The 57,671-nt window shown below is 54.3% G+C and carries 28 protein-coding genes and 1 pseudogene (1 of these 29 running past the window's edge); 11 read left to right on the top strand and 18 right to left on the bottom strand.

From position 1 onward, the window contains the following. Nucleotides 1-219, bottom strand: partial view of a class I SAM-dependent methyltransferase gene (locus tag MXE39_RS13095; protein WP_246977103.1) — the 5' end (the start) only. Its footprint begins 1,347 nt before the window's first position; only the first 219 of its 1,566 coding nucleotides appear in the window; the start codon lies at nt 217-219; its stop codon lies beyond the left edge, outside the window. 513 nt (nt 220-732) lie between these two features. Next, complete coding sequence (locus MXE39_RS08025) at nt 733-1,602, bottom strand: ParA family protein (protein WP_246977104.1); 870 nt, start codon at nt 1,600-1,602, stop codon at nt 733-735. Nucleotides 1,603-4,209: 2,607 nt separating this feature from the next. On the opposite strand from MXE39_RS08025, the gene MXE39_RS08020 reads away from it, so the two are divergent. The 3 genes from MXE39_RS08020 to MXE39_RS08010 all read left to right on the top strand — a co-directional run bounded on the left by MXE39_RS08020 (nt 4,210) and on the right by MXE39_RS08010 (nt 10,937). Continuing rightward, complete coding sequence (locus MXE39_RS08020; RefSeq protein WP_246977105.1) at nt 4,210-8,076, top strand: hybrid sensor histidine kinase/response regulator; 3,867 nt, start codon at nt 4,210-4,212, stop codon at nt 8,074-8,076. Nucleotides 8,077-8,479: 403 nt separating this feature from the next. Continuing rightward, nucleotides 8,480-8,830: an Hpt domain-containing protein gene (locus MXE39_RS08015; RefSeq protein ID WP_246977106.1), complete on the top strand. Its 351-nt coding sequence runs from the start codon at nt 8,480-8,482 to the stop codon at nt 8,828-8,830. Between the two features lie 997 nt (nt 8,831-9,827). Next, nucleotides 9,828-10,937 (top strand): HD domain-containing phosphohydrolase, encoded by a 1,110-nt coding sequence (locus MXE39_RS08010; RefSeq protein WP_246977107.1) that lies wholly within the window; start codon nt 9,828-9,830, stop codon nt 10,935-10,937. Nucleotides 10,938-10,975: 38 nt separating this feature from the next. On the opposite strand, the gene MXE39_RS08005 is transcribed toward MXE39_RS08010, so the two are convergent. Next, nucleotides 10,976-11,131, bottom strand: a complete 156-nt coding sequence (locus tag MXE39_RS08005; RefSeq protein WP_246977108.1) for a hypothetical protein — start codon at nt 11,129-11,131, stop codon at nt 10,976-10,978. A gap of 554 nt (nt 11,132-11,685) precedes the next feature. On the opposite strand from MXE39_RS08005, the gene MXE39_RS08000 reads away from it, so the two are divergent. Beyond that, on the top strand, nt 11,686-12,825 hold the full coding sequence (locus MXE39_RS08000) for a polyamine ABC transporter substrate-binding protein (protein ID WP_246977109.1): 1,140 nt from the start codon (nt 11,686-11,688) through the stop codon (nt 12,823-12,825). Between the two features lie 1,211 nt (nt 12,826-14,036). On the opposite strand, the gene MXE39_RS07995 is transcribed toward MXE39_RS08000, so the two are convergent. From MXE39_RS07995 to apt, 6 genes and pseudogenes are all read right to left on the bottom strand, one after another. Continuing rightward, on the bottom strand, nt 14,037-15,368 hold the full coding sequence (locus MXE39_RS07995) for a hypothetical protein (protein WP_246977110.1): 1,332 nt from the start codon (nt 15,366-15,368) through the stop codon (nt 14,037-14,039). Nucleotides 15,369-16,810: 1,442 nt separating this feature from the next. Continuing rightward, nucleotides 16,811-18,499 (bottom strand): NAD(P)/FAD-dependent oxidoreductase, encoded by a 1,689-nt coding sequence (locus MXE39_RS07990; RefSeq protein WP_246977111.1) that lies wholly within the window; start codon nt 18,497-18,499, stop codon nt 16,811-16,813. A gap of 773 nt (nt 18,500-19,272) precedes the next feature. Next, nucleotides 19,273-23,823, bottom strand: coding sequence for a hypothetical protein (locus MXE39_RS07985; protein WP_246977112.1), 4,551 nt, complete (start codon nt 23,821-23,823; stop codon nt 19,273-19,275). Between the two features lie 101 nt (nt 23,824-23,924). After that, nucleotides 23,925-24,254, bottom strand: a complete 330-nt coding sequence (locus MXE39_RS13090; RefSeq protein ID WP_348647474.1) for a hypothetical protein — start codon at nt 24,252-24,254, stop codon at nt 23,925-23,927. Between the two features lie 102 nt (nt 24,255-24,356). After that, nucleotides 24,357-25,148, bottom strand: a pseudogene (gene dnaX, locus MXE39_RS13085) (DNA polymerase III subunit gamma/tau); the annotation flags it as partial. 264 nt (nt 25,149-25,412) lie between these two features. After that, nucleotides 25,413-25,991, bottom strand: a complete 579-nt coding sequence (gene apt / locus MXE39_RS07975; protein ID WP_247073926.1) for an adenine phosphoribosyltransferase — start codon at nt 25,989-25,991, stop codon at nt 25,413-25,415. Nucleotides 25,992-27,225: 1,234 nt separating this feature from the next. On the opposite strand from apt, the gene speA reads away from it, so the two are divergent. From speA to MXE39_RS07950, 5 genes are all read left to right on the top strand, one after another. Further along, nucleotides 27,226-29,109: a biosynthetic arginine decarboxylase gene (gene speA, locus MXE39_RS07970; RefSeq protein WP_246977114.1), complete on the top strand. Its 1,884-nt coding sequence runs from the start codon at nt 27,226-27,228 to the stop codon at nt 29,107-29,109. Then, nucleotides 29,106-30,056 carry an agmatinase gene (gene speB / locus MXE39_RS07965; RefSeq protein WP_246977115.1) on the top strand — a complete coding sequence of 317 codons (951 nt, stop codon included), beginning with the start codon at nt 29,106-29,108 and terminating at the stop codon, nt 30,054-30,056. The genes speA and speB overlap by 4 nt, the downstream gene beginning before the upstream one ends. 228 nt (nt 30,057-30,284) lie before the next feature. Then, nucleotides 30,285-30,977, top strand: coding sequence for an HAD family hydrolase (locus tag MXE39_RS07960; protein WP_246977116.1), 693 nt, complete (start codon nt 30,285-30,287; stop codon nt 30,975-30,977). A 456-nt stretch (nt 30,978-31,433) separates the two neighbouring features. Further along, the gene (locus MXE39_RS07955) at nt 31,434-32,585 is read left to right on the top strand and encodes a porin (protein ID WP_246977117.1); all 1,152 of its coding nucleotides are present in this window, start codon (nt 31,434-31,436) and stop codon (nt 32,583-32,585) included. Between the two features lie 399 nt (nt 32,586-32,984). Then, nucleotides 32,985-33,752, top strand: coding sequence for a DUF2057 family protein (locus tag MXE39_RS07950; protein WP_246977118.1), 768 nt, complete (start codon nt 32,985-32,987; stop codon nt 33,750-33,752). Between the two features lie 1,164 nt (nt 33,753-34,916). Here MXE39_RS07950 and MXE39_RS07945 read toward each other — a convergent pair. The 9 genes from MXE39_RS07945 to MXE39_RS07905 all read right to left on the bottom strand — a co-directional run bounded on the left by MXE39_RS07945 (nt 34,917) and on the right by MXE39_RS07905 (nt 53,118). Then, a complete protein-coding gene (locus MXE39_RS07945; RefSeq protein ID WP_246977119.1) occupies nt 34,917-35,894 on the bottom strand; it encodes a flagellin in 978 nt (325 codons plus the stop codon). A gap of 764 nt (nt 35,895-36,658) precedes the next feature. After that, complete coding sequence (gene uvrC / locus MXE39_RS07940) at nt 36,659-40,126, bottom strand: excinuclease ABC subunit UvrC (RefSeq protein WP_246977120.1); 3,468 nt, start codon at nt 40,124-40,126, stop codon at nt 36,659-36,661. 495 nt (nt 40,127-40,621) lie between these two features. Further along, nucleotides 40,622-41,422 (bottom strand): MetQ/NlpA family ABC transporter substrate-binding protein, encoded by an 801-nt coding sequence (locus tag MXE39_RS07935; RefSeq protein WP_246977121.1) that lies wholly within the window; start codon nt 41,420-41,422, stop codon nt 40,622-40,624. 1,115 nt (nt 41,423-42,537) lie between these two features. Next, complete coding sequence (locus MXE39_RS07930; RefSeq protein WP_246977122.1) at nt 42,538-43,677, bottom strand: hypothetical protein; 1,140 nt, start codon at nt 43,675-43,677, stop codon at nt 42,538-42,540. Between the two features lie 597 nt (nt 43,678-44,274). Further along, the gene (gene leuD / locus MXE39_RS07925) at nt 44,275-44,889 is read right to left on the bottom strand and encodes a 3-isopropylmalate dehydratase small subunit (RefSeq protein WP_246977123.1); all 615 of its coding nucleotides are present in this window, start codon (nt 44,887-44,889) and stop codon (nt 44,275-44,277) included. A 26-nt stretch (nt 44,890-44,915) separates the two neighbouring features. Then, nucleotides 44,916-46,325: a 3-isopropylmalate dehydratase large subunit gene (gene leuC / locus MXE39_RS07920; protein ID WP_246977124.1), complete on the bottom strand. Its 1,410-nt coding sequence runs from the start codon at nt 46,323-46,325 to the stop codon at nt 44,916-44,918. Between the two features lie 1,162 nt (nt 46,326-47,487). After that, nucleotides 47,488-48,576 (bottom strand): 3-isopropylmalate dehydrogenase, encoded by a 1,089-nt coding sequence (gene leuB / locus MXE39_RS07915; RefSeq protein WP_246977125.1) that lies wholly within the window; start codon nt 48,574-48,576, stop codon nt 47,488-47,490. Between the two features lie 658 nt (nt 48,577-49,234). Beyond that, nucleotides 49,235-50,836 (bottom strand): 2-isopropylmalate synthase, encoded by a 1,602-nt coding sequence (gene leuA, locus MXE39_RS07910; RefSeq protein ID WP_246977126.1) that lies wholly within the window; start codon nt 50,834-50,836, stop codon nt 49,235-49,237. Nucleotides 50,837-51,942: 1,106 nt separating this feature from the next. After that, nucleotides 51,943-53,118 carry a Gfo/Idh/MocA family oxidoreductase gene (locus MXE39_RS07905; RefSeq protein WP_246977127.1) on the bottom strand — a complete coding sequence of 392 codons (1,176 nt, stop codon included), beginning with the start codon at nt 53,116-53,118 and terminating at the stop codon, nt 51,943-51,945. Between the two features lie 1,148 nt (nt 53,119-54,266). Here MXE39_RS07905 and MXE39_RS07900 point away from each other — a divergent pair. Together MXE39_RS07900 and MXE39_RS07895 are read left to right on the top strand one after the other, a co-directional pair. Continuing rightward, a complete protein-coding gene (locus tag MXE39_RS07900; protein ID WP_246977128.1) occupies nt 54,267-55,961 on the top strand; it encodes a hypothetical protein in 1,695 nt (564 codons plus the stop codon). 544 nt (nt 55,962-56,505) lie between these two features. Beyond that, nucleotides 56,506-57,417 carry a flagellin gene (locus MXE39_RS07895; RefSeq protein WP_246977129.1) on the top strand — a complete coding sequence of 304 codons (912 nt, stop codon included), beginning with the start codon at nt 56,506-56,508 and terminating at the stop codon, nt 57,415-57,417. Nucleotides 57,418-57,671: the final 254 nt, after the last annotated feature.

Raw genomic sequence — 57,671 nt, 5'->3', positions numbered from 1 at the left:
GTCAGTACCAAACCACTTAACCTCAGAAGCACAGCCATGCAAAATGGCGCTGATACCGTTACCAAAACCCAGCTCACAGGCGGCAGTATCCGGACCGAGCTCAGGGAAGCGCACGCCCCTGGTCAGGAAATTAAAGCGCAGTTCCAGAGGGTTGAGAATATGGAAGTATCCATACTCATAATTGGTTTCGGTAACGTAACCCATATTCCAACTTTGCACTGGTTAATCTCCTCAATTATGGCAAGAACCGCCCGCCCGCATGCTATGCGCCTGCAGGACAAGACAGTCCCGGAATACTGACAGAAAACAAAATAAGGCTGCCCACCTGCCTGCCATGGGGTCTTTGCCCCTGCACCACCGGCAGCCGCCATGCCATGGCCATGCCATAGCAATGGCTATGGCCGTGGCAAGGCTGCCAGTGGGGACAGAAAAAATCGGGAACCTGTTGCAGCAAAAAATAAGATTACATCAATCTGTGCTGCGCACTGCACCACTAATGCACAGTTCATGCCCATAGAAACAGCAAATCCTGCTGTCTTTGCTCTAAAGATAGCAATGTATTGATAATTACGCGCGTTTTACCATGCTCAAAGCTGCAGGCAGGTTATGAAATCAGAATGGCCAGTCCAGGTAAGAAATACTCATCAGGTGCACGCTCAGGCCTCTGGCTGCGACCATGCCCCACTCACGGAATCATTGCATGGGACAGGCCGGGCTGCAGACAGGGTGTTATCAGGCCTGACGTGATGGGGCTGGCATGGCGTCGCCCTGCAGCGGGGTTGCTGTGGCTGCATCGGCTGCGGCAATGGCCTGGGCGTCAGCCTGGCGGGCGGTAATGCGGCTTAAAATCTCACCTGCCAGACTTAAGTAGGCCCGTGAGCCTATGCAGGTGCGATCGTAAAGTATAACCGGACGGCCGGTAGAAGGGGCTTCGCTTACCTGTGAACAGAAAGGAATGATGGTATTGAAGAGCATGGTACCCATATTGGACTTGAGGTCGGCTGCAATTTTCTGGGACAGAGGCTCGCCCTGGGTGTAGATAGTACGGACAATGCCCATCAGATGCACACGTGACAGACCTCTGCGCTTGAGACTTTCAAACAGGCGCATCAGGCTGCCAAGGCCCTCAACGGCAAAGTAATCACAGGTAGTAGGAATAATCAGTTCGTCAGCGGCACACAGGGCGTTGATGGTCAGCAGATTGAGTGCAGGCGGGCAGTCAATGATGAGCACATCGTAAATCTGGCGAAGCGGGCGTAAGGCCTCGGCAAGGCGCTGCTCACGACCATGCTCATTGTCAGCCCTGATACAGAAAGCGGTTAAATCGTCTGAGGCAGGAATAAGGTCGAATTTGCCGGTACGGTAAGGTTTGATGCACGGTACCAGCGAGGATCCGTCGATAAGCGCATTGCCCGAGCTGATAAAGCTCGATGGGCGATCGCGCAAAATTGATACGGTAGCCGAGCCCTGAGGGTCAAGGTCAATAAGCAGCACCTTACGTCTGGTGCCGGCAAAGGCGCAGCACAGATTAATGGCTGTAGAGGTTTTGCCTACTCCACCCTTGTTATTGGCAACAGCTATTACTAACGAATTACTTCTCACTTTAAGCCTCGGCTGAAAGCCAATCCAGATTAACCATATCGCAAGCTGCACTCAGCTGCGACGCCCGGCAGCGTCGTCTTCACTGCTGCACAAATACTCAGGTCACAATCTCACTCACTTCCGGCGCCCGCACAGCTGTGCGATGCGCTTACGCGCCTGCGCGCCTTGCACTGCCACGCGCAGCCATAATTGTCATGCGCAGCCCGCACTGCCGTGCGTTGCGCCTGCGCGCCTGCCAGTCTGTCCAGGTGCCCTGGCAACAAAACGGGCCATGTGCCCTGGCCACAGGAGGCATGAGCTCATGCCTGAAAGATGTCAGTTGTGACGGCCTGCCCCTTACGGGCAAGTGTCGTGCCATGATGTACAGGGGCCATGCATAAAGGCTTTGCCCCAAGTCTATTGTATTAGCAAAAGCCCTAAAGGGCAAAAGTCCCCGCCACTGCCAAAAGCAATGCACCACTAAACGCAAAGCGAGTCCACAGGCCTCTTCAGGCAGCAATAGCCATCATGAGCCAAAGTCCAGAGGGCTCGCCATACCTCCCCATACTGATAAAAAGTGCCATTGACCACGTATCTCCGCCCCTGCAAACGGCTGTACCATCCTTGCTCATAGCATGCCCTGGCGCCGCAGGATGGAGGCGGCTCCTGCCCAGCTGCCAGGCCATAGCCCTGTCACTGGTCTCGGGCCGGGGCATAGCCATGAGAATGGGCATTGCCATGGGAATGGGCAAGGCCATAGGAATGGGAATGGGCAAGGCCATAGGAATGGGCATAGCCATGGGAATGGGCAGACTCAGGCCTGTACTTATGTGCCCGTACCTGACAGAAATGCACCACATTCAACAAAAATGACATGATGGTTCAGGTACCAGGTGCATTTCTGATATCATAATTGGATAATGTATCTATAAAATCAGGCAAGGATGGCATTTTTTACAGCATGAGCTGCACAGATTAACCGGCAGCTGCTGCAGGCAGTCATCAGCCGGGACTTCAAGCGCTGCCCGGCACATGCTCTTGATACAGGCGTAATAACCTGCTGACAGGCATAATCTTATGTCCGCTCAGCAGTGACAAATGGCCAGATTACGGCTTTTGACCATCAAAATGGCCGGTACGATAAAGCATACTTGTCATCAAGCACAGCACATCCTGCGGCTGTCTATACTGCTGGCCATGAAGAAAACAGATTTATAAGGCCATAAACAGGCCGGTAAAAATAGTTTTGTTGGTTTTTGTGCCTTATAATAGGCTGTGTGTTTTACCAGCGTGACCACAGCGCCCTGTTACGAACATGAGTTCGAAAGACCCGCGCAAATACAGTCAGACTGTACCTGATTACATACAGCTGATAAGGTAAGAGTAACGAACAGCTGTGCCAGCATGTTCGCAGAGCATTTTCCATTTATGCCATTTATGCCCGGTATCAGCCCGTCAAGCTGAGCCTGAAACCATCAAGACTCACATGCCATGGAAAGCCGCTGACAGTGCCCGTATGTGCACAAAGACATGACCGCAATGCTACAGGCCCAGCATGGCGAATGCTCAGCATGGCGGCTACCCTGCATGGCGAATGCTCAGCATGGCTGCTACCCTGCATGGCGAATGCACGGCACTGCTGCATACCCAGCCTGGATAAGGCTCAGCATGGCGGCTGCCCCGCATGGCGAATCTACTGCATTACCGCATAATGAATGCATGACTGAATACCAGTATTCCAGGGAGCTGCTCAACGCAGTACAGAGTACTGGAAACCAGATGAGGTGCAGGCCGGACCAGGAATCTGAACCTCTCCCGTGTACGGCAGCATGGTCACAAGCATATAAGGATTTCACTGCAGCATACTCAGCCATGCAGTTCAATAAGAATTTACGTCAAGCCGGCCCGTGAGAACAGAAAATCAGGCCCGGTGCTGCCGCACCCGAACAATAACAGACCAGAGGCTGCACTCTTGAGGCGACAATCCAGCCATCAGGAGACCTCCAGCAAGGAAGCACCACTCGATCGCTGCTAACGAACCAGACCGTCCCGGACAATTCCCGTTTTACCCAATGTCATTCCATCAACTGTCATGCCCGTCACTGCCAGTGGCCTTGAGCATCGATATGGCATGCCATGCAATGAGCTCAGACAAGTCCCCCGATTTCAGGGCACAGGCCCCAGACAGCATGGCATCAGCACTGACTGCATGACAAATGGCACATGGCACAGCTCCTTTGGTCGCTCGTCCCGTTCACTGTGTCCTGAGGTGAAGATCCGGAGCCGGATTGGACCTGCTGATTTTGGGCCCTGTGTGACCTGATGCGCTGTGTTCTGATTTTTTAAGTTTAATATTTCTCTATTTGATGAGCCGACCGGGCAGCCTGAGCTGCACCGGACGACAGTCGGCCGCATATGAAGCTGATGCCCTTTTGATGGGGCCAGGCAGTTGCGGAGCTGGCTTATATCCCATGACACGGCCTCTGACTGGATGTCAGCATGTGCCCGTGTTACGGATATGCAGATTTTTCAGCCGTCCCTGAGGCTGCCCCCTGTCTGGTCATGATGACCACAAGGCAGGGCACAAAGCGCTCCGGGGCCGGGCCAACCTAGAACTTGGTATGTTGCATGTTTACTCTTAAACCTAAACCAGGTGCAGCTTCGCTTCTGCGTACACGTACCCGTAAGGCCAAGAAACTGATTCTGTCTTACGGCACCATACTTTTCATGATCTTCTCAGTATTTCTGATTGCGTCCTTATATCTGATGCGTCAGAACATTCTGTCCAATTCCAATACTGTAGGTTATGAAGTTGCGCAGCGTCTGGATGCCTCCTTACAGGTAGAGTTCCAGAAGCAGAAGCAGTTTGTCGAGTTCATTGCCCACTATGCTGATATCTTCCTGCAGGATCATGCCGATGACCCTGATGGTGGCCGTGCTGCATTCGATCTGTGGATGAAGCAGACCGAGGCTGAGCTGCAGTCCAAGCAAAAAGACTTGCGCATTGATATCTACGCCTCCATTGACGGTCAGATAGTCTCCCCTACCTACTGGGACGGAGACGCTTTCCTCATTACCGAAGCCCGCCCATGGTACAAAGCTGCCATGAAGGCCGAGCCTGGCAAAGCCGCCATTCTCGACCCTTATACCGATATCTTTACCAACACCGTAATTACCACTGTTTCTGCCCGTATTGGCAATACCAACAACGTTTTTGCCATTGACCTCTATCTGGAGAGCGCCTCCCAGTCATCATCATTTGCTTATCTGGTATCTGAAAACTACTGTTTCTACCTTGTAGACAGCAAGGGTACGGTCATTCTCTACTACACTCCTTTCAACGCCAACTACTCCCAGATTCAGCGCTACGTGTCCTCATTCTTTGAGACCAGTGTAAAGAATCACGTACCGGGCACAGAGGAGCCTATTACCGATCTCATGGGTGACAAGCGCAATGTCTTTGCCACCTACAATCCGGAGACTGGCTGGTACACCATTGCCACAACGCTGTATTCGGACATACTGTTCAACTACCACATGATTTCCAATCTCTTCCTGCTGATGGTAGTGATCTTCATCATTATCGAAGTATGGATGGTATGGCGTGAGTATCATCTCTCATCTCAGATTGAGACCACCAATGAAGCTCTCAAGGTACTGGGCAATTCCTACCAGGTAATTCTGCGTGTCAACTTCAAGATGGGCACCTTTACCACGCTCAAGGCGCCTGATCACATGCGCCTGCGCCTTGCTACCCGCAACAGCTTTGATGATCTGCTGTCCGTATTCTCAGACATGGTAATTCCAGAGAGCTGGAACAATTTCTACAAGAATTTCTCCCTGAACCACCTGCGCAATCTGGCTTCGCTGTCCATTCGCGACTTCGGTCATGACTATCAGCTCAAGCTCAACAACGATAATCACTACAAGTGGTTCAATGCCCGTATTCTCTTTGATGAGTCTCTGGACCTTGATGAGTCCATCATCTGCTTCAAGCTCATCGACGAGGAAAAGATTACTGAAATCGAAGAGCACCAGCTGCTGGCTGACGCCCTTGAGCAGGCCAAGAAGAACGAAGAGTCCAAGAATGTCTTCTTTGCCAACATGTCCCATGACATGCGTACTCCGCTCAACGGCATCATAGGTCTGTGCCAGATTGGTATTAACCATCTCAAGCAGAGTGATGTCAACAGCCTGCCAGATGTCTTCAAGAAGATGACCACAGCCTCTCATCAGCTGCTGGCTCTGGTGGACGACATTCTGGAAGTTGCCCGACCTCAGATGGAAAGCAAGCTGACCCTTGAGCCTTTTGACATTGTTCACGCCGTGCAGGAAAACATCGATGTGTTCAAGGTCAACGCCCTGTCTCAGGGCAAGCAGGTCAACCTTACCTGTGACGTCAAGCACAAGGTGGTTATTGGCGATTCAGCCAAGCTCCGTCAGATCCTCAACAATCTGGTATCCAACTCCCTGAAGTACTCTCACAGGGGCTGTGTGGTCAATATCAGCATCCGCGAGATTCTGCACCTGCACAAGCCATCCTTCATGATTGAAGTTTCCGATACCGGTATTGGCATGGAAAAGAACTTCCTTGCCAAGCTCTTTGCCCCTTACGCCCGTGAGCTGCGCCTCAACTCCGTTCAGGGTACCGGCCTTGGCATGTCCATTGTGAAAAATGTGGTTACCATCATGGGTGGTGACATCAAGGTCAAATCAGCCGTTGATGTTGGTACTACCTTTACCATCAATATTCCATTCCGTCTTGCTGATGACGAAACCACAGCCCGCATCGAAAAGGATACTGAAAAGAGTGCCATGCGCAGTGACGAGCTTGAGGCCCGTGGCTCCCGCGTGGTTGAGGACAAGACTCAGGACAGCAAGCCAGCCGCTAAGAGTACTGACAGTATCGAAGACCCGCTGGTCAAGAACTTCATCGACAATTTCAGCCTGTCCAATCTCAATATCCTCATTGTTGAAGACAATCAGCTCAATATGGAGATTGCCTGCGACATTCTGGGCATGAAGGGCGTAAACCTGACCTCTGCCTGGGACGGTGTCCAGGCCGTGGAGACCTTCACCAGCAAGCCGGCCTTTACCTTTGACGCTATCCTTATGGATATGCGCATGCCTAATATGGATGGCTGTGAGGCTTCCTCACATATTCGTGCCAGCTCCAATAAGGACGCTGCAACTGTCCCTATTATTGCCTGTACCGCCAATGCTTTCACCGAAGACATTGCCGCCACTCAGAATGCCGGCATGAACGCCCACGTTTCCAAGCCGCTGGACTTCACCGTTCTGGAGCATGTCCTGGCCAAGGTTATCTCCAGCCGTCCTGACCTCAAGGAACTGTTACAGGTCCACGCAAGCCGCAAGGACGCCGCACCTGCGCCTGCTACCCCGGCTCCGGGCGCAGCTGCTGCACCTGCCGCAGCTCCAGCGGCTGCCCCGGCCCCGGACACAGCCAGCTCTGCTGCTGATACACTCAGCGCTGAGCAGCCAGCTGCTCTGCCAGAGCAGGCCAGTGCATCCCCAGATGTCCCTGAGTCTGCCGAAACAGCTCTGGCGGCTGCTAATGACGACTTGCCGGCAGCCGCACCGGCTGACTCAACTGATGCAGCACCTGCTGACCTGGCTGCAGCACCAGCTGACTCAACTGCAGCTGTACCGTCAGCCCCAGCTGCAACCGCATCGGCTGCTGAAACCGGTTCTGCCAGCTGGCTGACCAGTAAAGCCGCCAGCAATGTTGAGTTCAATGAAATTGTTATCACCAGCTCCGACATGGTTCATGAGGAACACAGTCAGCGCAGTGGCAAAAACGGCGAGCCTGCAAGCCGCTATGGCCGTCTTACCAGTGAGCAGTCCGTAATCAGCAATATGGAAAAGCCACCGGTAGTGCCAAAGACCGATATCAAAAAGGTTGAAGCTGAAATCCCTGAAGCATCCTCTGCTGATGACAGCGAAGGACTGACCCACGAGCAGCTGCGAGAGCAGGAAAAGCGTGAAGCTCAGGCCCTTCTTGCAGGCGAAGCATCAGGCAATGACAGCTCAGCCTCCTTACTGCCCGGAGGGCCTGAACACTCTCCCAGTCAATTCCGGCCGCCGGTAGCTCCAAAGCACCCGCTCAAGATGGTGACTGATGGCCGCAACGATCTTGAGTATGACTCAGACACAACTCTGGCTCTGGACAGCGGCAGCGTCAACAGCATTACTGCTGAAGAAGAGTCCCATGCCAGCTATGAGAAGGAGAAAAAAGTCCGACTCAGTCTGGGACCGGTGCTTAAATCCTTAAGCGCCAAGGCCAGCCGCTCCAGCCGGAGTGTCAAGATGCACACCAATATCGAAAATCGCAGCCTTGATTACTCTCACCTGGGTGAGAGCACTCACTACACCAGTATCAAGCGCCGCAGCGGCGACAGGATCGATATCCGCAGCCAGCTCAACCGCAGTGATGCCAAATCTCAAGGCAGCATCACCGACACTGATAACAAATAATCCCGGCCCGGCATCCCTGCCGGACCTTATATGCGCGCGGCCGCCACCTGCACCGCCTGCTGCACCTGCAGCAGCGTCTGAGTATGCAGCCGAGTGCGGTGCGTGCAGCCGCTGAGCAGCAGGTCCCGGGTGGACCTGCTGCCCTTCCGTACCTGGGAGTAATACTCCAGGCCTGAGCCAGGGCGCAGACGCTATGATAAGGTGACTGAGCTCTGGACATATTCAATATGCCATGTTGCAGAGGCAGTACGTCATGCCACTGATGCAGGTATGGCAGCGTGGTTTGTGGTCCCTGCGATATTATTTGGCGACCTGCAGTCGCGATATCCGGCCACCGGCCCTGCGGGCGTTATAATTACTGGACAAATTCATTTTTTCTTAGTCTGCTCACCGAGGGGTAAAAATGACTTTACAAGAGTTACGCAATGTCATCGACATTGATGTGGACGGTTCTCTGGCCCGTTTTGCCAATATGGAGGCCATGTATCTGAAGTACTTAAAGCGCTTCAATACTGAACCTACTCTGGACAGCCTTGATGCTGCCGTCGCTGCCGGCGACTTTGGCGCTCTTGAGACCACAGCCCACACCCTCAAGGGTATCTGTGGCAACCTGGGCCTCAATACCCTGTTCAACGGCTACAACGACATTGTCAAAGCCGTTCGTGAGCAGCGTAACGACGATGCCCTCAAGCTCGTAGAGGCCATCAAAGCCGAGGTCAGCAAGACCCGCGACGCCATCGCTCAGCTGGCCTGATAAACACAGCCTCCTGCTCTCTGTCGGCAAGTGTGCGGCCGCAAGGACGCAGCCTGCTGTGGCAGCGGCGGCCTTGCCGGCGGCCATGCCAGGCCCGGACGTCCCGGACGGCTGAGCTGACTTGCTCATCCATGGCTTAGCTGACCTGCCCAGGGGCACTTATCATACAGGTAGCCGCCTGGACCCTGGTGCTGTGAACTTTGGGAGCACAGACCGGCAAATTGTCATGGCAAGCCCATAGTTAATGGCACTGGCTGAAAAGGCATCTGTCCATTTTCATATTGATAAATGACGTCTTTTTTCTAAAATTTGCTACATATGTAGTCATATCTAGGAAAAAGACTTAAAATGTCAGTTACAAGGGATTTAGACGGGATAACTGTGCCCTGATGCAAGGCAAAGATCTGAATTGTCAGATCATCGCAAAGGGGACAGAGCTTTTGTGAGCTCTGAGCCAGAACATCACCGGTTTGCGGCCATGCTGACCGGACAGCTGTCATATTGTCAAAGCCGCGCTGTTCCGGCTGGCAACCATGCTGACCGGACAGCTGTCATATTGTCAAAGCCGCGCTGTTCCGGCTGGCAACCATGCTGACCGGACAGCTGTCATTTTGTCAAAGCAGCGCTGTTCCGGCTGGCAACATCAAAGGCCCTACGACCAGGACAAGTTTATTCACCGTTGCTGGGCGCAAGTAACATCGGCCCGGAATCAGCCGCAACCAGCCGCCCATCGGCGTATGCCGGTGCCAGCCGGTTACAGACCGGTAACGGGCAGCTGCGGCACTGGCAGCAAAATTGTGCTGCCTAAATACCTGCGGGCTGACGCCTGCAGGATAATGCGAACCTTTTCTTTTACCGGTACAGGCCATGGCCTGCTGCTTCTGCAGCCCAGCCTGAGGGCGGGTACCGGAACAAGGCGGACCTGCAGAGCTGATAACTCGGCCGCTCCCGGGACGGGGAGTATGCCAGGTCCATAAATGACTCATCTGGAGGGGTGATGGACATTCAAGATCAGAAAGACACCATTCTTATCGTGGATGACATCGAGATGAATCGCGAGATTCTCGACTGTATTTTCACTAAGGACTACCACACACCACAGTTTGGTAATGGTCTGGATGCTTTTAACTATACCAGGGACCATGCTGACGAGATTGTGGCCGTACTGCTTGATATCACCATGCCGGTGATGGATGGCTATGGCTATCTGGAGAAGATCCGCGAACACAATCTGCTCAATGGTGTGCCTATCTTCCTCATTACTGCAGAAGACCGTGATGAGCAGCTTGATGCTTTCCAGTATCAGATCTCTGACATTATTGAAAAGCCATTCAATCCTGCTTTCCTGCTCAAGCGTGTGACCTCTCAGATTGAGCTGTACAAGATTCACCGCTCTCTTGAGTACAAAAATCTGCTGCAGGAACGTGAGATTGCCCGTAAGAACAAGGAATTCTCCGAGGTTAACGTACGCGTTATCTCCACCCTGGCTCTGGCCATTGAATTCCGCTCCGGTGAGACCGGCAAGCACGTTCTTTCTATCCGCAACATAACTTTCCGTCTGTTAAGAAAACTGCGTGATCTGGGCTTTGAGGGCTGTGCTCAGCTGACTGATGAGGACATCAGCAATATTGCCTACGCCTCAATTCTCCATGACATAGGCAAGATCGCCATCCCTGATGCCATTCTCAACAAGCCAGGCAGACTTACCCCTGAGGAATTTGATGTCATCAAGACTCACACCGTTCGCGGTGCCGAGCTCATCAGCAAGATTGGCGTTGAGACCTCTGACATCCTCAAATATGCCTATGACATCTGTCTGCACCACCATGAGCGCTATGATGGCCGTGGCTATCCAGAAGGTCTCAAGGGTGACGAGCAGAGCGTATGCTCTCAGGTAGTAGGTCTTGCTGACGTGTACGACGCCCTTACTCAGGAGCGCTGCTACAAGAAGGCTTTCAGCCACGAAACAGCCATGGAGATGATTTGCTCCAATCAGTGCGGCATCTTCAATCCTGATCTCATCGACGTCTTCAAGCGCGTTATCGGTGACATCCTGCGCGATGACATCCACAAACAGGATCTGCCAGGCCTGGCAATTAATTCCTAAAACTTTTATAACAGCGTTAATCCCCATATCCGACCAGTTCAGCCGGAGTCGAGCTCAAGCTCAAGCTCAAGCTCAACCTTAACGCTGTTGCCTGATCCTGCAGCTGCCCGGCCCTGCTGGCGCCGCTGCAGCCCCCAGGCCCGTTCTGGAGCGACATTCTCCTCTGTCATGGCGGCGCCGTCCCTGCCAGCCATCAAGCTCCAGCCATCAGCCCGCTGCCCTCAAGGCAGCGGGCTTTGCTCTTTATGGCCCCCTGACATTCAACTGTCCGCCCATCCAGGGCAAGGACCTCATGCCCATGCCTGCAGCCCTGCAGGCCGCTCGGTCGTCCTGCGGGCATGGGCTGCTGACCTGGCGGCCCCGGCAAGCCGCATGGCAGGCATTGCGGCCATGCAGACCGTGCCTGGTGCCCCAATGTTGTGCCCTGGGCGGCAAGTACGTATAAGTCGTACTTTTACAGGGATAGCGCGCCCTGATATGGACCATGAGGCGCGCTGGGCATGCCCATGAAAGGATAAATGCGTAATCAGGGACATTTTTTCTTTAAGTACGGGTTCATGGTTGCTAAAATAGCGCTGTTTTTTATCGGGGACATCCTTTGATAAAGCTGACTGATTCAGTCATTTATGCAGTGGGAGGCGCTCCAGGCTGAGCCTTATTGGTTTTGTGGCTTTTGGTCCAGGCGGCCAAAGGGCATGGAACGTCCAACCATATTTTTTAGAAAACCACATTTTGGGGGAAACGACCAATGCGTTTCAAACAAATTGCTGCCTGCTGCAGCGGCCTTGCCTGTGCTGCCCTGGTGAGCGTCAGCTCCACCGCCTTCGCCGCCGAGAAGAAAGTTAATATCTGGAACTGGAGTGACTACATGGCAGAAAACACTGTCAGTGAGTTCACCAAAGACACAGGTATTGCAGCCAACTACGTAACTTTCGACTCCAATGAACTGGTAGAGGCACGCCTGCTTTCCGGCAACACCGGCTTTGATGCCATTATGATGACCTCTTACTATGTTCCACGTCTGGCTGCTGCCGGCGCTCTGGAGAAGATAGACAAGAGCAAAATCTCCAACTACAGTGACCTCGATAAAAAGCGCATGGAGCTGCTGGCTACTATCGATCCGGACAACGCCTACGCTATTCCATATACTGAGATTTCCCTTGGTATTGGCTACAACACCAAAAAGATCGAAGAGATCTTTGGCAAGGGCACCAAAATCGACAGCTGGGACTTCATTCTCAATGAGGAAAATGCCTCCAAACTTGAAAAGTGCGGTATTGCTGTTCTGGACTCCCCTGTTGAGGTAATCTCCAGCATCCAGCACTATCTCAAGAAAGATCCGGCCTCTGAAAAGCGCTCTGACTATGAAGACGCCCAGGAAGTGCTGACCCGCTTTGCCCGTCACGTAGCCTACTTCCACTCCAGCCGTTACATCAATGATCTGGCCTCTGGTGATATCTGCCTTGCTATCGGCTACTCAGGTGACATCCTCCAGGCCAATGACCGTGCCTTTGCCGCCAAGCGTGATTACAACATCAATTATGTCTTCCCTAAGGAGGGCTCACTGCTGTGGTTTGACTGCTGGATCATGCCTAAGAACTCTGCCAATGCCGCCAACGGCCTGCAGTGGATCGACTATCTGATGCGCCCTGAGGTAGCTTCACAGATCTCCAACGAGATTCGCTACATCCTGCCTCTGAACAAGGCCATTGCCAATATTGATCCAGATCTGTCAGCCAATCCAAGCATTAACCTGACTCCTGAGCTGCTTGAAGTAGCCTACTTCCCTAAGGCCCCTTCAGCCCGTCTGTCCAAGATTCACAACCAGATCTGGAACTCCATGAAGCTCAATTCCACCAAGGAAGAAGAGGGCTCAGGCTGGGAATAACAGCCAGCAGCTCAAGGAGCCACTGGCCCACGGCATCCAGCTTCCGGTAACCACCGCCGGGCACCTGCCCACGGCATCCAGCTTCCGGCACCTGCCTACGGCACCAGACTCTGGCAACCACCGCCGGGCACCTGCCTACGGCACCAGACTCTGGCAACCACCGCCGGCCAGTGGCCCCAACCAGCAAAGGCATGGCATGACCATGCACGCACAGCGCTCCGGCGCTGTGCTCCCAGGGCAGGAGCAACACTCCTGCCCTGGCTTTTTTTTACCCTGTCCATTCCTACGCAGCCACCTCGCGGCCCATCGCGGGCATGTGGCCATCTCCACATCACAGCACTCTCTGCACGCAGCCGCAGTCACCTCTGGCCATAGCGCCTGCTCATGCCCACTTCGGCTCAGGCCTCCCCCTGTACGACTCATCCAACCAACTGCCATTCCGCCTCAGTCATCCACCTGCAAGCCCTACAGCCGACAGCCATTCCGACTCAGTCAACTCTTCTCATAGCATTACATCAATTCATGTACGCAAACCAGGCAAAATTACAGTCGACTCTTAACTTAATTGTTAATTTTACCTTATTGCTAAAACAACAATATGTTATATAAACGCTGCAAACACACTTAGTATATACCTGAATTACTGATATTTATGAGGTTCTTGCCCACTGCCATGATATGAGCATCAGGACTGAAAATGTCCCTGCCTGCTTTAAATCCATAAATCGGCGCTGTCCAGTGCAGTCATCGGACGCAGGTCATCGACTGGCCAGTGGTCAGCATTCAGGGACTGCAGTTCAAAATGGAGTTTCAAGGTTCTTAAGGCTGGCTTTATGGCAGCTGAAAGCGGCTCTGAATTGTAGCTGCTCCAGATTGCCAGAGCACTCTCCAGGGGCCGTACAGCATGCAATGCGCAGGGGTGTGCAGTTCGCGAAGTTGTGCGGTGCTCGGGGGCGCGCAGTTTGCAAAGCCGTTCGGTGCTCGGGGGCGTGCAGTTTGCAAAGCCGTTTGGTGCTCTGGGCGTGCTGTGCCGACAGTGCTGTGCAGCTGGAGTGGATGGGGCCCGGGTGCGTCCTGTACGGATTGGAACCTGATGTGGATTTGGGCGGCGCAGGCAGCACCAGTAATTGTGGCCGGCAGGCCGCTGGGCGGCGCCGGTATTGGGAGAATTGTGTGGAGGAGGTCGGCGCGCAGGCGCGCCGTAGATGAGTTTAGCGGACGATCTTCATGGCCACCAGGTATTCCATGGCCTTGAGTTCAGCCTGCTCGTGCAGGTAGATAAGACGCAGATCGTTGAGCTTGTACTTCTGAGCCACACCACGAATGTTCTGGAAGTGCAGAGTATCGATACTGTCGCCCAGAATGATGAGATCCTGCAGCACGCGCAGGAAGCTGCAGCGTGGCTTGATGAGATCCTGGGTGATCTTGAAGACCTTGTCCGGACGATGCACGATCATTGGATCGAGGCCGTGGAAGATTACGAACTCGAAAATGAGATCGCGGCAAGGAGCAAAGTAAGGATACAGCTTGCACACTGACTCAATGAAAATGGCACGGGTAATCAGACGCTTGAAGTAATCCAGCTGCTGATCGCCATTTAAATTGGTAGCGCGGTTGTACAGATCGTACTGAATCTGGGCAATTACCAGAGCTATGAGGTTACGGGCACCGTGACCGCCAAAGTGCTTGACTATGTCTTCCATGGAACGGAAAGAGGAGAACACGGTATTATCAATAGCCTTGGCCAGCACGTTAAAGGTCTGCCACATCTTGAAAGAAGTGCGCAGCAGCATATTGATCTGCTGGATATTAGGCTTAGGAGCGCACATAAAGCTCATCAGCAGACACAGCTGACGCTGCTCAAGGAAGAGTTCCTTGGTGTTGGAGTTATATGGCGGCTTGATAAGGCATGGAGGCAGAGGATTGTACTTGCCCTTGCCGGTAACCAGATGAGCACCCAGAGAGAAGGCAACCTTCATTTCCTTCTGGCTCTGGATATTGGAGAACAGCATCTTCAGACGTGGCTGAATCTGCTTTAAGCTCTGTACTGCAATAATGTCCTTGGCTATGTTAGGAGAGTGCATGTCGAGCACAACATAGTCAAAGCGAGGAATCTGTTCGAGCCACTTTTCACGAATGATGGTTTCCAGATCGGTGGCGAAAGACATGCCAAAGGAACTCATCTCGCGCATCTGCTGTACCAGGGTCTGATTGACCGGCTGATTGGATGGCAGACGCACCAGCATGCGTGAATAGTTGATGTCGTGACGGAATTCGAGGAAAGTTGAGGAGAACTGAACGTTAATAGCTACGCCAGCCTTAGGGCCTACGTATTTGTCCAGCTGTGACTGCACGAGGTAACGGCGCAGGACTTCGGCTGTGTTATCAGGAGTAACTCGGGTTTTACGGTCCTGGGTAACAAAGCTGAGCTCATAGTAGAAAGCCTGACTTTGAGAGTTCCAATATGGCACTGTACTCATCATCATGGTTTTGACTGGCTCAGGTTTTTTCTCCTGCTCTCCAGCTTGACTTGTATCAGACACCGTATATCTCTCCTAGAATTGGGAAGTGGATACTGCTAAACCATCGCACTGCAGATAGTCACTGAAGTGGAGTTGCCCGGCATGGTGGAAAAGCTTTGAGGAAAATACCGCAAAAACATTCACTGGCCCGGCGCAGCGTTGGTATGCACAGACATCCCAACTCCAACCGTGCACACAGTCCGTCCTCTCATAAGATCAGAGTGACCGTGCATTAACTGATGTTAAGGCAGGCAGCACTGCAAGCTTCAGGCACAGCAGGTCCTGAAATAGCTCCGGCCCGACCGGAGACATATGCCACACAGAGTGCTGTCAGGGCACTTAACGTTAAGACGAGGCAAAGCCTCTGGAAACTTGTCATTACCGCAGGCTGCAAGGTCAGTCCTGTCAGTAAATCTAACTAAACGGCAGATATTTCACTATAACGTGCTGTATTTCCTCTCCATGGAATAGAGCACTACGCCGACCGGGGCAAAGCAGTTGACTGGCTGAAAATCCTGTCAGTACGCCCGCACCTGGGAATAGTTCAGCCCAAAGTATAGCAATTAGGCCCGACAATTACAAAGCTGCCTTTGATGAAAAATGCAAATTTGTCGGGACAGTTCGCCCTTTTGACGCGCGCTGGAGCAAAATTTCTGTCGCATTGGATCAAGACTGTGCTCTCGATCTTCTGTTCAGTAATATACGTACTCCACATTTACCTATGGAGCGTTACTGCACAGATCTCGACACCACAAATGTCTATCATTTCTGCAAAGCAACATTCAGGCCATTACATGGGAGGCAAAAGCCTGTGCTCCATGCTTCGCGCTGCCCTGGCCCTGCTTTTTATCCATGAGCGCACTCTCGGCTTAAGAGGCACCTGGCAGAAAGCCATGCTCCTGCCTGCAGCCGCCTGCAGTCCCAAAGCGCCTCGCACCACGCGCACCAACTGCCATAAAAAGGCTTAAATATGTCTCTTTGAGCTCGGCAGCCACAAGCACGAATAACGAACTGCCATGCACTGCAAAGCAGCCTGATTTTGCGCACCAGCCCTAAGATAAGCGCAAACAGCGCCCACCGCCATACAACCATGCCCGCTCACACTTGCAAGCCTCGCCCCTGATTGCCATATTTCAGCCGCCCTATGCCTCTGCAGGCAAAGCCCCAGCGCAGCTTCCACTCCGCGCCTCCATCCCGGACGCCACTGCAGGCAAAGCCAATGCAGGCAAAGCCCCTGCCCAGTGCCGGAAAGCGCTTCCGGTCCGGCTGCCAGGGACGCGCTGCCCTGGTCTTATTGCCAATGGACCAGCTGGCTCATGGACCCAGGAGTTTCACTTGCCTGTGGTCGCATGGTGCACAGGGCTGCCCCATAACGAATGATGCCCGCAGTGCAGCACTGCGGGCATCATTCTTATCCTGGTTCTCAGGATCAGCCTGAGAGACTTGCTGTCAGCAACAGTTGGCTACTTTGCCTCACTGTCCTTGCCATCAGCAGCTGGCTGAACAGCCGGAGCGTCGGAGGCAGCCGGGGCTTGAGCGGCAGCTGGAGCGGAGGCAGGTACAGCTGGTGGCAGGTTGTCGCCCTCGCCAATGATTTCGCGGGTGGCGTCAGCTGCGGTGGCAGCAGCGGCGGCAGCCTCCCTTGAGCCAGCCAGAGAGGCAGCGGCGGCGGCAGCCTCAAGGCTCTTCTGACGCAGGATAGCTTCGGCCTTCTTCATGGCGTTACGGGCCAGGGACTCCTGAGTCTTAAGAGAGTAAATGTCACGGCTGCCCTTGATGGCCTCATCGGCAAGACGCTCGGCCTCTATGGCCTGTTCACGGGACAGTTCACCCCAGTGACGCATGGAAATCTCGTAGTTACGTTCGAGAATAACCTTTGGATGCTTGGCTGAAATAATGGTGCGGTTGGACTTGTCATAGGTGAAGTATGACCAGGCCCAGTCCATTACTGTAGACATCTTGTTCTTTACGCCCAGGATAGACATCAGGTGCACAATCATCCACAGAACCCAGGCGGTAAAGCCGGTCATGTTCATGCCGAAGATATCGGCTACGGCCTTGTTGCGGCCGATTGTTGCCATAGAGCCCAGATCCTTGTAGGTAAAGGCCTCCAGAGGCTCATTGCGTGACAAGTGGGTAAAGTTGCGGGCCAGATTCTTGCCCTGCTGAAGAGCAGCCTGAGCCATCTGAGGGTGTCCCTTCGGACAGTCTTCTGTGGTCATGATGCAGCAGTCACCTACGGCATAGACACCGTCAAGTCCGGTAACCTGATTGAAGCTGTCAACGGTCAGACGGTTGCCAGGACCATAGAATTTGTCATCAATGCCCTGAATACGGCGTCCGGTAACACCACACACCCAGATAATGGTCTGAGACTTGAAAGAGCGGCCGTCGCGCAGAATAACCTCATGATCACGATAATCATGCACATAGGCCTTAAGCTGCACGTCAACACCCATCCTGGTCAGGTACTCCAGTGAGGTCTTGGAGGCCTTTTCTGACATGGCAGGCAGCAGACGGGCACCGCCCTGAACAAGGTGAATCTTGAACAGAGAGGTATCGAGATCCGGATAGTCACGTGGCAGCACGTGCTCACGCATTTCTGCCAGAGCACCGGCAATTTCCACACCGGTAGGACCGCCGCCTACTACCACAACATTGAGCAGCTCAGCGCGCTCTTCTTCTGTGGAGCAGGTATTGGCACGCTCAAAGGTATTGAGCAGAGCATTACGCAGACCCATGGCCTCGTTGATGGTCTTCATAGGCATGGACTCTTCCTGCAGACGGCTGTTACCAAAGTAATTGGTAGTAGTACCGGTAGCAAGGACAAGATAGTCGTAGTCGAGCTTGCCAATGGAGGTCTGAATTACCTTGTCCTCAGGATATACGGCACGCAGCTCACACATTCTGTAGAACACATTCTTGCTGCCGGCAAACATCTTGCGGAAAGGGAAGGCAATGGAGCTTACCTGCAGACCGGAAGTGGCAATCTGGTAAATGAGCGGTGGGAACTGATGGAAATTGTTCTTGTCGATAAGAACAATCTGATAATCAGTATTTTTGGCAAGAGCAGTACACAGCTTAAGACCGCCAAAACCGCCACCTACGATAACTACGCGTTTTTTGGGCGCATCAGGGATATTAAAGCTCATTAAACCAGACCTCACATTGTACCGGGCAGCCATGTTTGAGCATCGTCCGGCATTTTCTAACGTTCAGACCACATCCTGCCCCGGACCAGCACACAGGCGTGCGCTATCCGTAACTGCCGACAGGCAGTAATGACAGGACATGGAGGAATTAAAAGGACAGGCAGCCTGTACAAATCAGGCGCCGGAAAAGAATTTCTGGCCGGCTTGCGTTTCAGTAACATGAAGCTGAAACATGGGGGATAAACACCAGGCGGCGGCCACGCCTGCGGAAACCGCAATAAGAGGATAAAACGGACAGCCCCGGAGTAATTCAGACTCAGGATCAGGCTCATTGCGGTCTTGGCTGCCGCATAAGGCCAGTTAACAGCGCATCTGAAGACAGGGCATAATCTGCTATTTGCTAACCTGATTAATTAAATAGATTTCCTGGACATGATAAAAATGCCACTCTCTTTTGCGATCACAAGTGCTAACTTTAGCGCAAATCTGAAAAAATGATAGCTCAAAAGGCAAAACAAATCACATTTTTTTCTCATAAACTGTGCTAATCCATTAGCAAAACTAATGGATATATCAGTCGATGAGCACACTCCAGCACCAGGTACCATGACAAGGCCGCATGTCCATGGGCTTTGCCCCGGTGACCGGGCCCGGGCACCGGGGCAAAGCATGGGGCTGGTCCGGGAGCGACCTGGCCTGTGATGGACGGCCCCGCTGCCGCAAAATAAAGAGCCCCGCTGATGCGGGGCTTTGTTTTATGGTCATGGCAGAGCCTAAGGCCGGGCTGCGCCTTCAAGCGCTGCCTGTGCCTGAGCCGGGGCCGGCTGCACTTTCTGGTAGAGCTCAATACCGGTATTGGCAAGATCCTCACCAAGGTCGCGCAGCAGCGCGCCCAGACCACGAATCTTGTAGCAGCTCTGACGGGCGCGGGCTATGTCCTCCTGATGGGCATAGTAGGACTTTACGGCCGGGGCATCACGGGGAACATTGTCCTCGGTTACCACATCAAGGCGTATCGGCGAGCCATGGACCTCGGAGAGCCTTTGCTCAATCTTCGGCAAAATGGCCTCACCCAGAGTAGAGAACTCGTCATTGCGCGAAATGACCATATGCCACAGGGACGGATCACTGCTGTCAATGCGTCGGGCCGAGCGTACCAGAGTTGAGTACTCAAGGCCATGCTGGGGATAGGCTTTGACAATAAGGGCATACCACTCATCATCACGGCCAATGACATCAAGATAGTCATCATCCACACTGCGACGCCAGCCTGGCAGCTCACCTGATCCGGCCATGCCCACAGCGGTACTGATTACGGTATCGGTACCCTCTACAGGAACAGCCTGAACAAACTCAGGATCCTGATTTAAGGCCATATCAGCAGCAAGGTTGCTGCCCTGACTCATATAGCCGTCATAGCCCTCGCCATCATCAAAGCTGCCATAGTCCATCATGACATCAGGTGGCGGGGCATAGCCTTCATCTTCATACCTGTCTTCAAAATGACTGACGTAATCAGCTGGCGGCTCCATGACCCTGCCACCAGGACCACGGCCTGGGCCACCCTGTTGTCCACCCTGAGGCATGCCTGCAGGAGGCATGGCAGCCGGATGCCCGGCAGGCGGCATGCCCACAGGTGGCTGACCTGACGGGCGGCCCACCGGTGACATACCGGCTGGCTGGCCCATGGCCCGAGCCTGGGCCGGTGGCTGGCCCATGGTCTGAGCCTGGCCCATGGCCTGGGCCGGACGAGCCGCAGGCGCCCCCTGAGGCGGCATGCCTGCAGGGGCAGCCTGTGGCATCTGGCCGACAACTGGCTGCGCGGCTGCCGGGACAGGCGCTGCAGGCTGTTCGGCAGCGCAACGGCGCTGATAAATCTCATTGAGGGCGGCGCTGGTGCCGGACATCAGGCGCAGCAGACTGAGCGGCATGAGCTCAGGGTCAGAGGTGGCCTCAATGCTTCTGCCGGTGCTGGCAATGCGGGCAGCAAAATCCTTAAAGGCCTGATCAGATTGCTCCTTGCGGGCTTTGGCTTCCTGGATTTTGGCCATCATTACAGCCATCAGGGCTGTGGTGCCCTCATCAGGCAGAGTCTTGCCCCAGGCATTTACCAGTGTGCCCTTGAAAATGCAGCTCTCTGCTGACTCTTCGCTCTTTTCACCTCCTGCCATGAGGAAGTTGTTATCACTCATGCGGGTAAGCTTTTCAAGCTTTGGCCTGTGCACCTTGATCTCAGTGTCATCAATGGCAATTACCTGGCTGCGGCCCATCAGCTCCCATGGAGATGGACCGGTATTGGCGCCAGTAAGCTCGATGTTTTTGGCGATTTTGGCCTCAAGGAAGCCAAGGGTATCAAGAGCTGCCTTGCCCATGGACTGAGCCAGAGCCTGCTGCTCTTCTTTGTTGTGAGTATGGCTGGCCCTGGCAGCAAGGCTGCTGAGCAGAGCAGCGGACTGCTGAGCTCTGGCATCCTCAGCTGAAACATCAGCCTTGCCATCGGCACGCAGTACGCCACTTTCAGGATTAACAATGCTCTTATCCTGAGCCTGAGCTGCGATGTCCATGGAGGCGCCTGACTGCTGCGCCGCTGCGGTATCAAAGCCGCTGCTGCCGCCCTCGGCATGATCATGGCCACCAGCCCCGTCGGTCAGATCTCCAGCGGCATCAGCCATGGCGTCCGCTGCCGGGGTGACAGCCGCTGCGGCTGCAGCGGCATCTTGAGCACCAGGTGCTGGAGCGGCTGCGCTCACTGCTGGCGCAGGCATCAGGTCGTCGTCCTCGTCAGCAGCCTCGGCAGCTGCGGCCGCAAGGCTCAGAGAAACAGGCTTAACCTCGGCCATAACCTCAGCTGACAGCGCACTGCCACCGGACAGATCAGCTGACGGACGGGTGCTCTTGCCCTCTTTTGCCGCTGCCGCTATGGCTGCGCTCTTTTGCCATGCGTTCTGATCCTTAAGCAGAGTACGGCTGTCTGAATCACCCATGTGCCATGGTGGCAAGTCGCTGTCAGGTACGGTGGCAGCTGCCCCCTGCACGCCTGCTGATGCAGCTGCTGCAGCGGCGACATCAGTCACAGCCTGTAAGGCAGCCTGCTTATCTGATTTTGCCGCTGCACTCAGAGCTCCGCCGTCGTCAGCGTCGGAGGCTGTCCCATGGAGCGCAGCGCCCTCAGCATTTGGAGTAATTTCCGGGGCTGATGATACCGGAGTAATCTCACCTAATTGAGCTGCTGGTGGCTCACTGATGCTCAGGTCAGAAAAGCTGGTACCCATAATGTCATCGACAGAGGAGTCCAGCTCATCAAAGCCCTCATCATCAGCAAGATTCGAGGCAATGCCCTCAAGGGCCTTGCGGGCATTATCGGTACGGGCAACAGTGCGCTTTGCCTTAACCTCAGGAGCTGCAGCTGCAGCAGCCTGGTTGTCCTCAGACCCTGAGGACAGAGATACAGGTGTAAAGCCGGCCGCGATCTCCAGGGTAGCCCCGGAAGCGGCACCACTGTCAGCTGCTGCAGTGACCACCTCATCACCATGAGGCTGCTCCTCAGCATCAGAGCGGGCATCTTCCTTGGACGATCCGGCGTCCTCGCCCCCTGCAGCTGCAGGTGCAACACTGTCTGCAGCTGTGCTGGCAGCATCTGCAGAAGCATCAGCAGCGGCGCCATCACCCTCTGCCAGAGCGGCATCAGCGCCGGCATCTGCCTGAGTGGCCTCACTGCCGACCTCAGCCTGAGCTTCAGCTGCAGCTTCAGCTGCAGATGCAGACTCACTGCTGTGCACCTGGGCATCAGCAATTGACTGCCCGGCAGCCTGAGCATCCTGAACAGCCTCAGCTGGCTGTGCCTGACCGGCTGCGGCGGCCTGGTCCTGATCCTCAGTGGCGTCAGCGGCCGGGGCCGGACCTGATGGCAGCTCTTCTATGGAACCAAGGTTGCTGGCGTCATTGTTTTCAAGGGATACGGATCCGGCAAACTGAGCGCCCAGATGGTGCTCACTGCCTACCTGATAACCATGGTGGTCTACCTGATCAAATACAAAATCGTCAGCGTCATCGGCGCTGCTGTCAGCGGCCGCTGTGGCAGCGGCGGTGCCGGCTGCGGCTGCGGCCGGGCTTATGGACAGGTCACTGCCTGAGGCGCCCTGTGCTGCCGGGGTGCTCTGAGGCAGGCCCGTGCCTGGTGGCAGGCCGTTGGCCCTGTTTTCATTAATGGTGTTAAAGCCGCTGATGACATTGCTGAGGTTGAGCAGCTCGGCATTGGTGTCCTTGACGCGGCTGTTTTTAATGGCTGTCTGGTTGCTGCGCTCATGGGAGCTGTCCAGCACAACAAAGTAATCGAGCACGCGGGCGGCCATCTCGGTATAGTGGCGGCGCTCCTCCATTTCCTGCTGGACCCTGACCGGATCCTCAGCATGAGCATTGAGCTCAAGATAACGGGTATTAAATCCTACTCCGCCCTTGTGTATAGTCTCCAGATCGCGGGCCTGATCGCTGTAATCAAAGCGTGAAGTAGTATCGATTTTCTTGCGGCCGTCAAAGCTGCCGGCCATGGCCTTACCGCCAGGCTGGCCGGTGCCGTCCTGACCATCATGGTCATCATAGTCATCAGCGCCATGATCAAGAGAGGCAAGAGCCTCGCTGTCATCGGCTGCGTCGCCGGCGGCGGCGCCTGCGGAGCTTGCGGTGGCGCCTGCGGAAGCAGCGGCAGCGGCCTGCTCCATGGCAAGGCGGGCATTGGAGGCTATCAGGGCGGCACGCTGAGCCGGAGTTGGCAGGGTATGACCTTCACCCAGGCTGCCCTCGGCTCCCTGGCCCTCGTGGTAATAGCCGATATTACTGCCTATGTCCTTGCGCGGCTGGCTGGAGTTTTTGTCAGGGTCTATTCCAAGGCTGTGCTGCAGCTGCTCAAGATTGCGCTTCTGATTGCTGTTATTACGCTGCTCCTGACTTAAGGAAGCACGGGCTGAGGCCACGACGGCCTGACTGGCACTGAGAGTCTGAGCCAGGCGGATGATTTCCTCGCGCTGCTGAACGTTAAAGCCCAGCTGAGCGCTCAGGCTGTCAATGCAGCGCTCGCACTCCTGAGGACCTTTGGTAATAGCCTGCAGCAACATGCGGGTATCGCCCTGACCAAGAGGGCGAATGGACGGGGCCGGGGCAGCAGCGCCGGCTACGCCAGCAGCGGCGCCAGCGGCTGCAGCGGCAGCCGGGCTGGCGGTGCCCTGGGCATTGATGGCAGCGGCCTCCTGATGAAGAGCGGCAATAGCGGCAGCTGAGGCATTTCTGGCAGAGCCGGGCATCAGACCGCCCAGTTCGCTTGCCAGCATGGAGGTGGGATCAAAAGGCGCAGCTGAGCTGCCGGTCAGGCCTTGAGCCCCCGGAGCTGCTGAAGAGATAAGGGATGAGACAGAAGGGGTGGCTACTGTGTTTAATTCACCGCGCCAGAGTTTTTTTTTTCAGGGGTAAAGGCCAGCAGACGCAGCAGTGTCATCTCAAAAGCACTGCGACCATCGGTGGCATACTGATACTCCTGAACGCCCTCAAGCACAATCTGATAGTAAAGCTGAATCTGCTGAGGGGTAAATACAGGGGCATACTGCTCAAGCAGCTGACGGTTGATGGAAAAGACTTCCAGATCAGTGCGGCCAATGAGCTGATAGAGGGCCAGGTCATGAAAGGCAATGACCAGCTCATCAAGCAGTGAGCGGTAATTTGGAGCCTTCTGGCGCAGCTCTTCGAGCAAAGTGGCAAAGGTCATGTTCACGGCTGCAGCAGCATTGTCAGCCGGGGCAGCCTCGCCGCCTGCGGCAGCGGCTGCTGCGTCGGCAGCGGCTGCGCCAGCACTGGCTGCAGCGGCCTGAGACGGAGCGCACAGCATCTGCAGTATGGCACCGGTAAAGGAATCACCGGCTGTGCCCAGCATGGAGTAGACAGTGGCGGTCTCAAGTTTGCCATTGCCAAGGGCGACAGCCTGGTCGCAAAGAGACAGGGCGTCACGCATGGAGCCACGGGCGGCACGGGCAATGGCCAGCACGGCCTCGGCCTCAAAAGGAATGTTTTCCTTGCCGCAGACAGATCTGATCTGCCCCTGAATCTGATCCATGTTCAGAGCACGCAGCTGGAACTGCAGACAACGTGAGAGCACAGTGGTAGGAATCTTGTGCGGATCAGTGGTAGCCAGAATGAATTTGACGTAGGCAGGCGGCTCCTCAAGGGTCTTGAGCAGAGCATTGAAGCTGCTGGTAGTGAGCATGTGCACTTCGTCAATGATGTAAATCTTGTAGCGGGCGTGAATAGGCGGGTACTGGGTATTCTCCAGCAGCTGACGGGTATCGTCCACCTTGGTCTGGGAGGCGGCGTCGATTTCGATAACATCAGGGAAAACGCCGGCGGTAATACCCTCACAGGCCTCACACTTGCCGCATGGGTGAGAGCTTACGCCCTCCTGACACTGCAGAGCTTTGGCAAAGATTCTGGCAATGGTGGTCTTGCCGATACCACGGGTACCGGTAAACACATAGGCATGGTGGGTCTTGCCACTGTCAATAGAGTGAGCCAGGGCCTTTAAGACGTGCTCCTGTCCTACCACATCCTCAAAATTCTGAGGGCGGTATTTACGGGCCAGGGCCAGGTACTCAACTTCTGATTGCATTGCCATAGAAATCCTTGGTGATAAAAGTCAGAAAAACCCAAGCCCCAAACAGCAGATTAAGACTGTTTCGGGCTTGGGGTCTCATTATGTCAGGCCCTGCCATGCGCATCTTCTGCGCCCTGGGCAGGGCTTAATTGCACCGGTACAGGCGATTCTTGCCACCCGGCCGCCGCCCTGGTTTATGCAGGGCATAGGGGGCCGTCCGGGGTGGCCACGGTAGCCATGGCGGCCATGGCGGCCGGAGCCTGGTGGCGCTGACGGGGACTAGTGGCCTGGGAAATCAAGCAGGCCAAAGCTGTCTACGCCGCATTCGGCCTTGATTTTATCACAGCCCCCCAGATCGACCAAGTCGATAACAAAAGCGGCTCCCACTACCTGAGCGCCGGCTCGCTGTGCCAGTTTGATGGTGGCAATAATGGTACCGCCGGTGGCCAGCAGATCGTCTACGCACAGCACGCGCTCGCCTTCCTTGACTGAATCAACATGCATGTGCAGCTCATTGGTGCCGTACTCAAGCTGATACTCTTCTTTCATGGTCTCACGTGGCAGCTTGCCTGGCTTGCGTACCATGACAAAGCCGGCACCCAGACGGGCAGCCAGAGGAGCGCCAAAGACAAAGCCACGGGCCTCTGAGGACAGCACCTTGTCAATTTTGACATCCTTAAAGGCCTCATAGAGCATGTCAATGGTCAGACCAAAGGCGCGGGCATCTTCACACAGGGTGGTAATGTCACGAAAGAGGATGCCTGGAACAGGGTAATCCTGGATGCTGGTAATGGTCGACTTCATGTACTCAATCTTATTGTCAAAATCGCTGATACGACCACGCAGAATATTATGCATCTTTAACTCAAACCTCGTAATGTGACAGACGCCGTTGTTAAAACCACTCAGGCCCGCAGGGCACAGCAACATGACAGTCACCGCAGCCCCTGCCAGGGCAACCTCTCAGGCCGTCAGGGAGACCTCTGAGCCTGCCCTGACGGCCGCCCCATCACAGGCGCAGCTGCTGTGTTGCCGGCAAATAAACCTGATAAAACCGGGAAAGTGCTCTTTTCAGAGCGCAAAACACGATTATACCCCTACCATGGTCCTTTTAGAACAGTAAGCATGGCCCTCAGTCTCATATTGACGGGCCACATAGATACTTTTCCCGTGACTGCAATCATGGCACTGCCAGGTCACTGCCTGACTGATTGCCGGTCTATGGCGCCAGCGCCCGCACCTGCTCATGAAGCTGCCCCTGCGCCTGCAACTTCGGCAGTCCTTACGCCAGCGCCAGCACCTGCTCATAGAGCTGCCTCTGCGTCTGACACTGTGCAGGTACGGGCAGCTGACCTTGAGTCTGAGCTTGCACGTTCCCCGAATGCGCTGACAGGGTAAGGCCTGCGGCAGGCTCTGGGGCACGCTGGTGCGTTGCATAGCTGCCGGCTGCTGTATGACATCCCAAGGGACTTAAGGCAGAGAGCTGCATGACCGTATGCAGGCTGATAGCGGCTGCGCGCATGAGGCTGGGGCCAATAAAGTCTTGTTATGGGACGCAATATTTGTCACAATCAGCCTGAGCGCCGTGACCGGTAACGTAACCGGCGGCAGACTCACTTAGCAGAGCCTTGGTTAATGGCCGGGAACAGCTCAGGAGGCCGGAAAAGCATTTCCGGATGGCCTGGGCTTTTTTCAGCTCTGAAACAGGGAAAGCCGGCTCTGGCTTGTATTTATTGATACTGCAGTTACACACTGCTGCTACCTGAGCTCAGATCTTTTTCGCACCTCGCATTCTTATCACCTCCCCTTGAGCCAGCGCTCAGAGACCATGAGAATCTTGTGAATCTGGTCCTGGGCCACACGGGGCTGCCTGCTCAGCCTGTCCTGCATGTGCTGCCTGTTCAGCCTGTGCAGCCTGCCAAGCCTGGCGGGCCGGCGGGTGCATGGCAAGGGCCGGGGCCTTATGGCCTGTGGCTCCTGGGCTCCAGGCCTGTGGCCACGCAGGCCGCAGCCCGGTGGACCGGGGAATGGTTGAGGTGAGCCGCCAGGGGCAGCGGTGCTGTGACTGTGGATTGATTACAGGATTTTTGGCATGAGCGTATTTAATGTGGACTGGTGGGGCAATGGCTACTTTGAGGTTAATGAAAAGGGCCATGTCGAGGTCTGTCCTGATCCTGATGTCCCTGAGGCACGTGTAGACCTTGCTGAACTGGTAGCCTCACGTGAAAAGAGCGGCCAGCGTCTGCCGGCCCTGTTCTGCTTTCCGCAGATTCTCCCGCACCGCGTGCGTTCCATTAACCGCGCCTTCCGTCAGGCCCGTGACAATTATGGCTACAAGGGCGATTACTTTCTGGTTTTCCCTATCAAGGTCAATCAGCACCGCCGTGTAATTGAAAGCCTTACCCAGTCAGGTGAGCCCCTTGGCCTTGAGGCCGGATCCAAGGCTGAGCTCATGGTGGTACTGGCCCATGCCGGCCGCACCCGCAGCGTAATTGTCTGCAATGGCTACAAGGATCGTGAGTATATCCGTATGGCTCTCAATGGCGAAAAGCTGGGCCATAAGGTTTACATCGTTATTGAAAAACTCTCCGAGCTGCGCCTTGCCCTTGAGGAAGCCGAGCGTCTTGGTGTTACCCCGCGTCTTGGTGTCCGTGCCCGTCTGGCCTCTCAGGGTTCAGGCAAGTGGCAGGCATCAGGTGGTGAAAAGTCCAAGTTCGGACTGAGCGCCACTCAGGTACTCGACCTGGTAAAAGAGCTCAAGGATGCTGACAAACTCAACTCCCTGCAGCTTATCCACTTCCACCTTGGCTCCCAGATGTCCAATATCCGTGACATTGCCAATGGTGTACGTGAGTCAGCCCGTTTTTATGTGGAGCTGGTCAAGCTCGGCGCCCCTATTGACTGCTTTGACGTGGGCGGCGGCCTTGGTGTGGACTATGAAGGCACCCGCTCCCAGTCTGACGCCTCGGTCAACTACGGCCTTTGTGAGTACGCCAACAACATTATCTGGGCCATTGGTGATGCCTGTAAGGAACACAACATTCCTCAGCCTACAGTAATCACCGAGTCAGGCCGTGCCCTTACAGCCTATCACACCGTGCTGGTATCCAATGTCATTGGTGTGGAGCGTGTCTGCCAGCTGCCAGATGTGGTGGAGCCTGCTGCCGATGCCCCAAGACCACTGCGCTCCATGTGGAATACCTGGAATCTCATGCACGAGAGCAAGCAGCACCGCTCCCTGCGTGAGTGGCTGCATGACAGTCAGCTTGATCTCAATGACGTGCACCATGGCTTTGTGGTGGGTGACTACTCCCTCGAGGATCGTTCCTATGCTGAGCAGATGTACCTTTCTATCTGCTCTGAGCTCAGGAAAATGCTCGATCCGCTTAACAAATCGCACCGCATTCTCATTGATGAGCTTGAAGAGCGCATGGCTGACAAGCTTTATGTCAACTTCTCGCTTTTCCAGTCCCTGCCTGATGCCTGGGGTATTGATCAGCTCTTCCCTGTCATGCCGCTTGAATTTCTCAATCAGCCTATGACCCGCCGTGCCGTACTGCTTGATATCACCTGTGATTCAGACGGTGCCATCAAGCACTATATGGACGGAGATGATGTGTCCAACACCATGCCATTTCCTGAGTATGACTCGGACAATCCGCCATATATAGGCTTTTTCATGGTGGGAGCCTATCAGGAGATTCTGGGCAATATGCACAATCTCTTTGGCGATACCGAGGCTGTTGATGTTTACGTCAATGAAGATGGCAGAGTGCGCCTGCGCCTCAGTGACGAGGGCGATACCGTAGCTGACATGCTGCAGTATGTTCAGCTCGATCCGTCAAAGCTGCTCAACGAATTTACCCGCGAAGTACGCGACAGTGGTCTTGATGAGAAGCTGCAGCGTCAGTTCATCAATGACTTTAAGACCGGCCTGTATGGCTATACCTACCTTGAGGAGGATCAGATTTCATGAGTCAGTGCCAGCAGATTTTCCAGACCCTTGGCAATAAGGAAGACACCTCTCTGGTAGCCAACAGCTTTGGCTACCTGCGCAGCCCTCTGGTCTTTAATCCTTATGAGGCCACTGCTGACGTGGCCATTACCGGCGTACCTTTTGATATTGCCACTTCAGGCCGCTCAGGATCACGCTTTGGACCTCAGGCAATACGTGCCATTTCCACCCAGCTTGACTGGGAACACTGCCGCTATCCATGGGATTTCTGTCTCAAGGACCGTCTGAACATCATCGACTGTGGTGATCTTGTCTACTCCTTTGGTGATGCCCGCTCCATGGCCAGCGCTCTTGAGACCCACACCTTAAAGCTGCTGCAAAGCGGCAAGACCTGCCTTACTTTCGGCGGCGATCACTTTGTGACCCTGCCACTGCTGCGTGCCCATCACAGACACTTCTGCAAGGACGGCGGCAAGCTCTCCCTGCTGCACTTTGATGCCCACTCTGACACCTACTCCAACGGTTCAGATGCCGACCACGGCACCATGTTCTACCACGCACCAATGGAAGGTCTTATCGACCCTGAGCATTCAGTACAGGTAGGCATACGTACCGAGTATGACAAGTCCCTGGGCTTTAACGTACTGCACGGCGCCCTTGCCAACGACATGAGCGTTGAGGACATTGTGGCCTCCATCGAAAAGACTGTAGGCTCCAACCCTGTCTATCTGACCTTTGATATTGACTGCCTTGATCCGGCCTTTGCCCCTGGCACCGGCACTCCAGTGTGTGGTGGTCTGTCCACCGACAGGATTCTCAAGATCATCCGTGGTCTTAAGAACATCAACATTGTAGGCTACGATGTCATGGAGGTCGCCCCTGTCTACGACCACGGCGAAATCACCTCCCTGGCCGCCGCCACCCTGGCCCTGGACATGCTTTATCTGCACGCCTCAAAGCGCGCCTGATAAGCCCGCAGCCCGTCATGGCAAGGGCACGTCCCCGGCTCCGGGGCACTGCTCAGGGCCATCGCTCAGTGCCATGGCCCTGAGGCAAGGCCCTTAGGCTGGGCCCCTGGCCATGGCCATGGCGGGCCGCCCCGTCCGGCAGCAGCCATTGACTATGGCATGGCTGCGCCGGGCGCCTCCCTTTTTGTGTCTGTCTTTGTTTTCACCTGTTGATCAAGAGCCCGTAAAGTGACTGACAAAACCATTCCCTGCCTGCACCCGCGTGCTGTAATCTTTGACCTCGATGGCACTCTGCTGGACACAGCTCCGGACATTATTGGCGCCTGTAATGCCACTCTGGAACACTTTGGCTATAAGAGCCTTGATGAAGAGCTGGCCCGCACCAGAGTAACTGCAGGCATGCGTGAAATGCTCAAGCTGGGCATACCTGAGGATGAGCACGCCAGTGCTGACATTTCAGGAGCCATGCGCTCTTACTTTGCCCAGTACTACATGGACCATATCAACGATCGCACCACAGCTTTTGAGGGCATGACCGCCCTGCTCGATGACATGAAGAAGGCAAATATCAAAATAGCCGTGGTTACCAACAAATACATTGAAATGGCCGAGAAGCTGCTCAAAAACTACAGCTTTTACAGTGATTTGAGCGTGGTTCTGGGCTGCGACAGCGTAGCTAACAGCAAGCCTCACCCTGAGCCGGTCTTAAAGGCCCTCAACATGATGAATATCGGCCCTTACGATGCTGTCTATATTGGCGATCACCTCAATGACATCATAGCGGCCAACCGGGCCCGCACCCGCTCAGCTGCAGCCCTGTGGGGTTATGGAGCCCGCGAGTGCGGCCATCCTGAAAACTGGTTTGCCCACTTCATGCTCAGGGACACAGCTGACCTGCGCGCCCTGTGCCTCAAGGACTGACGCCGTCAGCAACCGTCACCAGGGCCATGAGCATTGCCCGGGGCATGACGTGCCATGACGAGACCTACATGGCCGGACGTGCTATGCCCGCCGACCTGGCCTGACGTGCCATGGCCGTCGGCATGGCTCCAGATACGCCGGCAAAGCACATAAGTACGCGCGGATCTGGCTGACAGTTTCAGTCGCGCGTGCTTTTTGGGGCATGGCCCTTAAATTATGGCCAATTTATTTATGCTGTGACATAATGTGACAGACTGCACAGCATCTGCATCTGATAACCGGGAGAAAGTTGGGATAGTTTTTCTTCTCAGATGCAGGCAAAAAAAGCCATGATCAGCCCTGGTCTGCCCGGAGCTGAGTCTTGCTGCAGCCATATAGTTGTTGGCAGCTCCCTGTTTTTCAGGCTGCAGGTCCATTCAGAGTATTTATATGCGCTTTTCATCACTGACAGCATGTGTGCCTGGTTTATCCGTCTCCAAATGTCTTGCCACAGTTGCAGCCACTGCTGTCACCGCTTCACTTCTTTCCCCTGCCCAGGCAGCCCGTGTCTATGATCAGGAAAATGTCTCCCTTGATCTCTTTGGCCACGTCCGCACCATGGTCGTAAACGATGGTGCATGGTACGACCTTACCGGCAACAGCTTCAATGAAACCACCTCATACAGCTCCGCCCGCCTGGGTCTTGGTGCCCGCAGCAGCATTGCCACCGGTCTTGATGCCATTATGATGGCCCAGTGGGAAACCGGTGTTGATGCCAATGGCAATGAAGGCGCCCTTAACGATACTGAATATCTGTTTGCCGGTCTTGATGCCTGGCAGTACGGTACTTTAATGGCCGGTCGCGGCGATGGTGCCTACTATAATGTGGTCGGTGCTACAGACATTTTCACTGTACTGGACACAAGCGCTTCAGACTACTATATGCTCGGTAATCAGCGTCCTGCCCAGATCATGTATTCTCTGCGTGGCCTGAGCTGGGATCTCAAGTTCTCCTGGCTCTTTGCCAGCGAGCCTCTTGGTCATACTCCCATGACCATTGACCATGGCCTGGCCGCCTCCATCTCCACCAAATTTGGAGACAAGGTAACCCTTTCCTACGGTATTGACTACTACAAGTTCAAATACACTCAGGCTGTAACCCCGGCCTCTCATGATTTCTTTGCCACCATGATGCAGGCTGACGGCTATGATGCTGCCACAGCTGCCGAACGTGCCGCTCATACTTCCCCTGGAGGCAAAAAGGAATACGGTGCCTCTCTGTCATACGGCAGCCTCGGTCAGGGACTGTATGCTGCAGCCGTCTTAAGTGCCACTGCTTACGACTATCTGCATCACCACATCTATACCGTGGATACGGCAGTCAATTACAGCTTTGAAAACGGTGTCTGGCTGAGCCTTGGCTATGGACACAAGCAATATGAGTCTGTAAAGGTACTGTCAGCTCTGACCATGGGCATGGGCTGGAATATCACCCCGGCCGTAAAGGTCTTTGCTGAAGCTCAGTTTGACCTTGACAGTGAAACTGCCCAGTTCTACGGAGCAGACCTTGCCCGCACCCTTAACTGGAATGAGGACAAGGTGGCAGCGGGCCTGCAGTATTCATTCTGACGGATGTTGCCCGATTTGCTGTCAGTATCCTTGTATGAGGACGTACTGTCTGTCCATGGGCCAGATGCCGTCCAAGGACCGAATGCCATCCAAGTACCGAATGCCGTCCAAGGACCAGGTGCCGTCCAGGGACCGAATGCCGTCCATGCCATGGTATGCCTGGCTGATATCACTGTCCTCAGACATCCCCAGATAAGGCAGTGAGACCTTCCTGGACCAGATACCGTCCATGAAATGGTGTGCACACCCGGATGTCAGGTCGCGGCACAAATGCTTTTAATACACACGCGGCGCCAGAAACCACCGTATTTTAGCCATCTTAATCAGGCACTATCCTATTTGCCTTAGAACTGTGGTATCATTTCCGCGCTAAACATTAACTTTTTAGAGAACTTCAACATGTCCAAACTGGGTGCTTTACTTAAAGTCAGCGCATTAGCTGGTGCCTTAGCTTTAGCTTCAGGCGCTTATGCTGCATCATTTAAGGTTCCTGTGAATTATTCTGTAGAGCTGGTAGATGGCCAGAAGTCTGACTTCGGTTACAACCGCTTCAGCCGTACCATTACTCTCAGCCCAGGTCGTCACCAGATTGTGATGTTGTTTGAAGGCACTTTTGGCAACGCCCGTGACTCCCGTCTTTACCAGGCTGCCAATCCAATCGTTGTAGATATTGCCAACATTCCTGACAACGCCGAATACACCTTTACCTACAATATGCCACGCGACAATCGCGAGGCTGAGGCTTACACCCGCTCCCAGAAGATCAACCTGATCAATGCCAGTACCAAAGCTGCCCTGTCCCCAGAGGAGGCCAGCTACTACATCCTGACTTCTGATTCCGGTTTTGCCATCTTACGTGACTACCGTGAGGATCTGGCCTCCGTAGGCCGTCTGTACGCTCCGGCCAAGGTCTTTGCTGAAATGGCCAACGATGACCGCACCGGTGTAACCGCTGAAAACGTTCCTACCGTCAAGGCCCGCGAGGGTGGATCAGCCGCTGCCATTGCTGCAGGTGCTGCCGCTGCCGCTCCTACAGTTCAGGCCACCTCAAAGAAGGCCAACACAGCTACAGTAATGAACGCTGAATTTGACCAGCTGGTTCAGCTCTACGAGGCAGCTGACGACGCCACCAAGCTCAAGTTCGTAAAGTACATCATGTCCCACTGATAAGCACCCTGCGGACATGATTACAGCGCTGACGCGCACAGGCCCTCCCCCGGAGGGCCTTATCATTTGTGCCCCTCCGCAATCCCCCACACCAGCTCCCCATCGCTCATCCTGGCTATCCCTCTCATCCTGGCTATCCCGCTCCTCATCCCGTTCATCCCGGACATCGGCTGTCATAGCCATCAGCGCAAGCAATTCCAGCATCCTCGACCGTCAGGCCGTCAATCATCCCTGCCATCAGGACAGTCATAACAACCGACCCGGATCTCAGCCAGCCATTCTGGCCCCCTCAATCGTCAGGAACGCAGGCTTATCAGTACCACCACGCCTCGCCCTGCTGCCACTTCTGCCACTGCTGCCACTGCTGAACCGGCAGCCCTGTTGACCGCATCTGTGCCCATAATTTTGAGCCCTGTACAGCAATTGCTTCCCAAAATTTACTACCAGAGAATTACTCATGCATTGCACCATATTGCACACGTTTGCAGCAAAATCATCGTCATGAGCCCTGAGAGGGTATTTAATCACAGGATTATTTGAGCAAATAAATCACTTCCTGGTACTTTAGCGGGCACTGACAGAGCCCCAGGCCAATGGCAACGTTTGCCTTACAGCCAGGATACTATGCCCGCTATCGGGGGTGTTACCTCTGCCTCTATGTGGCTGCTGCCATACCATACAGCCCCCTGCATGCCGGGCTAATGCACAATGCTGCGGCTCATGAGGCAAGGAGACCCGGTAGAACCAGGAGCTTGCAGCACTGCCAATGCTGGGACTAAGTCATTTGGGCCTGCAGTCATGTATCCGCTGTTTCAGCGCAGCTGAAATGAAAACTGGCTCAGGCTGCCACAGGCTTCAGATCTGATGAATGCAGCGTAAGCTGCTGTTCTTTGCGCTGTCGCTCCTGCCCTGTCTCTGTTCTTGCCCTTGAGCTGTCCCTGTTCTTGCCCTTGACACTGCCCCTGCTATTGGCACTGCCACAGCTCTTTCACATGCTCTTACCCTTGTTTTGCTCTTGCTATTGCCATTGCATCTGTACCATGTTCTTGCCCTCATGGTGCTTCATCGGCACGGTAACGTCTGTCTTGAGACGCTTTCTTTCAGGCAAAAGAAAGGCGGGGACCAGCCCCGCCTTGAAATAATTCGTTAAGCAAATTCTGTATTTTACTGGCCCTGACTAAGGAGGCTCAGAGCAATGGTAGGACGCTGATTGGCCTGTGCCAGAACAGTCTGGGAAGCCTGCTGAATAATGTTATTGGCAGTCAGGGCTGCGGTCTCTTCGGCAAAATCTGTGTCTCTGATTCTGCTGCGGGCATCAGACTCATTTTCAGAGATGGAAGCCTGGTTGCGAATAGTACTTTCCATACGATTTTGGAGAGCACCCAGCTCAGCACGCTTGGTATCAACAGCCTGAATGGCCTTGTCGATATTGGCCAGAGTGTTGGTAGCTGTCTGAGCGGTAGATACGGACCATCTTACAACACTGCCGCCAGCGCCATCAGGAATGTAAAGACCATTGCCAGCATTCTTATTACCGGCAGTCAGACCGGCCTGAGCAGCAATGCCTGACATGGAGAAGCCTTTATCCCACACCAGTGACAGCACGTCACCGGCATTGGCACCTACCTGGAAAACAATCTTAGCTGCCTGGTTATTAGCACCGCTTGGAATTAAGCTGTTTGGGTTCTTAAGGTGATCCTTATTGTTGTTTGGATCACGTGGGCCGTTAAGAACGGTCTGGCCGGCAAAGGTGGTCTGACGGGCAATACGGGTGATTTCATCAGACAGCTGGGTCACTTCTTCCTGCAGAGCCTTACGGTCTGACTCGGAATTGGTGCCGTTGGCTGCCTGTACGGCCAGCACACGAATGCGCTGGAGCATACTGGTGGTTTCGTCCAGAGCACCTTCGATGGTCTGGGCCAGAGCAATGCCGTCATTGGTGTTGCGGTTGCCCTGATTGAGGCCGTTAATCTGAGAGGTAAGGCGGTCGGAAATCTGCAGACCGGCGGCATCGTCCTTGGCAGAATTAATTCTCAGACCTGAGGAGAGACGCTGGTAGCTGGTGTTTAAAGCCAGGGTGGAGTTCGACAATTTGCGCTGGGCATTGATGGAACTGACATTGGTATTAACGTAAAGTGCCATTTGTTTCTCACTTAGTCAGGGAACTAAGGGGAGCAAAACCACATAATCCTGACTTCCAATTTCACAATCAGAAGATTAATTCTTCTCTCATTACCCCCGTAAGAGCACCAATTGTGCCAACATCATAAAATTACATTATGCCTTGCCTTTTTTACGCCATTTTTTCATCACAGCGTGCCAGGTCCGCGCTGCTTTGCCTCTTATAAAGTGTCAGTTTTTCGCACATAAAGTACCAGTCTCCTATCTCACCAGATAATAAATGCGGGTCATCCCCGCCTGACTGGCACGGCTGTGAGCGCCATATGCTTTCTAAAACCAGCCTGGCAGCACCTGGTAAAATCAGGAAGTTTCGGCCATAACCTGCAGCTGCCCTGCCTGTGTCATAACAATACAGCAAGGACACTGTGTATCCTCTTTAGTAAAGTGCCCCTGCATGGAGCCCCACCTGCGTCGGCAACAGCATCATGCCCCTCATGCTTATGAGTGCTTTGCACTTATGTAAAGCCTGTCAGGCTGAGACTTAAAACCACAGGTACAGCAGCGCCCGCACACGCGTTCTTAATTGCCACCCGCAATAACTCATAGCGGGGCAGCGCTGGCCTGGCACTGATAAAGGGGCGGCCGGCCTGGCCACCAGTAGGCAGTTTAACGCTAATTACATGCCTGTCGCGGCCCGGCGCCGGTGGCTTCATGCCTGGATGCGGCACAGTGCCGGTGCCGGGCGCAGTGCTGGCGTCAGGACTGCGCTGGGCAGCGCGCCGATGTCAGCCGTGCAGCTCGTTGTATATATGCTCGGCCATTTTGGGGCTGATACCCGGGACCTTGCACAGCTCTTCGACACTGGCGCGCATCACCTCCTGCATGCCGCCCAGGTGCTTAAGCAGAGCCTGGCGGCGCTTTGGACCAATGCCGCTTACAGACTCAAGCTTTGAGGTGCGGCGGGCTTTGGAGCGACGGTTACGGTGACCGGTGATGGCAAAGCGGTGCGATTCATCACGAATATGGATTACCAGCTGCAGGGCAGGTGAGTTAAGTCCCAGATTAATGCGCTCATGGGTAAAGGCCCTGATTAAGGTCTCAAGGCCCTCCTTACGGCCCTCGCCCTTGGCAACAGCCACAATCACAGGCATGGGGGTGCGGGCACCGGCAAAGGCAGCGCTCAGCACCTCTTCGGCCTGCGCCAGCTGTCCCGGGCCACCGTCAATAAAGACCAGCTGTGGGCACTCACTGCCATCAGGGTCACGGAAGCGACGGGTGAGCACCTGATGCATGGCCGCAAAGTCATCACCCGGGGTAATGCCCTCGATGTTATAGCGGCGGTAGCGGGAGCTGTCCGGCCCCTCACGGTTAAAGACCACGCATGACCCTACGGTCAGCTCACCCATGGTATGGGAGATGTCATAGCACTCCATACGCTCAATACCGCTGATACCAAGCAGTCTTTCCAGGTCCTCAATACGTCTGTGGGCTGTGGCACTGGAGGCCATTTTGGAGTCGAGCGATACCTGGGCATTGGTCATTGCAAGATGCAGGAACTTGCGCCTTGCGCCCCTGCTGCCCCGGTTAAAGCGCAGTGTCTTGCCAAAGCGTGCCTTAATGGCCGCGCCTATGAGCTCAAGCTCACTCTTAGCGCTGCCGGCGGCGCCCTCAGCACCGCTATCCGCACCAGCGTCCTGAGCGCTGTCCATCTCACCTGTCAGCTCAGAAACAGGATCAGCGCTGTCAGCTGCGCCCGCACCGCAATTTTCATCAGCAGCGCCGGCCATTTCAGCCGCTCTTTCAGCAGCAGCGCCGGACTTTTCAGCCGCTCTTTCATCAGCAACGCCGGCCTTTTCAGCCCCGCTGTCAGTAGCTGCTCCGTCCAGATCAGCACCTTTCTTCTTATGGCCACGGCGTGAGCTGGCAGCACCTGCGCTGTCTGTACTGTCTGCGCTCAGCTCTGGTGTATCAGAGCCCTGCTTACTGTCGTCGGCTGCTGCCACTGCAGCGGCTGAGCTGAGAGCACCATCGTCGTAAGCGTCTTCAGCACAGGCATGGCTGTCGGCCTCATAATCGATTGTGAGGGCGCAGTCTGCGTCGTCAGCCTCATTGCCCGGCTCAAGCTCCATCGATCTTATGCGGTCGATAAACTCACGGGCCTCGCTAAAGTCGCCATCCTTGCTGACCGGGCGTTCATAAATCCTGTGGTCAGGGCCACTGCTCTGCCCAAAGTCATTTACTGTTATGCCCCGGGCTGCACTGTCGACAGCAGCATTGTCAGCGTCCTGAGTATCTGAGTTTGCCGGGGAGGACAGGCCGCCTGCTGATTCATCCGGTAAGTCAGCGGCAACGGCGGAGCCTGTGCGGGCGGCGCCTGCACTTGCGGCGGCCGGGGCTGCTGGCGGCTGGTCGTAGTCGAGGTCGAGCACTACCTCATCAGGGATAAGGTTAGGATGCTCATCGTTGAGGTAAAACTGGCCCACAAAGGAGAGCACCAGGTCACGGCTGCTGCGTGCCTGGTCGGACAGACGCGGGTAGAAGGAGCGGCTGCCAAAGACACGGCCATTGCGTATAAATAGCACGTGAATACAGCCCATGCCGCCGGCCATGGCATAACCGATAATGTCTACGGGATGCTCAATGCCTGACACAATGCTGTTGCTTTCCTGAACGCGGCGTAAGGTGGTCAGCTGGTCACGCAGTACGGCTGCCTGCTCAAACTCCATGTTCAGGGCATGCTCTTCCATCTTTTTGACCATGGTGGTGAGCAGCTCCTGATTGCGTCCCTGTAAGAACAGACGGATAAGCTCAACCTGCTCATGGTACTGACGGGTCTTTTCCTCACTCATGGGCACGCACGGTGCCAGACATTTGCCTATCTGGGCCATGAGGCAGGGACGGGAGCGGTGAGCATAGACTGTATCTTCACACTGGCGGATAGGAAAGAGACGCTGCATGAGGCGCAGACTGTCCTTAACGGCTGTTGAGTCCGGGAAAGGTCCGAAATAATCACCCTTTTTGCGGCGGGCACCACGGTGAAAGTAAATGCCCGGATGCTCATGAGCTGTGGTCAGCAGGATAAAAGGATAGGATTTGTCATCGCGCAGCAGGATATTGTAGTGAGGCTGATATTTCTTGATGAGCTCATTTTCCAGAATGAGAGCCTCGGTCTCGGAAAAGGTAACGGTAAACTCAATGCTGGCAATATGAGATACCAGAGCTGAGGTCTTAATGGTCTGATCTTTAAGAAAGTAGGAGCTCAGACGGTTTTTAAGATTACGGGCCTTACCTACGTAGATAACCTCACCCTTGCTGTTGTACATGCGGTAACAGCCCGGCAGTCCCGGCACAGTTTTCAAAAAGTCACGGTAATCAAAGGCTGCAGCCGCCTGCGCCTCATCAGCTCCCGCCCCGTCAGCACAGTTCTCCTCTGCTGCGGCACCACCGGCAGCCGCAGCCGCTGCTGCAGCTGCCGCCTCCTTAGCTGCCAGGACCACAGCGGCACTGGCATTTAAGGCCGAACCAAAGCCGTCACAGGCCTCAGAGCCTGCCACAGTGCCTGCGCTGGCACCTGCACCAGCACCAGCTACTGCCCCGGCATCAGCTACTGCGCCGGCGGCACTACTGGAAGCAGCCGCTCCAGCAGCATTGCCGGTGGCACCTGCGCTCAGGGCCGCCTTACCCTTTTTAAGCGCACTGAGGTCAGTGGTGCGGCTGCGCGAGCGCCGTGCCGCACCGCTCAATGGCGATAAGGGACGGCTGACATCCATGGACTCAATAAAACTGTCATCACTAAGGCCATCATCATCGTCAAGCACCTCTGCATCATCAGCAGCACGGCTCCTGCGGGCACCAGGTACCCGACCCGGCTTCTGAGCACCTGCTCCATGGACTGAACCTGCTCCATGGGCTGAACCTGCTGCACGGGCTGCCCCGGCACCACGGGCAGCTTCAGAGCCCTGGCCGGCACCTGCAGTCCTGCCAGCAGCAGGCTGATTGTCATCAGCAAGAGCACAGTCAACACCATGATCAGAGGCCAGGTCATGACAGTGAGCACTGTCCCTGACAGGAGCCTGATCCCTTGCCATGGCCTCATCCTGTGCATCAGGCTTAATATGAGCCTCACCTTCAGGCGCAGCACCGGCACTGCCTGAATCACTGTCACTGCCCTGAGCCAGCTGCGCTGCCCTGCGGCGTTTTTGCCCGGCTTTGGCCAGTGATGCCAGCTGCACTTCCTGCCTGAAGGTTCTCATCTTGTCGCTCCAATAAAGGGCCTGAGCCCGCTGATGGTAATATTCGGCAAGTTTAACAGGACAGGCCCTGACAGTGAGCCCCGGCGCGCCATTTTTTTATTGCAGCTAAAGTCTGCCGCCCCATGCCCCCTGCTTACCTGCTCACTTCCTCAGATATTAAGAGCTCTGCTCTGTGCTTTAGATATTAAGAGCTCTGCTCTGTGCTTTAGTGCTGCCCCAGGGGCTGAGGACAGTCTCTCTGAGGCCTGAGCTACCTACCTCAGGTGCTGGATGGGTACAATCAGCGGGATTTTTTTTGCCGGGCCCAAATGCAGTAAGGGCAGGCCGGTTACCCGGTCTGCCCTTTAGCCAGAAAGCACTCCTGATCTCTTATCCCTTCCGTATAGCCGCCGGAGGGGCAGTCAGGAGAAGCTCAGTGCAGCCTTTGAGCCCATCAGGTGGATAGCCGCCACCTGTGTGATGGTCTGTCAGGCTGTGAGCACTGTTTTTTCAGAATTACTTCTTGTCCTGACCTGCAACTGGAACTACTGCACCGTTGTACTTTTTGGTGATGAACTTGGCAGTCTCAGCTGAAGACAGCTCATCAATCAGAACCTTGAGATCAGGGTTCTTGGCGCTCTTGGAGTTGGCCACGAGGATGTTTACATAAGGGGAGTCGGCATCTTCAATGAAGATAGCGTCCTTTAATGGATTTAAACCGGCTGGCAGGGCGTAGTTGGTGTTAATAACAGCAAAGTCCACATCAGGCAGAGCACGTGGCAGCTGGGCAGCCTCAAGCTCCTGGAACTTTAATTTCTTAGGGTTCTCAACTACATCAAGAACAGTAACGGTTACATCATCAGGGTTGGCAACCTTGATAAGACCGGCCTTGGCCAGTAATAACAGAGCACGGCCGCCATTGGTAGGGTCATTAGGGATACCAACGGAAGCACCTTCCTTAATGTCCTTAAGCTTCTTGATGCCCTTGGAGTAAATGCCCATTGGCTCAATGTGAACACCGGCAACGTTTACCAGATCAGAGCCGTGGTCCTTAACGAATACGTCGAGGTATGGCTGGTGCTGGAAGAAGTTAGCGTCGAGCTCACCGTCAGATACGGCCAGGTTTGGCTGAACGTAATCATTGAACTCGGTGATCTTGAGCTCTACGCCCTTCTTGGCCAGAGCTGGCTGAATGTACTCGAGAATCTCAGCATGAGGAACTGGAGTGGCACCCACCTTGAGAACACCGGCGTTGGCTGCAGAAAGACCGCCAAATAAGGCAGCGGCAAGAGAAACGGCTAATAAAGTATGCTTCATGACTAAATATTGCGCAGTTAACTGCGCCTCCTGAAAAAGTGAAATTCTGATTCCGCATCGCTGCGGGTTGCAAAAACTATAGCACCCCAAAATAAACAAAAACAAGCCAGCCCCTGAGTACCTCGTACCCGTCACGCCTGTTATCCCCAAAATGACGCACATCTCAGCCCCTGCATCAGGACGCATGCAGCTGCGCACCCGACATGTGCCCTGCAGCCCGGATATCCCATAGAAATGGCCTGACAGGCCTGACCTGCAGCCAGACATACAGCCGGGGCAAGCATACCCGGACAGGGACTTCACTCCGGGATTGCGTCATAGATCACAAATATGCACCAAAAACGAACAATCCCCCACTCACCCCCCTATAGAATCATAACTGTCAATGCAGATGCCACGACTAAGCCCGCCCACCACGACCTCGCCCCTTGTACAGGGAGTCAAAAAAAACGACCAGAGACAGTTATCTCTCTGGTCATTTCATAGCATATCCGGGCGTATATGTTCGGCTGCAGGTCCAGTCATTTCATAGCATAATCGGGCGTATATGTTCGGCTGCAGATCCGGTCGGTTCATAGCGTATCCGGGCGTATATGTTCGGCTGCATTCCTGATCGACTCCTCGCATATCCGGGCGTATAAGCCTGTCTGCTGTCACAGCTGGCACTCTCAGCTCAGTGATGACCTGACGCCAGCATGAACAGCAAATAAGGGCCCTCATGACTTTCAGCCTGCTGCCCCTGTACCTCACAACAGCCAGTGAGCTGTAAGCCTCCAGCCTGAATACCACCGGATGCTCAGGATCGGCAGTCAGATACCTCACTCACTCCTTTCCACCTGACAGGCAGCGTGACTGCTTCCTTGGCCTTACAGGTGCCGGCCTAACCAGCTCCCGACTGTCAGTAAAAGTCGATAAGGTCTGACTTAGAGAGCTTTGAGCACTGTCAGCTTCAGATAAGGGAGGCATACCTGTATGCAGCGGTACTGCCTGCTGCTGTCTGGAGCTTACCGGCTGGTCTGGTAACCTGAGATTCAGCTGCATGTGCTGGCGCAGCTGCTTTGTCGTGAGCAGCTGGCCCGGTTGCCTTGATTCAGCTGCGGGTACCGGTATTAGGCCTATGGCTTTGCTGATGGTGCTGGAGAGGATGCTTCAGACTTTGTGGCTGCCTCAGTTTTTGCTGCCGGTGCTGGAGCTGGGGCCTCAGGCCTGGTAGCCGGAGCGGTGGCCGGAGCGGCTGCTGGCGCAGAGTCAGCTGCAGCGGCAGCAGCTGCAGTGGCGGGGGCAGCTGGTGCCGCTGGCCTGTGCTCACCTGCTGTGATCTGGTCTCTTACTTTGGTGATGAAGTCAGCAAGGGGCAGGGTCCAGGCAACCTTGACCTTTGTGTCTACTGGCACCAGAAATTCGCTGACACCGTACTCACAGCTGCCATTATGGCCATCGGCACGCACGGCATGCAGCCAGTCGTAGGTGTAGCCAAGGCGGGTCCATGGATATTCCTTTTGTGAGAAGTAGGAGGCAATAATGCGGGAGTTAAACCAGTTCTCAAAGATTATCGGGTCATGCATGCTGCCATGCAGGCCGGCGGCTACGGCTGTCTTGTCGGCCTTTTTCTGACTTTCAAGCTCGGCATGTACGGTGGCAAAGGAATCAGCCGGACGGGAATTATGAACATCTGAGCGATAGGCAGGACGGATAACGTCATCAGGATTTACCCACATGGCAGTGACATGGGTACTGTAGCGATCAGCAGGCATACCCAGCATCTGATTGACGCGCACACTCCAGTCAGACACATCATGGTCATTTACGGCAAACCAGGCGGCAAATTCCTTATCGGTAAAGGTCCAGCACTGAAACTGCAGCTTCATGTCCCTGTCCTGAGGATAGGAATCAGGAAAAGCGTGGACGGTGAGCAGCAGCACCCGGCCCTGTTCGTCAAATGTGACCATGGGATCACCACGATTAAGGCTTACCAGGGGCAACAGCTCCTCAGGCTCTACTGTAAGGGCATCTTTAACTGCATTGCGGTACAGGGTCTGATTGCTCATCTGCTCATCCTGAGAGCTGGCCTTAAGTGCGGCACAGGAGGTACGTATTATCCTGCCCTGAGCATCATGGGCCCAGAGCTGGGAGGGTACTGAAAGTGAGGTGCTCTGAGCACCTGTGGTACTGGACTGACATCCGGTCATAACCAGAGCCAGACCTCCGGCAATGGCCAGAGCTGCAGTACGGCTGCAAAGTTTTTTCGTAGTCATGTAAATCTCCTCTGGTCCTGATCATATCTGAACCATGCCCGGAGATCTGTGCGCGCGCCCCCACAACAGCCATGGCCGGTGTGCAGTCCCGGCTAAAAGCTCCCACCATATTGCTCTAAAGCCATCAGGCCAGGGCTTCTGCTGCTCGGTTTAAGTCTCACTCCCTGGGAGTACTGTCCTGAAAGCGCATGCCTGGCTGTCCTGACGTCCGGTCATGACTGTTTACATTGCCATTCCGTCATGATTGCAGAGCGCAGAAAAAGGACAGGCCCCTGTTACCTTAAGCCAGAGGCTGGGTACAGGGGCCTGTGGTGCCGTTACTGTGCAGCTGTAAGCTGAGCGTGCAGCCTGTCAGAGCTGAGCTCTGATGGCGGGCTATGCCGGAGGCATGGCGCTGATACAGCCGGGCTGGCTGTCAGTGCGGGCGCTGTGGCTGCCGGTGCGGGCGTTGGCAGCACGGGGCGGGCGCTGTGGCAGCCGGACGGAACGGCTGCCTGCGCTGCAACGCCTGAGTGACCGGCGGCCGGCTGCGCCGGACCGGCAGGTGCCTGCTGGCGCCAGTAGGGCGGCCATGGCTGCCGGGGCGTAGCTGGTGCTTTAGCCTGAGACGGGCTGCATGAAGGACAGGGCGCTGCTTTCAAAGCGGGCAATGTCCGCGTCGTGCTCCAGGGTCAGGTCGATGCTGTCCAGGCCGTTTAACATGCAGTTGCGGTAGAAGTCATCAAGCTCAAAGCTGTAGCTTTTGCCATTGCACAGTACTGTCATGTCCTCAAGGCTGATGGTGATTTTTTCACCTGGGCTCTTTTCAAGGAAGGTGATGATTTCATTGACCTCATCGCCTGTGAGTTTGACTGTCAGCAGGCCGTTACCCAGAGCGTTGTTATTGAAGATACTGGCAAAGGACGGAGCGATTACGGCACGGAAGCCAAAATCGGTAAGGGCCCATGGGGCGTGCTCACGTGAGGAGCCGTTGCCAAAATTATCCTGAGCTACCAGCACTGAGGCGCCCTGATATTCAGGCTTGTTGAGGTTGAAGTCAGGATTTAACTGAGTTTCGGCATCATCAAGATAGCGCCAGTCGTGGAAAGCATGCTTTCCAAAACCTTTTCTGGTAGTGGCCAGCAGAAACTGCTTGGGTATGATCTGATCGGTATCGATATTGGCTGAGTTTAAAGGTACAGCCACACCTGTATGGACGGTAAACTTTTCCATGAGAACCTCTTTGACCTTCTCAGCTGTTATTTCTGCTCAATAAACTCGCGCACATCGCACAGCTGGCCCTTGATGGCACAGGCTGCTACTGAAGCCGGGCTCATCAGATGGGTGCGGGCGCCCTTGCCCTGACGGCCTACGAAGTTACGGTTGGAGGTGGAGGCTACGCGCTGACCTGCCTGAGCACGATCGTCATTCATGGCAAGGCACATGGAGCAGCCTGGCAGACGCCATTCAAAGCCGGCTTCGATAAAGATTTTATCAAGGCCCTCTTTTTCAGCCTGTGCTCTTACCCAGGCAGATCCCGGAACGGCCAGAGCACGTACCCCAGGGGCAATCTTATGTCCCTTTAAAATCTGAGCTGCGGCACGGAAGTCCTCAATACGGCCATTGGTGCATGAGCCTATGAAGGCCACATCGACACGGGCGCCGGTGAGCTTCTGCCCCTCCTTAAGGTCAATATACTCAAGGGCATCCACAAGGCTCTTGCGCACTACGGGATCACTTTGCTCTGCAGCCGATGGAATGGCCTGAGAGACACCTGTTACCTGACCTGGGTTGGTACCCCAGGTAATCTGAGGTTCGATATCATCGACATTGATATCAACCACCTTGTCAAAGACAGCATCCTCGTCGCTGTAAAGAGTCTTCCAGTGCTCTACGGCACGGTCAAAGTCCTCACCCTGAGGGGCCATCATACGGCCGCGCAGATATTCAAAGGTAGTCTCATCAGGGGCAATCATACCTACAGGAGCACCAAATTCAATGGCCATATTGGACAGGGTCATACGGCCCTCCATGGACAGAGCGCTGATGGCCGGACCGCAGAACTCTACGGCATAGCCGGTACCGCCTGCCGTGGTGAGCTTTCCGATAATGTATAAAATCAGATCCTTGGCATAAACACCAGGGCGCATGGTGCCATGGCAGTAAATCTTCATGGTCTTAAGACGGCCCTTTTTGAGGGTCTGGGTGGCCATGACGTGTTCTACCTCGGAAGTACCAATACCAAAAGCCAGAGCGCCAAAGGCACCATGAGTGGCAGTATGACTGTCACCACAGACAAGGGTAGTACCTGGCAGAGTAAAGCCGGTCTGAGGTCCGATAATGTGGACAATACCCTGATTAGGGTCACCAAGTCCAAAGAGTTTGACACCGAACTTTTCAGTATTGCTTATAAGGGTACGAATCTGATCCTGCGCCATAGGCGAGCAGGCCTCGATAGAGCTTTCCTGAGTGGAAACATCGTGGTCCATGGTTGCCAGGGTAAGGTCAGGACGGCGCATCCTGCGATGAGCTATCTCAAGGCCGGAGAAAGCCTGAGGGGAGGTCACTTCATGTACGAGGTGACGGTCAATATACAAGGTAGGTAACTCACCTTCAGCCTGATAGACAATATGGCTGTCGTAAACCTTCTGATAAAGCGTTTTGCCCATTTGTAAAACCTGTAATTTCCAATGGTGTGCTGCACAGGCATTTCATAAGCCCAAAGGCCATGCGGCCGGCTCAGCCTGCCCTGCCTGACTCTGACTTGCCCCGCCCAGCTCTGCCCAGTCCTGGGCATTGGCCCTGACCGGGCCAGGAGCCTGCATGGACTGGCAGGTCCTGTCGCTGTGGACGGGACGGGATGTCCGGGCAGCCCTTACTGTAGGGGTTGGCCTTGCTGTTCGGGCTGTCCTTATGGCAAAGGCCTCGAGTGCTCCGGCCGGGCGGCCAGACATCAGCAAGGTGCCAGGTCATGATCTCCATAGTGCTGAGCAGCTCATGGGTATCCTGTAATGTCAGAGCATGGTCATGGCCTTGGCCATGAGGGCATGCTATCTGCCCAGAGACAGAGTGTGGGACCTGTGGACTGCTCATGCAGAGTCCTGACTGAAAGGTCAGGAAAAACCGGTGCAGCCAAGGCACCTCCAGTACGGCCGTAAAGCTGATAAGAACCATGACAGTGTGCAATAACAAAGATATTGCACGGCTCTGGCTTCAATGCTCAGGGCTCAGTACTGACCGATGTCAGCGGGCCTGTTTCAGGCACTGTCTGTGTAGCTGGTGCGTCCTGATGTCAGCGGTCCGTGAGCCTTGCGGCACTGGGGTGCGTATTTCCCTCTTTATAGGGGAGTAATAACAATAGCGTTAATACCTGAAAAGATGATTTCAGGTCAGTGGTCCGAGCGTGAACCTGATGTGTAGTCTGCCCCGATAAGGGCACGATCAAAAAGACGGGCCGGTAAGCCCTGTGCGCACAGCTGCAAGTGTACTGTCCGGGGCGCAGCCCGGGCAGAGACAGTGGCTGTGATCCTGCTCTCAGGCGCTGCTGCCTGAGGGCGACCAGGCACTGCGGCCCGGGTCATCATGGTCGGTAGACCTGAATTGATGCCCACTGATTAAGGGGCGGGACGGGCTGGTAAGCCCTTCTGCCATACAGTCTGGCTTTACAGACTGATCTGGCACAGTGTGCTGGCAGACTGATCTGGCAGTCTTCTGGGGCACAGTGTGCTGGCAGACTGATCTGGCAGTCTTCTGGGGCACAGTGTGCTTGCCGACTGGTATGGCAGATCTGTTGGGGCACAGTGTGCTGGCAGACTGGTATGGCTGGTCTGGTTAGCAGCCCTTGTTAATGGCCTCGACAATGGCATCGCCCATCTGGGCAGTGGACAGGAATGGTTCGCCCTTCTTTACCAGATCACAGGTGTAGCGGCCAGAGGACATGACGGCGCTGACGGCGTTTTCGATATCCTTTGCGGCCTGCTCCTGCTTTAAGGAGTAGCGCAGCATTAAGGCTGCACTTAAGATCTGAGCAACAGGGTTGGCAATGCCCTTGCCGGCGATGTCAGGGGCAGAGCCGCCTGCTGGCTCGTACAGACCAAAGCTGGTCTCATTGAGGCTGGCAGAGGAGAGCATGCCCATGGAGCCTGAGATCATGGCAATCTCGTCAGAAAGAATGTCACCGAACATGTTGTTGCATAAGACCACGTCAAACTGTGATGGATCCTTGACCATCTGCATGGTGGCATTGTCGATGTACATGTGGTTGAGAGCGACATCTGGATAGTCAGCGGCAACTTCATCAACTACCTTGCGCCATAATACTGAGCTGGACAGAACATTGGCCTTGTCGATGGAGGTAACCCGCTTTGAGCGCAGACGGGCAGCATCAAAGGCTACACGGGCAATACGCTCAATCTCGTAGCGGTGATAAATCTCGGTGTCAAAGGCGTTTTCCTCGGCCCCCTCTCCTGCCATGCCCTTTGGCTGACCAAAGTAGATACCGCCGGTGAGCTCACGGACACACAGAATGTCAAAGCCACGGGAAGAGATGTCAGCACGTAATGGGCTTAAGTGCTCCAGGCCCTGGAAGATGCGGGCTGGACGGAAGTTACAGAAGAGCTTGAAGTGCTTGCGCAGTGGCAGCAGGGCAGCACGCTCAGGCTGCTCCTGAACTGGAAGGGACTCCCACTTTGGACCGCCAACGGAACCAAAGAGAACAGCATCGGCCTTTTCACAGGCAGCCAGGGTTTCAGCCGGTAAGGCCTTACCATGGGCATCAATTGCAGCGCCGCCTACATCCTTGAAATCATATTTAAGGGTAAAGCCGGCACGGGCGCTGACACAGTCAAGCACCTTGATGGCCTCTTTCATAACTTCAGGGCCAATACCATCACCTGGTAATACTGCAATCTGATATTCCATACTTTTATCCTTTTGTTTGAAAGGTCCTGTGGGACCGGCTGCCATCAGACACGGGCCTGAAAGTCTTTTGCCATGAGCGTTCCATTACCATGGAGGCAGGTCTGCCCTGTCACCATGGAAAGGGTCATGGGGCATGAGGTAATGCCCGGTAAGGCCATGTCAGAGCATCCGTACCTTGCTCAGGCGCGGTCTCTGCGGCCTCTGCGGCTTATGGCACCACTGCACTGCATAGGCACTGCAGCCTGCCTTTATGCTCAGTTACGCCCGGAAAAACTGTTCTCTACGGGGCCTGTACCTCATGGAGCTGCCGTCATACCTGATGCATGGCAATGCTCCTGTGATAAAGACTGTCCTTTTACTGCCCCACTTTAAGTACCTTGACCTGTATCTGTGTATTGTTCAGTGCACGGCATCGCGCCGTGCGTGGTTATGAGCCTGCAGCTGATATGCTGTGCTCATGCTCAATAAAGTGCCTGGTGTCACACCACTGTCTGTCTTACTGCCGGACATTTGTCAGCGGCTGTGGCTGACATTTGTCAGCGGCTGTGGCTGACATTTAGTCAGCGGCTGTGGCTGACATTTAGTCAGCGGCTGTGGCTGACTTTACGTCTTTCGCCTGACTGACCTTACGTCTGTCCTGCTGACACCGGGCCGGCGCTTAAGGCTCGTTTAAGCTGCAGCGACCGTCACAGTGTCCCGGCCCTTCGCCATGCTCCTTTTCCAGTTCGATTATCTGAGCGCGGTAAATACTGTTACAGGCATTAATAAGGGCCAGGGCCGAAGACTCAATTACGTCAGTGGAAAGTCCCTTGCCGTAATACTTTCGTCCCCTGTATAACACTACTACATCCACCTGGCCCTGCGCGTTCATACCCTCACTTGTAGCTGACAGATTATAGTCAACAAGCTCACAGTCGATGCCGGTCAGTCTGGTAATGCAGTTAAATACGGCATCCACCGGACCATCGCCGATTCCGGCGTCAGTCAGACACTGATCACCAATTTTCATCTTTACAGAGGCAGTTGGAATCACTCCCCTGTCACCGCTGATGACATTTAACTTCTCCAGGATGAACTGAGTCTTCTCTTCCATGTCATGGCCAAGGAAGAGCAGAGCCTCGAGGTCGTAGTCAAATACCTTGCCCTTGCGGTCAGCAAGCTCAAGGAAGCGGCTGTAGACATCATCAAGGTTAAAGGTCTCATCGCTGTAGCCCAGAGCATTGAGGCGGGACTTAATCATGTGACGGCCGGAGCGGGCGGTCATATGCAGATTGTTCTCCTTGAAGCCTACGCTCTCAGGAGTAATGATCTCGTAGGTGCTGCGGTTCTTGAGCACACCGTCCTGATGGATACCTGAGCTGTGAGCAAAGGCGTTGGAGCCTACAATGGCCTTGTGTGGAGGTACCTTTTCATTGCAGATACCGGCTACCATCTGGGAGGCGCGGGCGATGTTTTCAGGAACAATGCCGGTGTAAAGTCCGCCAAAGAATTCCTTTCTGGTATGCAGAGCCATGGCAACTTCCTCAAGAGAGCAGTTACCGGCACGCTCACCAAGGCCATTCATACACACCTCAACCTGACGGGCACCGTTCTGTACAGCAACCAGGCTGTTGCCGGTGGCCATACCAAGATCATTGTGGCAGTGCACGGAAATAATGGCCCTGTCGATATTTGGCACTCTGTTCATCAGAGTGTTGATAATGCCGCCAAACTCGGACGGAATTGTATAGCCCACGGTATCAGGGATATTTACAGTGGTAGCACCAGCATCAATCACGGCTTCTACCATGCGGCACAGATGATCAATTGGAGTACGGCCGGCATCCTCACAGGAAAACTCAACATCACAGGTGTAGTTGCGGGCGCGTTTAACGGCTGCTACAGCCATGGCGCAGATATCATCAAAGCTCTTGCGCAGCTTGTCCTGAACATGGATGTCTGAGGTGGCAATAAAGGTATGGATACGAAAACGCTCGCAGTTTGACAGTGCATCGCGTACTGCATCAATGTCCCTGTCAACGGCACGGGACAGACCGCAAGGAACAGCGTTCCTGAGGTTTTCGCCAATGAGCTTTACCGACTGGAAATCGCCAGGAGAGGAAACAGGGAAACCGGCTTCGATTACGTCAACACCAAGCTGTTCGAGCATAAGAGCAATCTGCAGTTTCTGCTTTGCATTTAGCGACTGCTGCAGAGCCTGCTCACCATCGCGCAGTGTGGTGTCAAAGATAATCACTCGATTTTTGTCTTTGTTTTCCATAATTAAGATCCTGACTTGACGTCCCCATCAGCCCGCCCGGCTTCACCAGGCTCCCGGCCCTACCGGCCCTGCCGGCCAAGGCATGCGACCCTGAGCCAATCGGCTCAGCGCCACCTGACAGGCCGCCAGTCATCAGGCCGACGCTGCCGTCTGTGGGAGCCCGGGCTCATGCTGCTGCCGCAAGGGCAGACTGATGACTCCTATGGACTTGGTTGTTTATTACAGCTGCACCGGCACTCACAGCCATATAAGGCCTGTGTCTGCCTGCCGTCCATGCTGTCATGCCTGACAGGAGGTTCAGCCTGTCAGGCTGATATTCCGTCCTGCCTGACTGACCTGCCGGGCGGGTATTTCGCCCTGCCGTACCTACCTGCCGGGCGGGTATTTCGCCCTGCGGTACCGGCTTTCTGTGCGGCAAGTATGTGCAGCTGCAGATTAAAAAGGCATAAAAAAAGGACCTTGGCTTGATGCTCAGGGTCCCGATTAAGATCATCTTCGTCTGACAATTAAGAATATGGTCACACTATACCCTGGCAACTTCAGTTAATAAGTCGAAGAATCAGGGTAAGGATAAACATGAATATTGCCTCCAGTGGCGATGATCGTTGTGAGGAGCTGCCGCGACTGACGGTATGCAGTCCCTGCCAGTTACTGCTGCGTGGTGGTGGTTAAGGCAACAGGCCTTGGGCTTGTGCCCTGCAGTAACAGTAAAAACAGCTGATGTTTCGATTTGATGGTTATCAGCTTACAGGTCATTGGCAGCAAGCTCAAATATGAAAGCCCTTTTGCACCACAAAAACGCGCATTTGGGCCACTTGCACCCTTATTTTTCCCACCCAGCCCCAAAATAATGCATCCATGGGCACCATCATGCAGCACAAAACCATAAAAAAAGCAGTTTCCCGGCAAAGGAAACTGCCTTTTTCATCTGCGTCCCTTCAGACCGCCACCAGGCCCGGCCCTGAACAGCCTGGCACCTTGGCTATCCCGGTCAGTCCTGCCCCGGGCAGCCGTACCACGACAGCCGAACGAGCCGGTAGCCCCGCAGCCTGTAAGAAGGTCAGCAGGTCATGATGGGCCTGTTAGCCTGTCAGGACCGGTGAGCCTTAGGCGTTGTCGTCAGCATTCTGTGGAGCTACCAGTCTTGCCATGGAGTCATCAAGGATTTCCTTGCGGGTAACTGGACGGCCCAGCTTCTGGCTGAGGTAAATGCCCTGAGCAATGAGCATGCAGCCCTGAGCTGACTCAATGGAGTTGCGCAGGCGGACATTCATGCCATCACGCTTATTTTCAATGGCGTGAATCATTTCCTTTAACTGCTCGGCAAAGAAGTGATGGGAGAAGTTTTCAGGAGTAATGCCCTCATAATCGCTGCGGGCATAATTGGCCATGGTCTCGTCACTTTCAAGAGTGAAGACGTCATTGCATGGGTGGAAGCTGCTTGGTCTGATACCGGCTTCAGCCTCAACACCGCCATGGGTCTTAATACCAAGGGTATGGCCATTGGTTCCTACAATGTGCACACAGGTGCTCTGAGCAGGATTGACGCTGTTGGAGACAATGACGGAGGCTGTTACACCGGACTCGAAAGTAACAATGGCCTGAGCGGTATCGTCCACCTCAATGTAAGGGTGGTTTACATTACGCCATATACCGTAAACAGAGGATACCTTGCCAAGGAAGTAGCAGAGCAGATCGAGCTCATGCACAGACTGGTTTACCAGCACACCGCCGCCTTCATACTCCCAGGTGCCGCGCCAGGTGTTGGAGCGGTAGTAAGCCTCATCACGCCAGGCCTGCACATTGACAATACCGAAAGCTGGAACAATGCGGCCATCATCAATAGCGTTCTTGATGCGCTCAGTAGGACGGAAGAAGCGGCTCTGAGAAATTACAGAAACCAGAGCTCCAGTGCGCTGAGCCTCTTCGAGCAGATAAGCTGACTTGGCAAGGGAAATATCCAGTGGCTTCTCAATAATGCAGTGAATACCACGGCGCACAGCCAGACAGGCAATATCCACATGAGTTATGTGAGGAGTGGTTACATAGATCAGATCAGGCTTGACTGTATCGAGCATTAAAGGAAGCTCGTCAAACACTGTGGTATAGAGCTCTGCCGGAGGAACACCCTCACGGCCACTAAAAGAGCTCAGAAACAGCATGGCCTTTTCAATGTTGTGGTTACAGACACCGACCAGTTCCTGATTGCACTCAAGAATTGCCTCAACATGCTGTCTGGCAATATTACCGGTACCTACCAGGGCAATGCGTAACTTCACCATATTAAAACCTTAAATATCAATGCCTCAGCGTCTCCACCAGGAGGAGCGGCTGTATTGGTAAACAGTTGCGTCTGTGCATATCAGAAATGGCATGGACGGCATGCAGGTCAGACAGGTTTGCATGTATTCATGCAAACGTGTCTGCATACAGGCATTCTCTCTGCGAGCGCACATACTGCAGATGCTCCTGCATGCAGGGCCCATAACGGCTGGCAAAGCCGCCTGTCCTCGTGGGGCAGCCCGAATTGGAGCTGCGCCCCATTGCGGTCTTATGACCGCATCTGCTGCAGCACCACACCGGCTGCAAATTATGCCATTTGCTTTATGCGTACCTTTTCAGGTCCTGGGCAGATCATAACTGTCAGAAATGCAGCTGAGCAGTGCTGCGCTGCGCAACGAAAATTTCGTGTACTGAAAACCTGAGCCGCTTCCACTCAAAGCAGTTGCATACAGAGGGCAGCCTCAGAGATATGGATTAAGCCCGATATATGGCGGGCTTTGGATTATACCGCAGCATCAGGAGCTTTTCCGCTGCAGCCCGGGCACCAGCACGAGCCTCAGGCTGCCAGCATCCACAGCACCGTCTACGGGGCCCCTCAAGGGCCATCAGGGCCTGCAGGGCCTGCGTCATGCAGCAGATGCCCGGTCATGCTGATGCGTCCAGCAGCCTTTCTTACCGACAGTAACAGGCTGCAATAATACAACACATCCATCAACCTTTGTTAATCTGTTGCCATAAATAGTGGCCATACTCCACGGCCTGTGGCGTTTTTGCTTCTGCGCAAGACTCAAAAGTTAATATCTATAGATGTTAGACAGCCCCTGGGATAATAGTTCACAGCCTCAGGGTGGTCACTTATTAAAATTGAGATCTGCCTAACGTTTTTTCCCGTTACGGTTACATTGAATTATGTGAGCTAAGGCCTGAAAAATTGACAAAAATGCTGTCTGTACGGCACAAACTTGTATCAGAACCTCAATAAATCTGTATAAGCAGGCTTTGATGATCTACAATTAAAGTTTATTCCTGGAATGAGGTCACATGCCCTTTGCGTCAGCTTTTCCACTGACGATACATTCCTGTCCATGTTTAGAGACATCAAAAGTTTTTGCTAATCCGCATTAATGCTGATTTCAGGAGTCTGATCTTGTCCGCAAAAGTGTCAGCCACTCTGGCCTGCAAGGCCGCTCACAGAAACTCTGTTCTTCCGGCCCTTAATTTACCTGGCAAATCATTGCTGCCATCGGTCACACTGCTCAGTCGTGCTCTGAGAAGTGCTGTCGGTATGGCTGTCTGCTCATGCGTGCTTCTGAGCAACCCTGCCAGCGCTTATACCATCCAGGGGCCGCGCTACAGCTCCCCACCTCAGCAGCAGCCTGAAAAGGCCGACCAGCCTGTCAATCCAGGCGCTCAGCTGTCACCTGAAGAGCAGAAAATTGCCAAAGAACAGGCAGATTTTCATAAGAAGATCCAGTTCAGCATTACCCCTAATCCTGAGCTTGAGAACAAGGAAATCAAGAACATAGTTGAGGCAGGTGAAGTGCCTCTGCTGCTCTATGGAAATACTCAGCTCAACCAGTTCCTGGGCTGTATCAACTGCTCGCCACGCTTTAACATCTCTATCTGGAACATGAAGGGCCCTTATGGCTCTAATCGTGGTGACTTCAGTATGTGGAATACTCACTTTGAATTTGGCAATGTCCAGTCAAAGGTTTGCCCATGGAACCGCTTTGCCTCCAATCCACCTGCTGTTGTTGATCCTTCAGGCAGGTTTTACGGCTTCCTGACTACCAACAACAGCATCAATAACCACTTCCAGAACAACTTCTCAGCTACTCTGTTCATGGATCATGCTGCCATTGGTCTTACCCCTCAGTCATGGTTTGAAAGAACCTATGAGGCCCATCTTCGTGATGGTCAGGCCACGGTGCCACTGGCAGAGCTCATTGCCATTGCCAGGCCTGTAGCAAAGCAGGATCGTCTGCTGCCAGCCTCAACAAGCCAGTTCCCGGGAGAGGCAGATCCTGCCTTTGGTCAGCCTGTCTATGAGGCTAATAGAGATATTGCTCCTGCCTTTAACGACACAGCCTATGACCACTCTCAGGCTCAGGCTAATGCCCCGGCAGAGGCCTTCCCTGCTCAGAGCTTCAGTCAGCAGCTGCCTGAACCTCAACAGCCTGAGCAGCTGCAGATGCAGCCACAGCCACAACCTGAGCAGCCAAATCAGGTTCAGCCTCAGCCAGCCGTGCCAATGCAGGAAGAGATGATTGCCACCCAGCCGCAGCCAGCTCCTCAGCCATTAGAGCAGGCTGAAGCCCAGCAACAGGATATTCATCTGCTGCAACAGCAACAAATCAGGCAAATGCAGCAGATGCAGGCCATGCAGGCCCAGCAGCCCCTGCAGGCCCATGCTCCCCAGCAAATAGAGCAGCATGCAGCCCAGCAGGCCGCTGCCCAGACCAGTCAGGACCAGCAACAGCAGTTGCAATTACAGCAAATGCAGCAGATGCAGCAGCTTCAGGCCATGAAGGCTCAGCAGGAACTGCAAGCCCAACAGGCTCTCCAAGCCCAGCAAGCTCAACAGGCTCTCCAAGCTCAACAGGCTCTCCAGGCCCAGCAAGCTCAACAGGCTCTCCAGGATCAACAGGCTCTACAGGCCCAGCAAGCTCAACAGGCTCAACAGGCCATGCAGGCCCAGCAGGCAGCCCAGCAAGCTCAAAACTATAACCAGCCAGTTGAGCAGTACCAGGGCTATGGCGCACCTGCTCAGCAGTCAAACGTTCCTACAGAGACTGTTCCGCCAGAAGAGTCTGATTACAATGGCCCATTTAAGTTTCCTTAGGCCGGTTAATCACTGAAATGACATAACAGTGCCATAGCGGATGCAAGTCAATGGCGGATGCAAGTCCGCACCTGAATACAAAGGGCTGACCTCAGGGTCAGCCCTTTGTATTTGCGCTACTCATAAATCGTAAAATGACCGGACCACATCGGTTTACATTAAACTGATTCATACGCATATATGGAATGACAGAATAAATACGAAGAAGACACACATTGATAAAGGTAATCGGCAAAAAAATGCCATTTAGCCTCCTGTCTGTGTGTTTTACTGAAAGCAATCAATACAAGGTATCCAAATACCATTTAAGCAGGACAATATGAGCACTGATCTGCTCATGCACTAAACTGTAATTACATGGGCTTTGGAAAGCATTGTAAAAGACTCATAAATATGTTCATGAGTAATTTTGGCCTGCATGTTGCTAAACGCTCTTTAACGATATGTAGAAAGCTCTGCTCAATATTTCCATTGCATAGATGCATGGAACAGAGACGACCCTGATAAAAAGGTCGCTCTTTCTACCCAGATAAGGAGAAAAGAAATGGCCCTGTACGTTAATACGAATGTGTCGTCCATCAATGCTCAGCGCAAGCTGAGTAATGCAACTCTGAGCTTAAACACCTCATACCAGCGCCTCTCATCAGGCCTGAGAATCAACTCCGCCAAGGATGACGCAGCCGGTCTTCAGATTTCAGATCGTCTCACAACTCAGATTAATGGTTTAAATCAGGGTAACCGTAATACCAACGACGGCATTGCACTGGCTCAGACTATCGAAGGTGCCCTGGACGAAACTACCAACATGCTGCAGCGTATCCGTGTGCTGGCTGTACAGTCTGCCAACGGCACCAACTCTGCTGCAGACCGTAAGGCTCTGCAGGAAGAGGTAGTCCAGCTGTCCCAGGAAATCAGCCGTATTGCCCAGCAAACTACTTTTGCCGGTCAGGCAATTCTTGATGGAGCCAAAGTTGGTCTTATTCCATCTAATGGTCAGCTTAAATTCCAGGTAGGCGCAAATGCTGGCAACACACTGTCACTGAACTGGTCATTAGCTTTTCATCTTACTGGAATTGCATGTCAGGCTGGTGTAAAGGCCGAAATGAAGAAAGGCTTCACCACTGTTAAGGTAAACAACAAAGATGTGGCTGTATTCACTGTAGAAACAGCCTCAAAAGCTACCTATGTCCTGGAGAATATCGACAAGCTTATCCAGGCTGTAGACTCCAAGCGTGCCGGCCTTGGTGCTTTACAAAATCGAATGGAAAGCACTATCCGTAATCAGGCTAATATTTCCGAAAACCAGTCTGATGCCCGCAGCCGCATAAGAGACACTGACTTTGCCTCTGAGACCGCTGCACTGACTCAGAATAACATCATCCAGCAGGCTTCTCAGACCGTTCTGGCCCAGGCCAATCAGCGTCCTACTATTGCGCTGAGCCTGTTAGGTCAGTAATACAAAACCAGAAACATAATCTTTCTCTCTTTTCATCGAGGCGGACCATGGTCCGCCTTTTTGCTGCCTGTTATCCGTGAGGAGAGACGAATAGCTTTGACAGGCAAAAACACGTCAATCTACCAGGGATTATCAATATCATATCAAGGCTCAACCCCCTTGCCATGCCGGATAAAAGATAAAAATTAAGGCAACCAGCCATCTCTGCCCCTCCTCCGATCCCCGACCTCCGATCATCCCCACCCCCTCTGAAC

The organism is Anaerobiospirillum sp. NML120511 (assembly GCF_023050955.1).
Taxonomy (GTDB): Bacteria; Pseudomonadota; Gammaproteobacteria; order Enterobacterales; family Succinivibrionaceae; genus Anaerobiospirillum.
Note: the sequence above shows the minus strand (reverse complement) of the source record. Positions and strands in the feature narration are given on the sequence as shown.

Excerpts from the sequence above, each read along its gene's own strand:
- MXE39_RS08020 (WP_246977105.1), top strand. The coding sequence starts at position 4,210 with ATGTTTACTCTTAAACCTAAACCAGGTGCAGCTTCGCTTCTGCGTACA.
- MXE39_RS08015 (WP_246977106.1), top strand. The coding sequence starts at position 8,480 with ATGACTTTACAAGAGTTACGCAATGTCATCGACATTGATGTGGACGGT.
- MXE39_RS08010 (WP_246977107.1), top strand. The coding sequence starts at position 9,828 with ATGGACATTCAAGATCAGAAAGACACCATTCTTATCGTGGATGACATC.
- MXE39_RS08005 (WP_246977108.1), bottom strand. The coding sequence starts at position 11,131 with ATGGCTGGCAGGGACGGCGCCGCCATGACAGAGGAGAATGTCGCTCCA.
- MXE39_RS08000 (WP_246977109.1), top strand. The coding sequence starts at position 11,686 with ATGCGTTTCAAACAAATTGCTGCCTGCTGCAGCGGCCTTGCCTGTGCT.
- MXE39_RS07990 (WP_246977111.1), bottom strand. The coding sequence starts at position 18,499 with ATGAGCTTTAATATCCCTGATGCGCCCAAAAAACGCGTAGTTATCGTA.
- MXE39_RS07985 (WP_246977112.1), bottom strand. The coding sequence starts at position 23,823 with ATGCTGGCAAGCGAACTGGGCGGTCTGATGCCCGGCTCTGCCAGAAAT.
- MXE39_RS13090 (WP_348647474.1), bottom strand. The coding sequence starts at position 24,254 with ATGACCTTTGCCACTTTGCTCGAAGAGCTGCGCCAGAAGGCTCCAAAT.
- apt (WP_247073926.1), bottom strand. The coding sequence starts at position 25,991 with ATGCATAATATTCTGCGTGGTCGTATCAGCGATTTTGACAATAAGATT.
- speA (WP_246977114.1), top strand. The coding sequence starts at position 27,226 with ATGAGCGTATTTAATGTGGACTGGTGGGGCAATGGCTACTTTGAGGTT.
- speB (WP_246977115.1), top strand. The coding sequence starts at position 29,106 with ATGAGTCAGTGCCAGCAGATTTTCCAGACCCTTGGCAATAAGGAAGAC.
- MXE39_RS07950 (WP_246977118.1), top strand. The coding sequence starts at position 32,985 with ATGTCCAAACTGGGTGCTTTACTTAAAGTCAGCGCATTAGCTGGTGCC.
- MXE39_RS07945 (WP_246977119.1), bottom strand. The coding sequence starts at position 35,894 with ATGGCACTTTACGTTAATACCAATGTCAGTTCCATCAATGCCCAGCGC.
- uvrC (WP_246977120.1), bottom strand. The coding sequence starts at position 40,126 with ATGAGAACCTTCAGGCAGGAAGTGCAGCTGGCATCACTGGCCAAAGCC.
- MXE39_RS07935 (WP_246977121.1), bottom strand. The coding sequence starts at position 41,422 with ATGAAGCATACTTTATTAGCCGTTTCTCTTGCCGCTGCCTTATTTGGC.
- MXE39_RS07930 (WP_246977122.1), bottom strand. The coding sequence starts at position 43,677 with ATGACTACGAAAAAACTTTGCAGCCGTACTGCAGCTCTGGCCATTGCC.
- leuD (WP_246977123.1), bottom strand. The coding sequence starts at position 44,889 with ATGGAAAAGTTTACCGTCCATACAGGTGTGGCTGTACCTTTAAACTCA.
- leuC (WP_246977124.1), bottom strand. The coding sequence starts at position 46,325 with ATGGGCAAAACGCTTTATCAGAAGGTTTACGACAGCCATATTGTCTAT.
- leuB (WP_246977125.1), bottom strand. The coding sequence starts at position 48,576 with ATGGAATATCAGATTGCAGTATTACCAGGTGATGGTATTGGCCCTGAA.
- leuA (WP_246977126.1), bottom strand. The coding sequence starts at position 50,836 with ATGGAAAACAAAGACAAAAATCGAGTGATTATCTTTGACACCACACTG.
- MXE39_RS07905 (WP_246977127.1), bottom strand. The coding sequence starts at position 53,118 with ATGGTGAAGTTACGCATTGCCCTGGTAGGTACCGGTAATATTGCCAGA.
- MXE39_RS07895 (WP_246977129.1), top strand. The coding sequence starts at position 56,506 with ATGGCCCTGTACGTTAATACGAATGTGTCGTCCATCAATGCTCAGCGC.